Source organism: Actinokineospora sp. PR83, from assembly GCF_021056305.1.
GTDB classification, from domain to species: Bacteria; Actinomycetota; Actinomycetes; order Mycobacteriales; family Pseudonocardiaceae; genus Actinokineospora; species Actinokineospora spheciospongiae.
Genome location: NZ_JAJCXD010000011.1, coordinates 57004 through 113043, shown reverse-complemented (window position 1 = coordinate 113043; position 56040 = coordinate 57004). Strand labels below are relative to the sequence as shown.

The 56040-nt window shown below is 70.6% G+C and carries 53 protein-coding genes, 1 other RNA gene and 1 pseudogene (2 of these 55 cut by a window edge); 16 read left to right on the top strand and 39 right to left on the bottom strand.

Annotated elements, in window-relative coordinates; genetic code table 11:
- Positions 1-73: the end of a hypothetical protein gene (locus L6E12_RS04045; RefSeq protein WP_236226508.1), read on the top strand. 581 nt of this gene lie to the left of the window's left edge; 73 of the gene's 654 nt are visible here — the last part of the coding sequence; its start codon lies off the left edge, out of view; the stop codon is at positions 71-73.
- 71 nt (positions 74-144) lie between these two features.
- Here the strand turns inward: L6E12_RS04045 and L6E12_RS04040 are convergent, their stop codons facing one another.
- The 4 genes from L6E12_RS04040 to L6E12_RS04025 form a co-directional block, all read right to left on the bottom strand.
- Positions 145-2265 (bottom strand): xanthine dehydrogenase family protein molybdopterin-binding subunit, encoded by a 2121-nt coding sequence (locus tag L6E12_RS04040; protein WP_236226507.1) that lies wholly within the window; start codon positions 2263-2265, stop codon positions 145-147.
- On the bottom strand, positions 2262-3257 hold the full coding sequence (locus tag L6E12_RS04035; protein WP_236226506.1) for a xanthine dehydrogenase family protein subunit M: 996 nt from the start codon (positions 3255-3257) through the stop codon (positions 2262-2264). The genes L6E12_RS04040 and L6E12_RS04035 overlap by 4 nt, the downstream gene beginning before the upstream one ends.
- Positions 3254-3793 (bottom strand): (2Fe-2S)-binding protein, encoded by a 540-nt coding sequence (locus L6E12_RS04030; RefSeq protein WP_236226505.1) that lies wholly within the window; start codon positions 3791-3793, stop codon positions 3254-3256. Before L6E12_RS04030 ends, L6E12_RS04035 begins: the two co-directional genes overlap by 4 nt.
- A gap of 182 nt (positions 3794-3975) precedes the next feature.
- On the bottom strand, positions 3976-4890 hold the full coding sequence (locus tag L6E12_RS04025) for an AraC family transcriptional regulator (protein ID WP_236226504.1): 915 nt from the start codon (positions 4888-4890) through the stop codon (positions 3976-3978).
- Positions 4891-5173: 283 nt separating this feature from the next.
- Between L6E12_RS04025 and L6E12_RS04020 the strand changes: the two genes are divergently transcribed.
- From L6E12_RS04020 to L6E12_RS04005, 4 genes are all read left to right on the top strand, one after another.
- Complete coding sequence (locus L6E12_RS04020; RefSeq protein WP_236226503.1) at positions 5174-7249, top strand: tetratricopeptide repeat protein; 2076 nt, start codon at positions 5174-5176, stop codon at positions 7247-7249.
- A gap of 168 nt (positions 7250-7417) precedes the next feature.
- The gene (locus tag L6E12_RS04015; RefSeq protein WP_236226502.1) at positions 7418-7897 is read left to right on the top strand and encodes a hypothetical protein; all 480 of its coding nucleotides are present in this window, start codon (positions 7418-7420) and stop codon (positions 7895-7897) included.
- Between the two features lie 61 nt (positions 7898-7958).
- On the top strand, positions 7959-8642 hold the full coding sequence (locus L6E12_RS04010; RefSeq protein ID WP_236226501.1) for a response regulator transcription factor: 684 nt from the start codon (positions 7959-7961) through the stop codon (positions 8640-8642).
- On the top strand, positions 8635-9762 hold the full coding sequence (locus tag L6E12_RS04005; RefSeq protein WP_236226500.1) for a HAMP domain-containing sensor histidine kinase: 1128 nt from the start codon (positions 8635-8637) through the stop codon (positions 9760-9762). The genes L6E12_RS04010 and L6E12_RS04005 overlap by 8 nt, the downstream gene beginning before the upstream one ends.
- A gap of 89 nt (positions 9763-9851) precedes the next feature.
- Here L6E12_RS04005 and vanX read toward each other — a convergent pair whose 3' ends face one another.
- From vanX to L6E12_RS03990, 3 genes are read right to left on the bottom strand one after another with little or no spacing between them, the layout of a single operon-like run.
- The gene (gene vanX / locus L6E12_RS04000; protein ID WP_236226499.1) at positions 9852-10460 is read right to left on the bottom strand and encodes a D-Ala-D-Ala dipeptidase VanX; all 609 of its coding nucleotides are present in this window, start codon (positions 10458-10460) and stop codon (positions 9852-9854) included.
- Entirely contained in the window at positions 10460-11485 is a 1026-nt protein-coding gene (vanA, locus tag L6E12_RS03995) for a D-alanine--(R)-lactate ligase (RefSeq protein WP_236226498.1), read from the bottom strand. Before vanA ends, vanX begins: the two co-directional genes overlap by 1 nt.
- Complete coding sequence (locus tag L6E12_RS03990) at positions 11482-12444, bottom strand: D-isomer specific 2-hydroxyacid dehydrogenase family protein (RefSeq protein ID WP_304523850.1); 963 nt, start codon at positions 12442-12444, stop codon at positions 11482-11484. Before L6E12_RS03990 ends, vanA begins: the two co-directional genes overlap by 4 nt.
- 325 nt (positions 12445-12769) lie before the next feature.
- Here L6E12_RS03990 and L6E12_RS03985 point away from each other — a divergent pair, with 325 nt between their 5' ends.
- The gene (locus tag L6E12_RS03985) at positions 12770-13186 is read left to right on the top strand and encodes a glyoxalase (RefSeq protein WP_236226497.1); all 417 of its coding nucleotides are present in this window, start codon (positions 12770-12772) and stop codon (positions 13184-13186) included.
- On the opposite strand, the gene L6E12_RS03980 is transcribed toward L6E12_RS03985, so the two are convergent.
- The 16 genes from L6E12_RS03980 to L6E12_RS03905 form a co-directional block, all read right to left on the bottom strand.
- Positions 13167-14549, bottom strand: coding sequence for a PepSY domain-containing protein (locus L6E12_RS03980; RefSeq protein WP_236226496.1), 1383 nt, complete (start codon positions 14547-14549; stop codon positions 13167-13169). The genes L6E12_RS03985 and L6E12_RS03980 overlap by 20 nt on opposite strands.
- Before the next feature lie 29 nt (positions 14550-14578).
- Positions 14579-16261, bottom strand: coding sequence for a copper resistance protein CopC (locus tag L6E12_RS03975; protein ID WP_236226495.1), 1683 nt, complete (start codon positions 16259-16261; stop codon positions 14579-14581).
- Positions 16258-17130 (bottom strand): DUF1775 domain-containing protein, encoded by an 873-nt coding sequence (locus tag L6E12_RS03970; protein ID WP_236226494.1) that lies wholly within the window; start codon positions 17128-17130, stop codon positions 16258-16260. Before L6E12_RS03970 ends, L6E12_RS03975 begins: the two co-directional genes overlap by 4 nt.
- 69 nt (positions 17131-17199) lie before the next feature.
- Complete coding sequence (locus tag L6E12_RS03965; RefSeq protein WP_236226493.1) at positions 17200-19512, bottom strand: YncE family protein; 2313 nt, start codon at positions 19510-19512, stop codon at positions 17200-17202.
- Positions 19513-20279: 767 nt separating this feature from the next.
- Positions 20280-21245, bottom strand: a complete 966-nt coding sequence (locus L6E12_RS03960; RefSeq protein ID WP_236226492.1) for a PDR/VanB family oxidoreductase — start codon at positions 21243-21245, stop codon at positions 20280-20282.
- 210 nt (positions 21246-21455) lie between these two features.
- Positions 21456-22289 carry a helix-turn-helix domain-containing protein gene (locus L6E12_RS34250; protein WP_236226491.1) on the bottom strand — a complete coding sequence of 278 codons (834 nt, stop codon included), beginning with the start codon at positions 22287-22289 and terminating at the stop codon, positions 21456-21458.
- Between the two features lie 133 nt (positions 22290-22422).
- Positions 22423-23304 carry a hypothetical protein gene (locus L6E12_RS03950; protein WP_236226490.1) on the bottom strand — a complete coding sequence of 294 codons (882 nt, stop codon included), beginning with the start codon at positions 23302-23304 and terminating at the stop codon, positions 22423-22425.
- 461 nt (positions 23305-23765) lie between these two features.
- The gene (locus L6E12_RS03945) at positions 23766-24494 is read right to left on the bottom strand and encodes a helix-turn-helix domain-containing protein (RefSeq protein ID WP_236226489.1); all 729 of its coding nucleotides are present in this window, start codon (positions 24492-24494) and stop codon (positions 23766-23768) included.
- A 600-nt stretch (positions 24495-25094) separates the two neighbouring features.
- Positions 25095-26357 carry an MFS transporter gene (locus tag L6E12_RS03940; protein WP_236226488.1) on the bottom strand — a complete coding sequence of 421 codons (1263 nt, stop codon included), beginning with the start codon at positions 26355-26357 and terminating at the stop codon, positions 25095-25097.
- Positions 26326-27957: an alpha-amylase family protein gene (locus tag L6E12_RS03935; RefSeq protein WP_236226487.1), complete on the bottom strand. Its 1632-nt coding sequence runs from the start codon at positions 27955-27957 to the stop codon at positions 26326-26328. Before L6E12_RS03935 ends, L6E12_RS03940 begins: the two co-directional genes overlap by 32 nt.
- A complete protein-coding gene (locus tag L6E12_RS03930; protein ID WP_236226486.1) occupies positions 27954-28904 on the bottom strand; it encodes a TIGR03885 family FMN-dependent LLM class oxidoreductase in 951 nt (316 codons plus the stop codon). The genes L6E12_RS03935 and L6E12_RS03930 overlap by 4 nt, the downstream gene beginning before the upstream one ends.
- 104 nt (positions 28905-29008) lie before the next feature.
- Positions 29009-29293 (bottom strand): hypothetical protein, encoded by a 285-nt coding sequence (locus tag L6E12_RS03925; RefSeq protein WP_236226485.1) that lies wholly within the window; start codon positions 29291-29293, stop codon positions 29009-29011.
- Between the two features lie 75 nt (positions 29294-29368).
- Positions 29369-29809 (bottom strand): hypothetical protein, encoded by a 441-nt coding sequence (locus L6E12_RS03920; protein WP_236226484.1) that lies wholly within the window; start codon positions 29807-29809, stop codon positions 29369-29371.
- Between the two features lie 112 nt (positions 29810-29921).
- On the bottom strand, positions 29922-30647 hold the full coding sequence (locus tag L6E12_RS03915) for a class I SAM-dependent methyltransferase (RefSeq protein WP_236226483.1): 726 nt from the start codon (positions 30645-30647) through the stop codon (positions 29922-29924).
- A gap of 61 nt (positions 30648-30708) precedes the next feature.
- Positions 30709-31425: a tRNA-dependent cyclodipeptide synthase gene (locus L6E12_RS03910; protein WP_374201832.1), complete on the bottom strand. Its 717-nt coding sequence runs from the start codon at positions 31423-31425 to the stop codon at positions 30709-30711.
- Between the two features lie 2 nt (positions 31426-31427).
- Complete coding sequence (locus L6E12_RS03905) at positions 31428-32969, bottom strand: class I adenylate-forming enzyme family protein (RefSeq protein ID WP_236226481.1); 1542 nt, start codon at positions 32967-32969, stop codon at positions 31428-31430.
- Positions 32970-33723: 754 nt separating this feature from the next.
- Here L6E12_RS03905 and L6E12_RS03900 point away from each other — a divergent pair.
- A complete protein-coding gene (locus tag L6E12_RS03900) occupies positions 33724-34380 on the top strand; it encodes a maleylpyruvate isomerase N-terminal domain-containing protein (RefSeq protein WP_236226480.1) in 657 nt (218 codons plus the stop codon).
- Between the two features lie 453 nt (positions 34381-34833).
- Positions 34834-35664, top strand: coding sequence for a DUF6042 family protein (locus tag L6E12_RS03895; RefSeq protein WP_236226479.1), 831 nt, complete (start codon positions 34834-34836; stop codon positions 35662-35664).
- A 25-nt stretch (positions 35665-35689) separates the two neighbouring features.
- On the opposite strand, the gene L6E12_RS03890 is transcribed toward L6E12_RS03895, so the two are convergent.
- Complete coding sequence (locus tag L6E12_RS03890) at positions 35690-37486, bottom strand: thiamine pyrophosphate-requiring protein (protein WP_236226478.1); 1797 nt, start codon at positions 37484-37486, stop codon at positions 35690-35692.
- 158 nt (positions 37487-37644) lie between these two features.
- Here L6E12_RS03890 and L6E12_RS03885 point away from each other — a divergent pair, with 158 nt between their 5' ends.
- Complete coding sequence (locus tag L6E12_RS03885; RefSeq protein WP_236226477.1) at positions 37645-38583, top strand: hypothetical protein; 939 nt, start codon at positions 37645-37647, stop codon at positions 38581-38583.
- 22 nt (positions 38584-38605) lie between these two features.
- Here the strand turns inward: L6E12_RS03885 and L6E12_RS03880 are convergent, their stop codons facing one another.
- On the bottom strand, positions 38606-39490 hold the full coding sequence (locus tag L6E12_RS03880) for a thioredoxin domain-containing protein (protein ID WP_236226476.1): 885 nt from the start codon (positions 39488-39490) through the stop codon (positions 38606-38608).
- Between the two features lie 9 nt (positions 39491-39499).
- Positions 39500-39982, bottom strand: a complete 483-nt coding sequence (locus L6E12_RS03875; RefSeq protein ID WP_236226475.1) for a MauE/DoxX family redox-associated membrane protein — start codon at positions 39980-39982, stop codon at positions 39500-39502.
- A gap of 103 nt (positions 39983-40085) precedes the next feature.
- Between L6E12_RS03875 and hrpB the strand changes: the two genes are divergently transcribed.
- The 4 genes from hrpB (at position 40086) to L6E12_RS03855 (ending at position 44187) form a co-directional block, all read left to right on the top strand.
- Complete coding sequence (gene hrpB, locus L6E12_RS03870) at positions 40086-42467, top strand: ATP-dependent helicase HrpB (RefSeq protein WP_236226474.1); 2382 nt, start codon at positions 40086-40088, stop codon at positions 42465-42467.
- 69 nt (positions 42468-42536) lie between these two features.
- On the top strand, positions 42537-43034 hold the full coding sequence (locus L6E12_RS03865) for a DUF2127 domain-containing protein (RefSeq protein ID WP_236226473.1): 498 nt from the start codon (positions 42537-42539) through the stop codon (positions 43032-43034).
- A 63-nt stretch (positions 43035-43097) separates the two neighbouring features.
- On the top strand, positions 43098-43667 hold the full coding sequence (locus tag L6E12_RS03860) for a DedA family protein (RefSeq protein WP_236226543.1): 570 nt from the start codon (positions 43098-43100) through the stop codon (positions 43665-43667).
- A gap of 40 nt (positions 43668-43707) precedes the next feature.
- Entirely contained in the window at positions 43708-44187 is a 480-nt protein-coding gene (locus L6E12_RS03855; protein WP_236226472.1) for a histidine phosphatase family protein, read from the top strand.
- A gap of 16 nt (positions 44188-44203) precedes the next feature.
- Here L6E12_RS03855 and L6E12_RS03850 read toward each other — a convergent pair whose 3' ends face one another.
- From L6E12_RS03850 to L6E12_RS03840, 3 genes are read right to left on the bottom strand one after another with little or no spacing between them, the layout of a single operon-like run.
- Positions 44204-44848, bottom strand: a complete 645-nt coding sequence (locus L6E12_RS03850; RefSeq protein ID WP_236226542.1) for a response regulator transcription factor — start codon at positions 44846-44848, stop codon at positions 44204-44206.
- A 13-nt stretch (positions 44849-44861) separates the two neighbouring features.
- Positions 44862-45977 carry a sensor domain-containing protein gene (locus L6E12_RS03845; RefSeq protein WP_236226471.1) on the bottom strand — a complete coding sequence of 372 codons (1116 nt, stop codon included), beginning with the start codon at positions 45975-45977 and terminating at the stop codon, positions 44862-44864.
- Entirely contained in the window at positions 45974-46588 is a 615-nt protein-coding gene (locus tag L6E12_RS03840) for a sensor domain-containing protein (protein ID WP_236226470.1), read from the bottom strand. Before L6E12_RS03840 ends, L6E12_RS03845 begins: the two co-directional genes overlap by 4 nt.
- Before the next feature lie 168 nt (positions 46589-46756).
- Here L6E12_RS03840 and ssrA point away from each other — a divergent pair.
- Together ssrA and L6E12_RS03830 are read left to right on the top strand one after the other, a co-directional pair.
- Positions 46757-47130, top strand: a transfer-messenger RNA (tmRNA) gene (gene ssrA, locus L6E12_RS03835).
- A 217-nt stretch (positions 47131-47347) separates the two neighbouring features.
- Positions 47348-47617: a hypothetical protein gene (locus L6E12_RS03830; protein WP_236226469.1), complete on the top strand. Its 270-nt coding sequence runs from the start codon at positions 47348-47350 to the stop codon at positions 47615-47617.
- A gap of 213 nt (positions 47618-47830) precedes the next feature.
- On the opposite strand, the pseudogene L6E12_RS35650 reads toward L6E12_RS03830, so the two are convergent.
- From L6E12_RS35650 to L6E12_RS03775, 10 genes and pseudogenes are all read right to left on the bottom strand, one after another.
- Positions 47831-48868 (bottom strand): annotated as a pseudogene (locus L6E12_RS35650) (recombinase family protein); the annotation flags it as partial.
- A gap of 22 nt (positions 48869-48890) precedes the next feature.
- Positions 48891-49532: an ImmA/IrrE family metallo-endopeptidase gene (locus L6E12_RS03815; protein ID WP_236226466.1), complete on the bottom strand. Its 642-nt coding sequence runs from the start codon at positions 49530-49532 to the stop codon at positions 48891-48893.
- 22 nt (positions 49533-49554) lie between these two features.
- The gene (locus L6E12_RS03810) at positions 49555-49941 is read right to left on the bottom strand and encodes a helix-turn-helix transcriptional regulator (protein WP_236226465.1); all 387 of its coding nucleotides are present in this window, start codon (positions 49939-49941) and stop codon (positions 49555-49557) included.
- A gap of 82 nt (positions 49942-50023) precedes the next feature.
- Positions 50024-50821, bottom strand: a complete 798-nt coding sequence (locus L6E12_RS03805; RefSeq protein ID WP_236226464.1) for a replication-relaxation family protein — start codon at positions 50819-50821, stop codon at positions 50024-50026.
- 127 nt (positions 50822-50948) lie between these two features.
- Positions 50949-53201 carry a type IV secretion system DNA-binding domain-containing protein gene (locus L6E12_RS03800; RefSeq protein WP_236226463.1) on the bottom strand — a complete coding sequence of 751 codons (2253 nt, stop codon included), beginning with the start codon at positions 53199-53201 and terminating at the stop codon, positions 50949-50951.
- Positions 53198-53374 (bottom strand): hypothetical protein, encoded by a 177-nt coding sequence (locus L6E12_RS03795; protein WP_236226462.1) that lies wholly within the window; start codon positions 53372-53374, stop codon positions 53198-53200. The genes L6E12_RS03800 and L6E12_RS03795 overlap by 4 nt, the downstream gene beginning before the upstream one ends.
- Before the next feature lie 125 nt (positions 53375-53499).
- Positions 53500-53661 (bottom strand): hypothetical protein, encoded by a 162-nt coding sequence (locus L6E12_RS03790; RefSeq protein ID WP_236226461.1) that lies wholly within the window; start codon positions 53659-53661, stop codon positions 53500-53502.
- A 59-nt stretch (positions 53662-53720) separates the two neighbouring features.
- Positions 53721-53981: a hypothetical protein gene (locus L6E12_RS03785; RefSeq protein WP_236226460.1), complete on the bottom strand. Its 261-nt coding sequence runs from the start codon at positions 53979-53981 to the stop codon at positions 53721-53723.
- 306 nt (positions 53982-54287) lie between these two features.
- The gene (locus L6E12_RS03780) at positions 54288-54524 is read right to left on the bottom strand and encodes a hypothetical protein (protein WP_236226459.1); all 237 of its coding nucleotides are present in this window, start codon (positions 54522-54524) and stop codon (positions 54288-54290) included.
- A gap of 291 nt (positions 54525-54815) precedes the next feature.
- Positions 54816-55400: a HEAT repeat domain-containing protein gene (locus tag L6E12_RS03775; RefSeq protein WP_236226458.1), complete on the bottom strand. Its 585-nt coding sequence runs from the start codon at positions 55398-55400 to the stop codon at positions 54816-54818.
- Between the two features lie 130 nt (positions 55401-55530).
- Here L6E12_RS03775 and L6E12_RS03770 point away from each other — a divergent pair, with 130 nt between their 5' ends.
- Positions 55531-56040 carry the start of a hypothetical protein gene (locus L6E12_RS03770; protein WP_236226457.1) on the top strand. It continues 954 nt past the right edge of the window, so 510 of the gene's 1464 nt are visible here — the first part of the coding sequence; its start codon is at positions 55531-55533; its stop codon lies off the right edge, out of view.

The following is a 56040-nucleotide window of genomic DNA, read 5'->3' as shown; positions in this document are numbered from 1 at the left end:
CGCGGTCGGCGCCGTCGAGCGCGCGATGCGCATGCGCTACCACTGGCTCCTCGACAGCGGCGCAGGCACCTGACGACCTCGCGCACGGTTGGCGTCCGGGCGCGTTGACCTCCACCCCCGGGCGCCGGTGACGACGGGCAGACCTCACACAGCGCGACGTTCGCCTGCGACGGCAGTGGTCTGCTCCAGCACGCGGTCGAGGCGGAGCGGGAGGGTCCGTCGGCGGGTACCGGTGGCGTGCCACACGGCGTTGGCGATCGCCGCCGCGGTGCCTGCCGTGCCGATCTCGCCGAGGCCGTTGATCCCCGAGGGGTCCTGGGGTTCGTGGTCCGCCACGAAGTCGGCCTCGACGTCGGGCACGTCGGCGTGCGCGGCGATGTGGTAGCCGGCGAAGTCGCCGTTCGCCAGCAGGCCGGTGCGGGGGTCTCGCACGCTCTCCTCGTGCAGGGCCATGGACAGCCCCATGATCATCCCGCCGACCACCTGGCTGCGGGCCAGCAGCGGGTTGATCACGCGGCCCACGGCGAACATGCCGAGCAACCGGCGGACCCGCACCTCGCCGGTGGCCGGGTCGACGGTGACCTCGGCGAAGACGGCGCTGTAGGTCTGCCGTTCCCGGTCCGGCTGGAAGTCGATCCGCGTGGTGGTGTCCACCGTCGCGGTCACCGGCCGGACCGGATCGCCCAGGGCCTGCCGCAGTTCCCGCGCGGCCTCGGTGATGGCGAAGGACCAGGACGTCGTGCCGCGGGAACCGCCCGCGCCCCACGCCATGCCGAGGTCGCTGTCGCCGATCCGGATGCGGATCCGCTCGGTGCCGACCCCCAGCGCGTCGGCGGCGACGGCGGTCAGCGCGGTGCGGGCGCCCGTACCGATGTCGCTGGCCCCGATCGACACCGTGAACGCCCCGTCCGCCTCCGCGGTGATCGAGGCCGTCGACGGGAACACCCCGGCGCTGAACGACGTGGTGGCCATGCCGCTGCCGATCAGCAGCGGGCCCTCGCGCCGGGAACGGGGGCGCCGGTCGCGCGCCGCCCAGCCGAACCGGCGCGCGCCCTCCCGCATGCAGGACACCACGCGGCGGGTGCTGAAGGGCTTCCCCGACACGGGCGTGACCTCGGGCTGGTTGCGCAGGCGCAGTTCCAGCGGGTCCATGTCCAGCCGCTCGGCGACCTCGTCGATCGCCGACTCCAGGGCGAACGAGCCGGGCGCCGCGCCGGGCCCGCGCATCGAGGCGGGCGGCAGGACGTCGAGCGGCACGGCGGTGAGCCGCGTGCGGATCGCCTGCGCCGAGTACAGGACCTTGGTTTGCTCGGTGCAGCCCTCGATGTACTCGGAAAGCGGTGAGAGGGCGTAGGCCGCCCGGTGGTGGATGGCCCGCAGGCGGCCGTCGGCGTCCGCGCCGATGGTCACCGACTGGTCTGTCGGAGGCCGCGACGAGGTCGTCCCGAAAACCTGTGCCCGGGTCATGGCGATCCGCACCGGGCGCCCGAACCTCCGGCTGGCCATCGACCCGAGGACCACCTGCGGGCCGCAGGCACCCTTGCCGCCGAAACCACCGCCGACGTGCTCGGAGCGGACGTGCACCCGCTCCCGGTCGACGGACCACAACACGGCCAGGACCTGGGACACGCTGAACGCCCCCTGGTTGGAGTCCACGGCGTACACGTGGTCGGCGTCCCACCACACGGTCGCGGCGTGCGGCTCCATGGCGCAGTGGCTCTCCTCGGGGGTCCGGTACCGCTCCTCGACCACGACCGAGGACGCGGCCAGCTCCGCGTCCAGGTCGCCGGTGTCCGCCTCCGGGCCGAAGGCGGTCGACGCGGGTCGCGCGGCCGGGTGCTCCGGGCGCAGGTCCAGGTCGTGCGGTTCGACGTCGCAGGTCACCCGCAGCGCCGCCGCCGCCGCTCTGGCCTGCTCGGGCGTTTCCGCGACCACCAGCGCGAGCGGCCACCCCGCGTACGGGATCACCTCGTCCTGCAGCAGCAGCAGGCTGCCGTCGGGGCCGAAGTAGTTCCCGGCCTCGGGGTTGAGCCGGGGTGCGTTGCGGTGGTCGAGCACCCCCAGCACGCCCGGCATCCCGAGCGCGGTCGAGGCGTCGACATCGCGGACCCGGCCCCTGGAGACGGTGCTCGTCACCATCCAGCCGTGGGCCAGGTCCGGCACCGGCACGTCCGCGGCGTACGGGGCGGCGCCGGTGACCTTGAGCCCGCCCTCGATCCGGGGGCGTGACGCGCCGACGGCGCCGGGGGTGGGGTCTGGGCTCATCGGTCCTCCTCCGTCGCAGTGAGTTCACCGAGCACGGCCTCGATCAGGTTCCGGGCCAACGCCACCTTGTACCCGTTGTCGCGCAACGGCTCCGCGTCGACCAGCGCCTCCTCGGCGCAGGCCCTGAGCCGGTCCGCGGTGGGCCGGGTGCCCCGGAGCAGGGCCTCGGCGGAACCGGCCCGCCAGGGACGCGACGCCACACCGCCCAGCGCGATGCGCACGTCGCGCACCACGCCGTCGCGGACGTCGAGCGCGGCGGCGACGGAGACGGTCGCGAAGGCGTACGACGCGCGCTCGCGGACCTTGCGGTAACGCGACCGCAGGCCCGCCGCGGACCCCGGCAGGACGACGGCGGTGATCAGCGCGCCGGGTGGCAACGCGGTCTCGCGGTCCGGCCGGTCACCGACCGGCAGGTAGAACCGCGACAACGGGATCTCCCCGGTGCCGTCGAGCGTCTCGTGGCGAACGACCGCGTCCAACGCGGCGAGCGCCACCGCCATGTCCGAGGGGTGGGTCGCCGCGCAGTGCTCGGTGTGCCCGAGCACCGCGTGGTTGTGGTGCACCCCCGCGATCGCGGCACACCCACTGCCGGGCACCCGCTTGTTGCACGGCTGGGAGAGGTCGGCGAAGTAGCCGCAACGGGTCCGCTGCAGCAGGTTGCCGCCCACCGTGGCCATGTTCCGCAGCTGACCGGACGCGCCCGCCAGGACGGCCTGGCTCAGCACCGGGAACCGGCGGCGCACCTCCGGATCCGCGGCCGCGTCGCTGTTCGTCGTGGTCGCACCGATGACCAGCCCACCGTCCGGTGTGCCGTGGACACCGTCGAGCGGCAGCCGCCGCAGGTCCACCAGCCGGGTCGGCTCCTCGACCCCGCACTTCATCAGGTCGACGAGGTTCGTGCCCCCGCCCAGGTACCGGGCGCCGGTGTCGTCGGCGACCGCGGCGAGCGCGTCGCGGACCCCTGCCGCGCGCTGGTAGGCGAACTCCCTCACACCGCACCCCCGTCGCGTGCCGCGGTCTCGAGCACCGCGCGCACGATCGACGGGTACGCCCCGCAGCGGCACAGGTTGCCGCTCATCCGCTCGCGCACCTCGGCCTCGTCCAGTTCCGGTGCCCGGTCCGGTGCGTCGCCCGCGGTGACAGCGCTCGGCCAGCCCGCGGCGTGTTCGGCGAGCACCCCGACGGCCGAGCAGATCTGCCCGGGGGTGCAGAAGCCGCACTGGAAGCCGTCCAGGCGCACGAACGCCTCCTGGATCGGCCGCAGCCCGCCCTCGGTGGCCAGTCCCTCGACGGTCGTGACCGAGGTGGTGTCGGCGGCGACCGCGAGGGTCAGGCAGGAGAGCACCCGCCTGCCGTCGCACAGCACCGTGCAGGCGCCGCACTGCCCGTGGTCGCACCCCTTCTTCGGCCCCGTGAGGCCGAGGTCCTCCCGCACCGCGTCGAGCAGCGTCCTGCGGTTGTCCACGGACAGCCGGTGGGTCACCTCGTTGACCCGCAGCGATATCTCGCTGCGCGTGTGGTCGGTCATCGCAGTCCTCTCAGGCTGACGACAGCGCGCACCACCTCATGCGCCCGTCGTCGCTCGTCGGCCACCAGCCGACCGCGAACCGTCTCCAGGTTCCTCTGCCCGGCACGCTATAGCCGAGCCCCCGCGGCAGAACCCGTCAGCGGGCAAGCGGGCAGGATCGGGTAAAAAGTCGCGAGTTCTGGTCAACTGCCGCGACGAGCACCGGACGCGCCGGTTCGGACACCCGCGCCCAGGCGGACCGCGTCCCGGCGCGGCGGGTCACCGAACTGCCTGCGGTACTCGCGGCTGAACTGGGCGGGGCTTTCGTAGCCGACCTGACGGCTGACGCCTGCGATGTCGCCGGGATTCGCGGCGAGCAGCAGCCTGGCGTGCTGCAGGCGGATCTGCTTCCGGTACTGGATGGGGCTCATCGAGGTGACGGCCTGGAAGTTGCGGTGGAACGCGGAGACGCTCATGCCCACCCTCTGCGCCACCTCCTCGACGCGGAAGGGCAGCGCGTAGTTGTCGCGGATCCACTGGACGGCCTTGGCGATGTGGCTGAGGCTGCTGTCGGGCAGGCCGAACTGCCGCAGGATGTCGCCCTGCTCACCGGTGAGCAGCCGCCAGATGATCTCCCGCTTGATCAGGGGCGCGAGCACGGGGATGTCGCGCGGCTGGTCGAGCAGCCGCAGGAGCCGGACGACGGCATCGAGCAGTTCGGCGGAGGCGGTGCTGACGGCCAGACCGGCAGGCGCGTCGGGGGCGGGTGCGGGCAGCTCCGCGGCGTCCGCGGCCAGCAGCACCTCGGCAACGGCGGCAGGCCGCAGGTCCAGGCCGAAGCCGAGCGCGGGTTCCCCCGGGCAGGCTCGGGTGAACTGCGCGGTCACCGGCAGGTCGACCGAGGCGATGACGTACTCCCCGGCGCGGTACTCGTACAGGCGGTCACCCAGCGCGAACCGCTTGACGCCCTGGGCGACGAGGGCCAGCACCTGGCCGTAGGTGGTCGGCGTCGGCGGGCTGGGCCGATCGGCGCGGAAGATGCGCACGGCATCGATGTCCGTGCTCAAATCGGGCCGAGCGTGCCGGGCCAGCAAGGCGCGCAACTCGTCGAGCGGCATGGCCATCATTGAAGCACCGCACAACTCGAAGCCGACGAACCCCGGAAGCGGCAGCGCTGTCCGTGCCTTCGCCGTGGCGGCTTCGGTGGCGGTGGCATCGCGGGCCTCACTGCCTCGGAGAACCTGCGCTGACCGACCACGGGCGCGGCGGCGCGGGTGGGAGGTGATCCGGAACCGGGCGGGTCGACCGGGGATTCCTCCTGCAACCTGGCAGGTCCGGTACCGGATACGGTTTCGCATGGCCGATGATGGGCCGATGGACGAGGACACCCCTCATGACCGCATGGACGTGAGTGGCCGAGCCACCAACGTGGTCCAGGCGCGCAACGTGCGGGATGTCCACTTCCACGGCCCGTCCCCGTACCAGGGGAAGATCGCCCTCCCGTGCCTCTGGGGGGCGATTCCCGACATCGCGCCGGGCTACCAACCGCGGGCGAGCACCACGGCGCTCCCCACCACCAGCGGGTGCGCGGTGGTCTTCGGGACCGCCGGGGTCGGCAAGACCCAACTGGTCGCCGAGTACGCCCACCGGGAGTGGAACGGGAACAGGGTCGGGCTCCTGGCCTGGATCACGGCGACCTCCCGCGCGGACCTGGTCTCCGGTTACGCGGCCCTGGCCCAGACCTTGACCGGGCGGGAGGACCCCGACCTCGCGATCCGGATACTCTTCAGCTGGTTCGCCACCACGGACACCCGCTGGCTGGTCGTCCTGGACGACATCTGGCACCCGCAGGACATCGAGAGCCTGTGGCCGCCGTCGTCCCCGGCCGGTCGGACCATCGCCACCACTCGCCGCCAGGACGCGGCCTTCCAGACCCCGGGGCGCAGCTACGTCGAGCTCGGCCTCTTCACCCCGGAGCAGTCCCGGGCCTGCCTCGAGGAGCGCCTGCGCGGTCGGCGGGACCTGCTGCGGGGGGTGCGGGCGATCGGCGAACTGGTCAGCCACCTGCCGCTGGCGATCGGCCAGGTCGCGGCGTACATCGCCGACCGCAGTCTGACCTGCGAGGCGTACGCCGCCCGCTGGAATGACCGGCGGCGCACCCTGAAGGACCTCTTCCCGCCGCAGACCGAGTTGTTGGCCTCGGAACGAGCGGTGGCGACCACGTGGGCGCTGTCGGTGGACCGGGCGAACGAACTGGCACCGCGGGGCGTCGCGGGCAAGGTCCTCGACATCGCCGCCGTGCTCGACGCCAACGGCATCCCCGAATCCGCCCTGGTCTCCGCGGCCGTGGCGGGGTACACGGGCACGGGCGCGACGCGGGACGACCTGAGCGACGCGCTCGGCTGCCTGACCCGCCTCTCCCTGGTCATCAGGACGGGCCAGTCCGGTCAGGTCCGCGTGCACTCCCTCACGCAACGCGCGACCCTGGAGTCGATGGCACCCGGCGACCGGGCCACGTGCATCCAGGTGGCCGCGGACACGCTGCTGGAAGTGTGGCCGGAAACCGACCCCGCGAAATCCCCGAGCCCGAACGCCATCGCCCTGGCCGAGGTCCTGCGGGCGAACGCCACCGCCCTGGCCGAGGTCGCGGGCCCCGCGCTCTGGACCCGCGGCGGCCACGACGTCCTCTTCCAGGTCGGCAACAGCCTCGGCGACGCCGGGCAGCACGAGGCGGCGGCCGACTACTTCCGCGACCTCCACTCCACCGCCACCGAGCACCTCGGGCCCGGCCATCCCAGGGTCCTCATGGCCCGCTACAAGATGGCCTACTGGCAGGCCGTGACCGGGGAAGACGGGGCGATCGGAGAACTCCAGCAGATCCTGGCCGAGCAGGAACGGGTTCTCGGAGCAGGCGACCCGGACGCCCTCAGCACCCGGCACGACATCATCCACCTGCAAGCCGAAGCCGGGGAGACGGACACCGCCATCACCAGCGGGGAAGAACTCCTCGCCAGGCTGACGGACCTCCTCGGCCGGGAGCACCCGGACACCCTGACCCTCCGCCACAACATCGCCCACTGGCGAGCCGAGTCCGGGGACATCGGCACAGCGCTCGCCGAACTCGACGACATCCTGGCCGACCACGTCAGCACCCTCGGCCCACACGACGCGGGCACCCTCAGCACCCGCTACAACATCGCCCACTGGCGAGCGCGCAGCGGCGACGTCACCACAGCACTCGACGAACTCCGGCAACTGCTCCCGCTCCAGGTCGACGTCCTGGGACCCCACCACCCGGACACCCTCAACACCCGCCACAACATCGCCCACTGGCGAGCGCGCAGCGGCGACGTCACCACAGCACTCGACGAACTCCAGCGGCTCCTGCCGGACCAGACCCGCGTCCTCGGGTACAACAACCCCGCCACCAAAACCACCCGTGGCTACATCGCTTACCTCCAGTACCAACTGCGCTGACCCCGGACACCAGAGGCTCAGGGCGCCGTCGAGCAGGGCGCTGTGGCATGTTGTGGTCCTCGCAGGCCCCGCAGCGGCGGCACTGTGTTCGACGGGCGAGGTCATGTGTCCGACTGCCGCCCGGGTGCGAGACCGGGACGGGGAACGTGACGACTCAAGGAGTTCGGTGTGGCCTCTGATGCCCTCGAAGGACCGGTCCCGGCGTTGAGCGGGCGGGGGCAGCCGGTCCTCGACCTGCTGGACAGGGCCATCGGAGCGCAGACACCGCTGGTGCGCAGGAACATCGCCCGGGCCCGCCTGCGCAACCCGGAGGCGACACCGGCGGAGGTCATCCGCACCCTGGAGCGGATGTACGTCAGCGCCCTGGCGGGCACGGGGGCCGCGGTCGGGGGTGCCGCGGCCGCGCCCGCCGTCGGCACCGGGATCGCGCTGGCGCTCTCGGCGGGCGAGCCCTTCTCCTCGATCGTGCTCGGCCGGGTGGCGCCGTTCGGCATCGGCGCGGTCATCGGCGGCGGCGCCAACGCCACCGTCGCCGCCCTGGCCGTCCGCGCCGCGCGGCGCGCGTTCGGGCAGGCCCCGCAGTCGTGGCCCGGGACGGGGCCGGAGCCTGCGCCGCCGGCGGGGGGTCCCCGCGATCAGCCCTCCTGACCGGCGGGGACACACCATTCTCGATATGCCGCCGATATGCCCGTGCTCGTAGCATCGGGGCATGCGAGTGCTGGTGGTCGAGGACGAGCTCTACATGGCCGAGGCCATCCGCGACGGGCTGCGCCTGGAAGCGATCGCTGCCGACATCGCCGGTGACGGGGACACCGCTCTGGAGCTGTTGAGCGTCAACTCCTACGACATCGCCGTTCTCGACCGCGACATCCCCGGGCCCTCCGGGGACGAGGTCGCCGCGAGCATCGTCGCTTCCGGCGGGGGGATGCCGATCCTGATGCTGACCGCCGCCGACCGGCTCGACGACAAGGCCTCCGGGTTCGGGCTCGGCGCCGACGACTACCTGACCAAGCCGTTCGAGCTGCGGGAGCTCGTGCTCAGGCTCAGGGCGCTCGACCGCAGGCGGGCCCACAGCAGGCCGCCGGTGCGCGAGATCGCGGGTCTGCGGCTGGACCCGTTCCGCCGCGAGGTCCACCGGGACGGCCGCTACGTCGCGCTCACCCGCAAGCAGTTCGCCGTGCTGGAGGTGCTCGTCGCCGCCGAGGGTGGGGTCATCAGCGCCGAGGAGCTGCTGGCGCGGGCGTGGGACGAGAACGCCGACCCGTTCACCAACGCCGTGCGCATCACCGTCTCGGCGCTGCGCAAGCGCCTCGGTGAACCGTGGATCATCGCCACCGTGGCGGGCGCGGGCTACCGCATCGACACCGAACGCGCGAGCGGGGACCGTGGGTAGGGCGCCCGGTGTGAGCGTTCGCCTCAAGCTCACCCTCAGCTATGCCGGGTTCCTCATGCTCGCCGGTGCCCTGCTGCTCGCCGTGGTGTGGGTGTTCCTGCTGCGCTACGTGCCCGAGGAGATCGTCTTCACCCCGCAGCGCAGCGCTCCCGGGGTGCCGTGGACGCCCGGCCCGCACGTGCCCGACCGCGCCGACCTGATGCGCGCCTTCGCCCCGAAGGTCGCCGCGATGTTGGCGTTCCTGCTGGTGTTCGGCCTCGTGGGCGGGTGGGTCCTCGCGGGCAGCATGCTCGCGCCCCTGAGCCGCATCACCAACGCCACCCGCCTGGCCGCGAACGGGTCGCTCTCCCACCGGATCCAACTGGAGGGCCGCGCGGACGAGTTCCGCGAGCTGGCCGACGCCTTCGACACCATGCTCGCGCGGCTCGACGCGCACAACGCCGAGCAGCAGCGGTTCGCGGCCAACGCCTCGCACGAGCTGCGCACCCCGCTGGCGATCACGCAGACGCTCCTCGACGTGGCCCGCAGCGACCCGAGGCGGGGCGCGGACGAACTCGTCGACCGCCTCCACTTCGTCAACACCCGGGCGATCGACCTCACCGAGGCGTTGCTCCTGCTCAGCCGCGCCGACCAGCGGTCCTTCAACCGGGAGCGCGTCGACCTGTCCCTCGTCGCGGAGGAGGCCGCGGAGACGCTGCTCCCGCTGGCGGAGAAGCGCGGTCTCACCATCGAGACCTCCGGCGACATCACCCCCACCCTGGGCTCCCACGCGCTCCTGCTGCAGATGACGACGAACCTCGTGCACAACGCGATCGTCCACAACCTGCCCGAGCGGGGCACCGTGTGGGTCACCACCGGCGTCCACCTCGGGACCGCGGTGCTCACCGTCGAGAACACCGGCCAGGAGCTGGCCCCGCACCTGATCTCCACACTCGTCGAACCGTTCCAGCGCGGCACCCAGCGCATCCGCGACGACCACGCGGGGGTCGGCCTCGGCCTGGCGATCGTCAAGAGCATCGCCCAGGCGCACGACGGGACGCTCACCCTCACCCGCCGGGCCGCGGGCGGGCTCAGCGTGACGGTGCGGCTGCCCGTCGCGCCACCGGGCAGCGACCGGTGACGGTCAGCGGAGCCCGGCCGGGCCGGGGTGGTGGCCGGTGTCGGCGGGGTGCGCCAGTCGTATCCGCACACTTTCCCCCCGGGGTTCGACTACGCGATGGGAAAATCGAAGTAGGTGGACGGGTAGGGCTCGTCCTCCAGCGTGTAGTGCCACCACTCGCACTCGTAGGCGGTGAAACCGCAGGCCTCCATCACCGAGCGGAGGTGACGGCGGTTTTCCGCTTCGAGCCGCGTGACCCCCGGCGCCCCGTGGTGTGAGATCACATCCATCAGGTCGTGGTCGCCGCCCATGTGCGCGAGTTCACCGGTGGCCAGGTGGTAGAGCGTCAGGTCGACGGTACTGCCCCGGCTGTGCCCCGACTTCGCCGCCACGTACCCCCTTTCGAACATCTCGGCCTTGTCGATGTGCGGGTAGTGCCGCAGCTTCGTCCGGCCGTCCTCCGGCTGTCGTGACCAGCGCAGGAAGCAGTCCACGGCCCGTTGCGGGCGGTAGCCGTCCCAGAGCAGCAGGCCGAAGCCGAGGGGCGCGGCCTTCTCCCGCACGCCCTCCAGGGCCGCGCACAACGCCCTCGTGCCGACGATGCGGTTCACCGCGTACCCGTCCACGGGTTTGCCGGTGAAGTTGTCCCAGGTGGCGTACTTGGCGTCCCAGCGCACTCCGGGCACGAACTCGTCCACGAAGACGAAGTCCTCCCCCATCACGACTTCCCCGCCAGGGCCGACGACACCGCCCGGTCGATCACTTCGGCGAGAGGGATCCCGGCGGCCGCCATCATCCTCGGGTAGCGGCTGTAGGAGGTCATGCCGGGGAAGGTGTTGACCTCGTTGAGGACCACCGTGCCGTCCTCCCGCAGGAACATGTCCACCCGCGCCAGCCCCGAGCACCCCAGGGCGCGGTAGATGGCCTTGGCCACCTCCTGGACGTGCGACCGGGTCCGCACCGGGATGTCCGCGGGAACGGTGACCGTCGAGTTCTCCGAACCGCTCTCCGGGTCGTTTTCCTGGTGGATCCGGAAAAACCCGTGGGACAGCGAGATCCGGTCGACCTCGCCCGCGATCAGGTCCGGCCCGTTCCCCAGGATCGCGCACCCGACCTCGCTGCCGACGACAGCCCCTTCGACCAGCACCTTCGAGTCGTACCGCCGTGCGGTCGCCACCGCGCCCGGCAATTCTTCTCGGCGAGTCACCTTGCTGACGCCGAAGGACGACCCCGAGCGCGCGGGCTTGACGAAGACGGGATAGGTGAGCGGTTCGGGGTCGACGTCCTCGTTCGCCAGGACGGTCCAGAAGTCCGGCGTCGGGATTCCCGCGGCACCGGCGACCACGTACGCGAGCGACTTGTCCATGCACAGCGCGGAACTCTGGACGTCGCAGCCGACGTAGGGGATGCCGGAGAGCTCCAGCAAGCCCTGCACCGCACCGTCCTCGCCGAGCTTGCCGTGCAGGACGGGCAGCACGAGGTCCAGGCCGATCACCTCGACCTCCCCGCGCCCCAGGACGAGCAGTCCGCGGGCGCTCCGGTCCGGTGACAGCACGACCGGGCGCCCCCCGTCCTCCCAACCCGGGTCGGGGCCGTCGCAGAGCCGCCAGGCGCCGCTCTCGGTTATCCCGATCCAGAACGGTTCGTACTTGTCCGCGTCGAGGTGCTCGGCGATTTCCCGAGCGGACTTGACGGAGACGGGGTGCTCCTCGGAAACTCCCCCGAAAACTATTCCGATTCTCATATCCAGTGCTGCTTTCTGCTCTCGAAGTCCAGGCAGTTGACGATGGAGTTCTCGACGGTGTCGGCCAGCGCGCGGTCCGTGTGGTAGGCCGAGTGCGGACTGATGATCACGTTGGGCATTTCCTGCAAGCGCAGCAGCAGGTCGTTCTCGATGGGCCCGTTCCGGCGGTCCGCGTAGAAGATCCCCTCTTCGCCTTCGAGGACATCCAGCGCCGCGCCACCCAACCCACCGCTTTCCAGGGCGGAGACCAGGGCCCGGGTGTCGAGGAGTGGACCACGCCCGGTGTTGACGACGTACGCGCCGCGCTTCATCTCCCCGATGCGCCGACGGTCGAGGAGGTGGTGGGTGTCGGCGTTGAGCGGCGTGTGGAGCGTGACCACGTCGACCTGCTGCACCAACTCGTCAAGGGGAAGGCATTCGGCGGGGGTTCCGGGGCGGATGTCGTGGGCCAGGACGCGACAACCGAAGCCCCGCAGCCTGTCCATGACCGCCGTGCCGATGCGCCCCGCTCCGACCACCCCGACGGTCAGGTCGCGCAACTCTTTCCCGCGTTCGTCACCCAACCGGTAGTCGTGGGCATCCGTGCGCCTGATGGTGGCCTTGGCGCTGCGCACGGCCATCAACATCAGCATCAGCGTGTAGTCCGCCACGCTGTCCGGCGAATAGGCGACGTTCCCGACGGTGATGCCGACGCTGTTCGCGTATTCCACGTCGATGTGGTCGTACCCGGCGCTCCTCGTGGAGACGTACACCACGCCTGCTCGGCTGAGCGCGCGGAGAGTCCGGTCGGGAACCCGGTTCTTGTGACCGACGCTGACGCACCGGTTCCCGGCCGCCAGTGCGGCGTTGCCTTCGGACACCGCGGCCTCGACGATGGTCGACCGCACGCCGAAGCGGGGCGCCATCTCCCGGAACAGGTCAGCCTCGTCCTGTTCGCACCCGTAGACCGTGATCCCCATTCCCGCAACGGCGGGGAAAGGCACGACCGCAGGCGATCGGGTGCGGCAGGCCGCTGCCCGTGCCGGTTCGCTGTGGGTCATGCCGCCAGTCAAGACGGCGTGGTGTTGCAGGCACGTATGCGGTTTTTGATATGCGGGCGATAAGGTTCCGGAACCGGCGGGGATTCCGCCGCGGTTCAGCCGCTGCCGAGCAGGGCGACGCGGATCCGCTGGTGGGGCGTCACCGACCCGCGGTGTCCCGGTGGGCCACCAACCGCACACCACGACTCAGCCGCACGCGAACTTGATCAGCTCGACGAAGCACCCGACCGACAGGAGTGTCACCGTGACCGACGACGACGCCGTTCTGCCCCACACCGGCGCCGGAGCCCCGACGGGGTCGGGGTACGGCCTGCACCACGTCCAACTGGCGATCCCGCCCGGAACCGAAGACGAGTGCCGTCGCTTCTACGTCGGCCTGCTCGGCCTGCACGAGGTGCGCAAGCCCCCCGCCCTGGCTGCCCGCGGTGGGCTGTGGGTGCGGGGCGACACCCTGGAGATCCACCTGGGCGTCGAGGACGACTTCCGGCCCGCCCGCAAGGCGCACCCCGGCATCGTCGTGCGGGCGCTGGACGACCTCGCCGAACGGCTCGGGAGCGCCGGGGTGGCGGTCGACTGGGACGACGGGTTCCCGGGCTTCCGCCGCTTCTACTCCTGCGACTGCGTCGGGAACCGCTTGGAGTTCATGACGCCGGAGGCCTGACCGCCTGCTGTCCCGCCTTGCGCCGCTTGAACCGGCTCACGAGCGCGTCCGCGGCCAGGAACACCAGCAGGCTCGCGCCGACCACGGGGAGCACCCACGCCAGCACCGCGACCCCGAGCAGGACCACGACCAGCGGGCCGCCCGCCAGTTGGCGCCACACCGGGCGCGGCAGCGACTCCCACCGCCTCCGGTACGGGTTGTGGATCCACCACATGCGGTAGCCGAGGGCGAGCAGGGCGAACGTGGCCGCCGCCAGCAGCGCGAGGACGATCTGGTTCGCGAGGCCGAACAGGGTGCCGGTGTGGAACTGGGTGGCCAGGGTGCTGAGCTTCGCCACCGGCGAGTAGTCGCTCCAGTCGAGGTGTTCGGTCACCCCCTCGGTGTAGGGGTCGATCGCCACGGCACCCCGGTGGATGGGCAGGCCGTCCGAGATCTCCGTGACGGTGAAGGGCATACCCGAACCCGACGGCGGGGTCACGGCCAGTTCGCCGCTCAGCCCGGCGGCCTTGGCGGCCACCACCGCGCGGTCGATGTCGATGGGCTGGCCACCCACCGGGACCGGCACCGGGGCCGCGGCGAGCACGGGGGCCCGCAGGCGGGCGGGGTCGGTCGTCGAGTCCGCTCGACCGCCCGCGAACTGGGTCATGGTGAGCCCGGTCCCGGCCAGGAGCACCAGGCCGACCGCGAGCCACAGGCCCGCGGCGCCGTGGATCGCCCGCAGCCGCGTCCACCCCATCTTGTCGCGGACGGACGGCAGGAGCACTTCGCGCCGGGTGCGCTTGCGGCGGGTGCGGGCCAGCCACAGCACCAGGCCGCCCACGGCGATGAGGGGGACCCAGCTCGCGGCGAGTTCGGCGTAGAGCCTGCCCGGCGCCCCCAGGTGCAGGTTGCCGTGGAACTGGCGCAGCCACGTGTTGGCGGGCAGCCGGTTCTCGACCGTGGTCAGCTCGCCGTTGATCAGCCTGGTGTACGGGTCGACGAACACCGTGCGGTCCTCGGTCCCGTTCGGGCCGGGGACGGCCAGCACCACCCGGGTGGTGCGGTCGTCGGCGGGCGGGGTGAGGACGGCCTTGAGCGTCGCCTCCGGGTGGGCCGTGAGCGCTGCCCTGACCTGTTCTGCGAGGGGGCGGCGCACCTCGCCGACGTGGTGCACGTGCAGGTCGGACCGGTAGAGGCTGTCGTGGATCTGCGGGCTGAACACGTAGACGAGCCCGGTCAGGCACAGCGCCGCGAGGAAGGGCGCGACCACGATGCCCGCGACGAAGTGCAGCCGCCGGGCGACGATCTGCAGGACCGGGCTCAGGCGCGGTCGGGCGGCGGCCCGGCGGGTGGGGGCGGTGGGGGCGGCGGGGGGCGAGGACAAGGCGACTCCCAGGCGGCTGGTGGGGGCGTTCATCGCACGTCGATGGGTTGCTCGACCGTGTGCGTGCTGCCGTCGGCTGCCCGCAGGGTCAGGGCGAGCTGCCACCGCCCGCGCTCGGGCACCGTCGCCCAGCCCGTCCAGTAGCCGGGGCCCGCGCGGTCCAGGGGCACCGGTTCCGCCCGGTTGTCGCGCTTGAGGGTGGTGGTCACGGCGGTGTGGGCGCCGTGCGGGCCGAGGACCGACACGCGCACGTCGAGCCGGTCGGCGGTCGGGATGAGGACCAGGTCCAGCGAGCCCTGCCCGCTCGGGGTGCCGGTGTCGTAGGTGAGCCGCGCGGGCGGGGCCTGTTCGCGGATCGCCGCCGGGGCCCGGCCCACCGGGCCCGCCGCGTGCGCGCTCTGGCCGGGGTCGATGGCGATCAGCGTCGCGGTGGTCGCGGTGATCAGCGCGGCGGCTCCCGCCACCCCCACGACCTGGTGGCCGAGCCGGGTCGACCGCGCCTTCGCGGACCCGCCCGCCGTGCCGCGGGAGAGGAGCCAGGCGAAGGCGGCGAAGACCGCGGCCACGGCGAGGGCTCCGGCGGGGAGCAGGCCGAAGCCGTGCCCGAGCCAGACCTGGGCGGTCCCGGCGACGGCGAGCAGCACCGCGCACCCCGGCACGAACCGCGCGAGCCGGGCCACGGCGTGCCGGTGGCGGCCGACCGGGAACCGGAGCAGGACCAGGCCGCCCACCGGGACGGCCAGGGCGAGGAGGAGACCGATGTCCGCGGCGAGCGCGAGGGGGGACGGTGAACCGAGCGGTCGCGGGTCGGCGAGGGGCCAGGTGGCGAAGACCGCCGACGCGCAGCCGAGCACCGCCGCGCCGCGCGACCACCGCTCGACCGCCGTGGTCGCGGGCGGGTTCACCACCAGCAGCGCGAGGCCGAGGGTGGCGGGTAGGAGGGTGGCGAGGCGGGCGAGCAGCGCCGCGCCCCCGCCGGACTCGACGGCGGCCGAGAGCAGCGACGGGTCGAGCGCGTCGCGCCACGGCACCCACGCCGCGTACGGCCCGAACGACACCAGGGCGACGAGCGTGCTCCCGACCAGCAGCCACCAGGCGACCTTGACCAGCCGACGGGTGACCCTGGCCCGCACGGCGGGGGGCCCGAGCGAGGCGACGAAGAACGCCAGGCCCGCGAGCAGCACCATGGCCGCGACCGCCAGCGCCCGCGCCGCCAGGTGCACGGCCGCCACGACCGGGTCGCGCGTCGTCTCGATCGCGGGGATGCCGCCGGGCTGGATCGGGCGGGACACGTCGAAGGTGAAGGAGCCGCTGATGGGTTCCAGCCCGCTCGACGGCGCGGTCCACGCCACGGCGTAGGTGCCTTCGTTGCGCTGCGCGGGCATGGGGACGGAGATCGCGTCCTCCCGGCCGTCCGGGTGGGTCGGCCGGGTGAAGATCACCTGCCTGCCGCCGGGGTCGAGGACGCGCACGGTGGCCAGGGCGGCGGGCACCGGGCGGTCGAAGGTCAACACGACTGCGTCGGGTGACTTGACGACCTCGGTGTTGCCCGGGGAGGTCGTCACGAGCACCGGGTCCCCGGTCGCCTGCGGGGTCGTGGCGAGCAGCGCGCCCCAGCAGGCGGCGACCAGGAGCAGCAGCGCGACGAGCTGACCGGCCGAGCCGCGCGGGCGCGCGACCGCGGCGCGGGGGCGTTCCTGCACGGTCGTCACTCGGCGCCCACCCCGCTCTCCTCGACGCGCCCGGCCTTCGGCGCCGCGGCACCGGGTCCCGCGGTGTCCTGCTCGTCGGCACCGGGTTCCGCGGTGTCGGGCTTCGCGGTGTCGGGTCCCGCGGCGGCCGTGCTCAGCCTGCGGCGGTGGGACCGGTACCCGACCACCGCGATCACGGCGAGCGCGAGGCCCAGCGCGCCCCACAGCACGGCGAACGGGGGCCCGCCGGTGGTGCCCGCGCTCTGCGCCTCCTGGTCCGCGGGGGCGGCGGCCTCGACCACCTGGAACGGTTGCGCCGCGTCGACTTCGCCCGCCGGGGCCACGGCTGCGGGAGCCGCGCCCCCGCCCGCGCCGGAGCCCGCCCCGAAGTTGATCACCGGAGCGGGCGCGGTGTCCTGGCCCCAGCGCGAGACCTCCCCGTTGGCGTAGGTCTGCGTCGCCCCGAGCAGTAGCTGTCCCTCGGTGGGCAGCGGGCCCATGGTGACGAGGAACTGCTCGAACTGCCTCGGGCCGATCGCGCCGCCTTCGAGGACGAGGGCCCCCACGACCTCGCGGATCACCTTGCCGTCCGCCTCGATCGGCGGGTCGAGCGGCCGGGGGCGGATGGTGGCTTTCCAGCCCGGTGCCGAGGCGACCTTGATGTAGGGCACGGGCGGGGTCGCCGGGAAGACCAGTTCGAGCCGGGTGGACTTGGTGTCGGTTCGCTCGTTGGCCAGCCGGAAGGCGAAGGTGCGCGTGCCGCCGCCGTCGGCGCGGTCGGGCACTATGGACACTTGGGCGGCGGCGGGCGCCGACAGCGCGATCGCGCCGAGCACGGCCGCGAGCAACGCGGACAGGCCGCGGGGGAAAACTTTCCGGCGGTAGGCCATGAGGGGCTCCTGAGCAGAGTGGTCCGGGACCGGGAACTCCCCCGGTCCCGGACCACTACCGTGTTGGTGTCAGCAGGTGGACTTGTCGATCGGGTTGAGCTGCTGGCAGGTCAACTGCGACCGCCAGCTCCCCTGGTTCTGCTGGGCCCACCCGTTGTAGACGAGCGGGATGGCCAGCACGCCCTGGCCGCCGTAACCCGACTTCCCGGAGATGGAACCGTCCATCTTGGTCTTCGAGGTCGCGTCGAGCGTCAACTGGCCCGCGATCTTCGCGTCGTCGAGGGCGCCGTCGCCGTTCGGGTCGACATCGATGATCTGCATGACGTTGGCGAACTTGTTGGAGACGTAGCCGTAGTAGCCGCCGCCCTTCTTGGCACCGAAGTTGATGCCGTGGCAGCCCGCCGAGCACGGCAGGTCCTTGACGATCTTGTTGGTCCTCGGGTCGATGACCGTGACCGTCTGGGACAGCACGTTCGCCGCGAGCATCGCGTTGCCGTCCGGGGTGACCGGGAGCTGGATCGTCAACCCGCCGAACGGCGTGCCGCTCTTCGGGCCGTCCTGCGGGCTGTAGTTGGCCCACAGGTCGATCGTCTTGCTGTGCGCCATCTGCCCGTTGTCCGCGCAGGCGTCCTGCGCCAGCGAGACGCACGTGAGCGTCTGGCCGAGGAAGTCCGCCGTGTAGAACGTCGAGGAGTCCGGGGTCATGCTCGTGGCGATCGGGAACTGGCCCGTCTTCTCGGTGCGGATCGTGCCGGTCGGCATGTCGATCACCGACGCGTTGTTGGTCATCACGTTCGGGGTGACCACGGTCTTGCCGTCCGAGCTGGTCCAGTGCGCGTGCGGGTGCCGGACCTCACCGGTCGGGCTGACCGTGATCTTGCGGAGCACGTTCGTGCCGCCCGGTGCCAGCTCGACGACCTCGTTGCCCGCGTTGATGCCGATGATGAGGTTGTCGCTGCCCGGTGCCGTCATCACGTGCGCCGGGTTGTGGCCGACCTGCGTGGACCGGACGAACTCGCCGGTCTCCCGGTCGAACACGTCCACCTTGTCGGCGAACCACTCGGTCTGGTACAGGTACTTGTAGTCCTTGTCGGTCCACATGTTGTGCGGGTTGTTCATGTTGATCGACGGGGCGCCGATCTTGCGGTCGACCGTCCAGTTGGTCACGTCGACCTTGGTGGCCGAGCCGACCGCCTTCTTGCCCGCCCACTCCTCGACCTCGGTGTCGATCCACACCTCGCCGACGCCGGGGACCTCGGGGAGCTGGTTGCCCTTCGACAGGGTCCTCGGGTACGAGAACTTCTTGTCGAAGTAGGCGTCCAGGTTCGGGATCAGCACCGGGTTGCCCGCGGCGTCGTACTGCAGGATCGGCACCGGCGGCTGGATCGCGTTGAAGCTGTTCTCCGAGTCCGCCTTGTACTGCTGCCAGTTGTTCGGGTTGGTGATGTTGAAGAACGTGTTCACCAGCCGGTTGATGATGTCGGAGTTGGTCGGGACGACGAGGTTGCGCGCGTTCACCATCGACGCCTTGCCGAAGTCGAGGCCGATGGTGAGCGGGTCGTCGACCACCACCGCGCCCAGCATGTACGGGGTCACCATGTCGGTGAACGCGTACAGCCCGGGCTCGGTGAGCTGGATCGACCGCTGGCCGAAGAACGCGCCCGCGGGGTTCTCGTAGGGGAAGCCCTCAGCGCCCTCGGGGGCGATCAGGCCCATCGGGTTGCGGATGCCGGTCGACTCCTTCGGGTCGACCACGAAGTTGACCGTCACCGGCGCGCCCTTGACGGCGAACTTGGCGAGGTCGTTCAGGGCACCCTGCAGGTCCACGCCGACCGGCAGGGAGTTCAGGTTGAACGGCTGGTCGGCACGCATCGAGCCGAGCTGCTGGGCGAACTTGCCGAGCAGGTTCTCCGCCTTGGCCGCCGCCGGGGCGGCCTGCCGGTTGGCCGTCCCGATCGCCTTGACCGACGCCAGGGTGCTGTCGAGGTTGAGCGCCTTGCCCAGTTCGCCGCCGAGCGAACCGAGCAGCGGGAGCTGGCCGAGGAGGTTCCCCGTCAGGTTGCCGACCGCGCCGACGAGGTCGGAGTTCAGGAGGCTGGAGAGTTCACCCCCGGTGGTCAGTCCACCCAGCGTGCCGAGCCGGGGCATGACCGCCACCGCCAGGGACTGGTCTCCGAACAGGTTCAGCCCGGAGTCGAACCACTTGCCGTTGTCGTCCCGGAGGTGGAACGTGATCGGCACGGGGGCGAGCCCGATGGGCTGCTGGGCCGAGGCCGGGATCACGGCCACCGAGGAGATGCCGAGGGTGGCGACCGAGAGCGCGGCCACCGCCTTGGCGCGACGCCACCTCCGGTGGGCTCCTGGCGGAGCTTCTGGGAACATGGGTTTCCTTCCTATTCCTGTCCGGCCCGGTGGGAATCGGGCTGTCCGAACGAGGGAAAGTGAATCACGGAAAACAGGATCTACTCGGTTTCTTCCTGTTAACGAGAAGTGAAATAGACGATCGTGAAAAATGTTCTCGCGGTGAGGAAAAGCGTCGAGAAAAGAGCTGGGAGCGTTTGCGTTGAATACTTCCCTGCGCTCAGCCGAGCAGGCCGAAAACGACGCAGAGCAACGGCCCCAGCAATCCGCTCGAATCGCATTCCGGAGCGGGCGGGGGCGGGGTGGGTCGAGGGGGCGGCGGTGTGGTGGTCGGGGGCCTGACGACCGGCGGGTCGGACGGTCGCGGCGGTGCGGGCGGAGTTCCGGTGGGAGGCGGTGGTGGCGGAGGAGGAGGCGGGAGCGATTGCCCCGGTGAGGGCGGCGGTTCCCAGGTCGGTGCCGGTCGACCGGGTGTCCCCGGCGGCGCCTCGACCGGGGGGACGCGGCCTGCGGCGACCGCCTGCCCGACACCGGCCGGGCGGCCCTCGGCGGTCGGACCCGGTTCGGGCACCGTCACCGGCGGTGTCGGGACCGGTGGCGCGGGAAGCGATCCGGTGCTCGTGGGTGGGATGATGACCGGGAACTCCGGTCCGGGCGCGGAGACCTGGGCGACCCGCGGTGGCGGGTCACCGAGGTGACCCGCCACCGTCCAGAACGCCCAGCCGCAGGACGCGGCGGCGACGAGGGCCGCCGCGCGGGTACCGAGTTTTGTCGTCAGCGCAGCCATGTCAGAGGTCCAACACCAGCTTCCGACCGCGGGAGCGGGACACGCAGATCATCATCGTCTCGTTCGCGGCCTGCTCCTCGCTGGTCAGCAGCGAGTCGCGGTGGTCGGGGACCCCGGCGAGCACCGGGGTCTCGCACGTCCCGCACGTCCCGCCGCGGCACGACGACAGCACCGGCACACCCGCGTCCTCGGCCACCTCCAGGATCGACCGGTCGGCGGGCACCGACAGCGTCAGCCCGGACTGGGCGAGCTCGACGTCGAACCCCGTCACCGGGCCGGTGTTCTCCTTGGGCGAGAACCGTTCCACGTGGAGGGTGAGCCCCGGCAGACCCGCGCAGAGCTCCTCGGCCACGGCCAGGAGCGGTTCGGGTCCGCAGCAGTAGACCGCGGTGCCGGTGCCCGCTCTGGCCAGCACCCCCGACACGTCGGGCAGTCCCGCTTCGTCGCGGGGCCACAGCACCACCCGGTCGCCGTACCGCTCCCGCAGCCACGCGGCGAACGCCATCGACGTGCGCGACCGCCCGCCGTAGAGCAGTTGCCAGTCCGCGCCGTCCGCCTCGGCCGCGGCGACCATCGGGATGAACGGGGTGATGCCGATCCCGCCCGCGACGAACAGGTACCGCTCGGCGCGGACGTACGGGAAGTTGTTGCGGGGCCCGCGGATCCGGACCCGGTCACCGGGGCGCAGCGCGTCGTGCACGAACGCGGACCCCCCGCGCCCGGCGCGCTCGCGCAGCACGGCGACTTCCAACACCGAGCGGTCACCGGGGTCGCCGCACAGCGAGTACTGGCGGACGGTGTCCGGCCGCAGCACCAGGTCCACGTGGGCACCCGGGGCCCACGGCGGGAGCGGGTCCCCCGCCGGGTGGCGGAACACCAGCCGGACGACGCCGTCGGCGATCGTCTCCTTGTGCGCCAGCAGCACTTCGAGGTCGAGGTCGGCCGAGGGAAGGAGGTGGGTGGTCATGGCTCTCCCGGTCTTTGCGCGTGGGTTCGAAAAACAAGTCAAACGAGCGCCGGAAACAGCGAAATGGCTGGACAATGAATTCCGTGTATCGCCGTTTTCACGGCGCGCGGCGGGGGCGGTGAGCTTTTCCGCAAACCCGAGTCGGCGCTGCTGTCAAATACTACTCATTTCTGCTGTCGCCACCAGAGGTCATTTCGCAGGTCACATCGATCAATCGAGCGCGAAGCGCACCGACAGCAGGCCGGGGCGGGGTCGCGGCCACTCCCGCAGCATGTCGTCGTGCTGCGCGGGCCACTCGCAGACGATGACGTTGAGCCCCCTGCCGAACTGGTCGGTGAGCCGGGTCAGGAACTCGTCGGCCTGCCGCGCGTCGAAGGCCCCGCGCTGCGCCTGCAGGAACACCACCCCGCGGTGCGACAGCGCCAGCAGGAGGTTGACGTCGCCGAAGTGGTCGCGGAACCCGGTCAGCAGGTTCTGCCTGCCCGAGACCGGACCGCGGCGCGAGTCGACCGGGGTGTGCGGGCGCGTCCAGGTCAGCCGCAGCACCTCCGCGCCCACGATCCAGTCGTTGCCGGGGCGGGCCTCCCCCGGGCGGCCCGACGGCACCCGGCCGCGCCGCACCTGCGGCAACCGGCGCTCCTCGACCAGGCCCCACCGGGCCAGGTACTGCGACACCGTCGGCGAGCTGATCAGGATGCCGAACTCCCTGCGGACCAGCTCGGCGATCGCCTGCCTGGTCCACAGCCGCTGCGGCAGCCCGCACGCCTCGGGCGGGCCCGCCACGATCGCCCGCACGACCCGCGCCTGCTGCGCGGCCGACAGCGCGAACTGCTCGCCGGGCCGCCGCCCCCGGCGCCGCGGCCGCAGGGCATCGTCGCCCCGGCGCCGGTACTCGGCCACCCACGCGCCGACGGTCTTGCGGGAGACGCCGAACAGGCGGGCGACCTCCGCCCTGGTCACCCCCGCCTCGACGGCCGCGACCGCCCGCCGCCGGAGCGCTTCGAGGGCGTCCGCGGAGAGGCTGCGCGCGTCACCGCTGGTCACGTTCGGGTCCCGAGTGGTGGTGGCGGCTGCGCTGTTCGTGGCGGACTTCCTCTCGTGAACGGGATGTCACCGCTCGTCCCTCCTGCGGAGAACCTCGTGACCGGGGGCGACGGCCCTGCGCGACCTGCCCTGTTCAGCGCGGGAAGCGCAAACCCCACCTGCGCACCAGTTGGGCGCTCACCCCGGCCAGCAGCAGGATCGCCGCCAGGACCGGCAGGGAGAGTTCGTCGGGCAGCCGCGTGGGCAGCGCCTGCACCCGCCCGGCCGAACGCGGCGTGTCGGCCACCACCGGCACGACGTCCGCCCGCGGCTCCGCCGACCCGGCCGGGAGCCGCGCGTCGACCGCCACCGGCACACCGCCCGCCTGCGGCACCCCCGACCCGGCGCCCACCGGGAGGTCGAACCCCGGTAGCTGTCCCGGGAGCGGGGTGCCGAACACCGTGCCGCCGCTCGACGTCGCACCGGGCACGGCCGCGACCACCCACTGCCGCCCCGCGGTCGGGGTGCCGTCGCCGCCCGGCGGGACCGCACCCCCGGCGGGTGGCGGTGGCGGGGGCGGCGCGGGCGTGGACTCCGGGGGCGCACCCGGGACCCCGCCGCGCACGAGGATGCGGCAGAGCGGGGTGAGCACCGTGTCCACAGTGGAGAGCAGTGGGGTGAGCACCGGCGCCAGCACGGGCAGCTCGCCGAGGCGCGCCAGCACCGCGTCGGCGATCCGGTCCCCCGGGATCTCGGCCTCACCGGTGGGGACCGTCCCCACCGGGATGGGCGCCGTGGTCGCCCAGACCGACCGGAACACACCCGTCAGCAGGCCCAGCGGGTCCAGGGGGGCGAGCGCGGACACCACGGGTTCGGTCACCGACGCGGGCGCCAGCGCCACCTGCCCGCCCGGCGTGCCGGTGACGATGGCCGCGCAGTCGGCCACCACCACCGGGGCCTCGTCCGCGACGGCGGGCGTCGCGGACAACAGGGTGAGCGACAGGGCACCCGCGGTGAGAAATGGTCTGGTTCGCACGTGCCGCCTCCTCGAGCGCCGGACTCTTGGCCCAGTCTCAGGTATTCGCCGTTCGCGTGTGCCAGGCTGGGAAAACCGGACCACGACATGGTGGCAGCCGCACCGCTTTGTTGACCAGCAGGCGAAAAACAGGCGGTCTGCTTCGTTGCGCCGATGTTGCCGCCACCGGTGAATGTGCCCCCACCAGGGCCTACGCGACTTCTCGTCCATTGTGGATGGTAAAGGTGAATCGCCTTCGGCTGGCAAATACCGGACACCCCGACAGCGGCGGGAACGAGGTCGCGACGGGACCGGCGCGGATCACCTGTAACCCCTTCAAGGCAGGGACGGCACTTCTGTTCCACGACATCACCGCGCCCGATCGCCGAACCGGGAGAACATTTACGCGCGGGTAACACGCAGCGGGCACGAAAAAAGCCGCCGATCCGGAATCCGGATCGGCGGCCTCGTCGGCACCGGCCTCAGGTGGGCCGCACGGCATCCCGCCCCGGCCCCGCGCACTCGCCCAGCAGCGCGGCGTGGGCGGCGGGCCAGTCGTACGGGACCAGCCGGACGTCGCGACCGCACTGGATCCGCAGCCTGCGCCGGAAATCGGCGATGCCGGTGAACGGGGTCCTCCCCACCAGGAAGTGCAACGTGCCGCGGCCGCCGACCGCCACCAGCGCGTGCAGCTCGTCGGTGCCCGCGGGCGGGCGCGGGTGCGTCCAGGTCACCGACAGCGTCCCCGGCGGGCAGCCCGCCCGCCGGGACACCCCGCCGTCGCGGCCCAGGAGTTCCCACCGGAGCAGGTACTTGTCGATCGTCGTCCCGGCCAGCACGAGCCCGCACTCGCGCGCGATCAACTCGGAGACGGCCTTGCGCGTCCACACCAGCCACGGCAACCCGGCCTCGTCGGGCGGCCCGGCGGCCAGGGCCTCGACCACCTCGCGCTGCTGCGCCGCGGACAGCACCAGCCGCTCCCCGGCCCGCCGACCGCGCGGCCGGGGCCGCAGCGTCGACTCACCGCCGGACTGGTAGGCCCGCACCCAGGTGCCCACCGCCTTCCTGGACACCCCGAACATGCTCGCGACCCGCGTCTGCGACAGCCCCGACCCGACCGCGGCCACGGCCTGCCGCCGCAGCTGTTCCAACGCGTCCATCGGCAGGCTCCTGGCGCCGCCCGCGCCCCGGCCCCGCTGAACCTCCACCATCGCCACCCCATCCTGTTCCGGGCTACGGTTGGACCTTTCCCGCGCACGAGTCCCGCAGGCGGCCCCGGACCGACGACCACCGCCTCGCCCGCACGACAACACCCCACCCGCGGACACGGGAGCGACCGCGTCCACACCGGACACTCCGGCCACGTCGGGCGGGCACCACCGCGATCCCGGCGGGGTGCGGCACCGGCAACGGCGTCGACGCCCCGATCCGCGGTGCCGGTGCGCGCGGTCGCCCTTCCGCGGGGCTCACTGCCGCGACCGGACCACTCCCGGTACGACCGGATGGTGGAACGAGGAATATGTTCCGGGCAACGGCACGGGAACACGTGACGGGCGGGTGAAGCTTTGTTGACAGTTCTTTACCGGGAGTTCCCCGCCTCCCGGACGCACCCGGCGATCCGCCGCGGGTCGCGCGAAAGGCACCGGGGCTCTCCGAAACAGGTGCCACGCGTTCGGCGCACCCGGCGTCGCGCAGCGCTCTTCTTCCCAGCTCAGACCGACTGCACCGGCACCCTGTGGGTCCGAACGAGTGAATCACCTATTTGCCTGGAGCCCTTTCCCTTGACTCGGCGCGGTTCTCGGCCGACCGGTTCAGGTGCGATCGGCGGGGAGTTCGCGCATCCCGCGCAGCGGCGAGAAGAACACCCAGCCGACCGCGAGCCACGCGCCCAGGGCGGACACCAGCAGCACCGGGCGCAGGCCCACCGCGTCGCCGAGCACGCCACCGAGCAGGCTCCCGACCGGGATCACGCCGCGGATCGCCCACCGGACGGCCGCGTTCATCCGGCCGCGCAGCTCCGGCGGGCACACCGACTGGCGGTAGGTGATCTGCAGGACGTTGTAGAGGACAACGCAGAAGCTGTTGGCGAACAGCCCGGCGGAGACCAGCAGCACCCCGGGACCGGCCGAGGCGAGCGGGATCAGCGCGGTCAGCCCGCCGACGGACAGCTTCCCCAGCCAGAGCAGGCGTGCCCCGCCCAGGCGCGCGGCCAGCGGGCGCGCGAGCAACCCCCCGACGACTCCCCCGGCCCCGCCGACGCCGAGCACGACGCCCGCGGTGGCACCGGAGGCCCCCAGCTCCCGCACGAGGAACACCACGACCACCGTGGTGGTGATCGCGTCGAAGAAGTTGGCCGTGGCGCTGCACGCGACCACGCGGCGCAGCACCGGGTGGCGCCAGGTGAACCGCAGCCCACCCAGCAGCTGCTCCCGGACACCCCGCGGCGGGGGCGGGCGCCTGCGGTCCCGGGCGCGGATGGCCAGCAGCGTCGCGGCGCTGACCGCGAAGGACGCGGCGTCGAGCAGCAGCACGTCCGCCGCGGGGACCAGCAGCACGGCCAGACCGGCCAGGCTCGGCCCCAGGACCGCGGCCACGGCGTTGGTGGTCGCGATGCGGCTGTTGCCGTCGGTCAGCCGGTCCGGCGGCAGCAGCTCGGGGACGTAGCTCTGCCAGGACACCTCGAACAGCACCGAGAACGCGCCCAACAGCAAGCCCGCCGCCACCAGGTGCCCGACGCGCAGCCCGCCGAACGCCGCCGCCACGGGCACACCCGCGGCGACGGCGCACCGGACCACGTCGCAGACCACCATCAGCCGCCGCTTCGCGACCCGGTCGACCACCGCGCCCGCCGGGAGCGGGACGAGGAACCAGGCCACCGTCGCCGCGGCCGCGAGCAGCCCGACCTCGGTGGTCGAGGCGTCCAGCGCGGTGACGGCGATCAGCGGCAGCACCAGGACCGTGGTGGCCGAGCCGAGGTCGCTGATCGTCTGACCGGCCCACAGCAACATGAAGTCCCGGTCCCGCCAGAGCGACACGGCGGTCTCAGGCGGGGTGGCGGAACCAGAGGCAGCCATAGGGGGCGACGGTGAGTTCGCCGTCGGTGAAGGGGATGGGGGTTCGGGTGAGGAGGTCCAGGTAGGGGCCGTCGGGGAAGGGGAGGGTCGTGGTGGCCTCGTGGTCGCCGAAGTTGTGGACGGCGGTGATGGCGGCGCCGTCGGCGGTGCAGGTGTGGGCGAACAGGGCGTCGTCGTCGGTGGGGTGGGGGGTGAACTCGCCCCAGGCCAGTTCGGGGTGTTCGCGGTAGCGCTCGATCAGCAGGCGGATCCAGGACAGCAGGGAGTCGGGGTCGTGGCGCTGGTCGGCGACGTTGACCTCGGACGGGCCGTAGGTGCCCGCGGGGGGCGGGGCGGGGAAGGTCGACGGGTCGGCGGTGGAGAAGCCCGCGCCGACACCGGGCTCCCACTGCATCGGGGTGCGCACGGCCTCCCGGCCCTCCACGGCGAGGTTCTCCCCCATGCCGATCTCCTCGCCGTAGAACAGGACGGGGGTGCCGGGCAGGGAGAACAGCAGGCTGTAGACCATCCGGATCCGCCGCTGGTCGCCGTCGAGCATCGGGGGCAGGCGGCGGCGGAGACCGCGGTCGTAGAGCTGCATCTCCGGTTCCGGGCCGAACGCCGCGAAGACCTCGGCGCGCTCGGCGTCGGTGAGCTTGTCCAGGGTCAGCTCGTCGTGGTTGCGCACGAACGTCGCCCAGTGCCCGTCCCTGGGCGGTTGCGGGCGCTCGGTGAGCGCCTGGACCAGCGGGGCCGCCGAGCCGCGCGCCAGCCCCAGGTACATCTTCTGCATGCCGATGAAGTCGAAGCACATGGTGAGCTGGTCGCCGACGCCCGCGCCGAAGTACTCCATGGTGTCCTCGTACGGCAGGTTCACCTCGCCCAGCAGCACCGCGTCCCCCGCGCGGCGGGTCATGAACGCGCGCAGGTCCACCAGGTAGTCGTGCGGGTCGGGCAGGTCGGGCGCGTCCAGGGCGCCCTCGGTCTCCAGGAAGAACGGCACCGCGTCCACCCGGAAGCCGGACAGGCCCAGCTCCAGCCAGAACCCCATGATCCGCGCCATCTCGTCGCGCACCGCCGGGTTGGCCACGTCGAGGTCGGGCTGGTGCTTGTAGAACCGGTGCAGGTAGTACTGCTCGGTCTTCTCCTCGTACTCCCAGAGGCTGGTCTCCTCGTCCGGGAACACCACGCCCTCGGGCCCGTCCTCCGGCGGCTCGTCGCGCCACACGTACCAGTCGCGGAAGGGGGAGTCCCGGCTCTCGCGCGCCGACCGGAACCACGGGTGCTGGTCGGAGGTGTGGTTGACGACCAGGTCGGCGATGACCCGCATCCCGCGGTCGCGGGCGGTGCGCACGAACTCCACGAAGTCGCCCAGCGTCCCCAGCCGCGGGTCGACCGAGTAGTGGTCGGTGATGTCGTAGCCGTCGTCGCGGTCCGGCGACGGCAGGAACGGCATCAGCCACAGGCAGGTCACGCCCAGCCGCTCGAAGTGGTCCATCCGCTGCGTCAACCCGCGGAAGTCCCCGCAGCCGTCCCCGTTGCCGTCCTGGAACGTCTCCACGTCCAGGCAGTAGACGACCGCGTCCTTCCACCACAGGTCCGAGGTCTTGGTCAGCCTCACAGCTCCCCCAGCACCTTCGCGCCGAACGCGTCGATGAAGGCGTCCTGCTCCTTGCCGACGTGGTGCAGCTGGATCAGGTCGAAGCCGAGGTCGGCGTACTCGCGCAGCCACGCGGCGTGCCGCCCGAGGTCCGCGGAGACGTTCACCGAGGCGCGCACCTGCTCGGGGGTGACGAAGCGGGCGATCTCGTCGAAGTGCGCCGGGTGCAGGTCCCAGCAGACCGGCGGCGGGAACACGTTGCCGCGCCACTGCTCGTGCGCCACGGCCAACGCCTCGTCCTCCGACGGCGCCCAGCTCAGGTGCACCTGCAACGCCAACCGACCACGCCCACCCGCGCCCCGGTAGGCGTCCACCATGGACCGCAGGTGCTCGACGGGTGCGTTGACGGTGATCAACCCGTCGGCCCACTCCGCGCACCAGCGCGCCGTCTCGACGCTGACCGCCGCGCCGAACAGCTCCGGCGGCGTCTCCGGCAACGTCCACAGCCGGGCCCGGTCCACGGTCACCAACCCGTCGTGCGACACCTCCTCCCCGGCGAACAGCGCCCGGATGACGTCGACGCACTCGCGCAACCGCGCCGTCCGCACCTCCTTGCGCGGCCACACGTCACCGGTGATGTGCTCGTTGGACGCCTCACCGGTGCCCAGCGCCGCCCACAACCGGCCCGGGTACATGGCGCTGAGCGTCGACATGGCCTGGGCGGTGATCGCCGGGTGGTACCGCTGACCGGGCGCCGTCACCACCCCGAACCCGAGCGACGTCGCCTGGAGCGCGGCCCCCAACCACGACCAGGCGAAACCGGACTCCCCCTGGGCCGAGGTCCACGGCGCGAAGTGGTCGGAGGACATCGCCGCGCCGAACCCGGCGTCCTCCGCGCGGCGCACCGCGTCGAGCAGTCGCGCCGGGTGGACCTGTTCGTGGGATGCGTGTAAGCCGTAGACCGCCATGCAGGGTAACTACCCACCCCGGGCAAATCCGACACGGACGGGCGCCGACCGGGTGGGTACCGATCACGACCTGCTCGCCATCGAGCACGTTGATCAACACGAAGTCACTGCCCAGAGCGGCGACGGGAAGTGCGGCGCGAGCACACCGGGGCCCGACGGTCACCCTCGAAGGCGAAACGGTGGCCCCACAGCATGATCGACCGGCAACGCCCCGCGCTCAGGACGACCTCGACCAGGCCGTAGTCCATGAACACCGACCCCTTCCGCCTCGTCCCCGCGCCTCCCGGACCGAGGGCGCCTCTGACCTCCTGATCCGGGGTGCCCACCGCCACGCCCGCGAGCACGCCGCGGCAGGTCACCTCGGCGAAGCATTCGATCATGCTGTTCATCCGCCCATTTCCCCCACGTGTCCACCAACCGCTGGCCCATCGCCGACGCGACCTCGAAGACGAGGTCTCACATGGTCATGGACTGCGCGGCGCGGTTGTGGACCGAGTGGAGAAGGCCACCGCACGACCGCTTCCCACGTCGACCCCGGCCAGGGGGCCGAGCGGTTCCCCGACGACGACCCTGCTCCCCGCCGCGGACGTGGTGGCGACACCGCGGGCGAACGCGACGAGGATGGTCTCGACGTACATGCCGTTCGGCCCCGCCTCCGGGAACGGCACGATCCGCTCGAACGGGTCACCGCTGAGGCCCGCGAGCCAATCCGCCTCGGCCGTGACGACACACCACTGCGGGCCGAGGTCGACCCGCACCGCACTGATCCCCCTGCGCAGCACCTCGTCGACCAGGCTCGACGCCAGGTGGACCGGGTCGTACCCGCCCGCGGGCAGGTAGGTGCCCGGTCTGGCCCGGATGGCGTTGACCGGGTCGATGCGCTGCACGTCCCCGGAGCGGTACATCGGATCTCACCCCCACTCCGGAATCAGTCGGGCAGGTCGAACCGCTATCGAACCGTAGCCTCTGACACCGCGGCGGCCACCGGTGGCCGCCGCGGTGTCAGAGGACTTCTGATCACCCCTTGTACGCGCTGAGCAGGAAGCCCGGCGGGTTCTCCAGCAGGCGGCCGAGGCGCGCGGCGTCGTCGTCGGAGACCTGGGCGTGGGTCATCTGCTCCCAGTCGACGCGGGTGAAGCCGGTGGATTCCAGGGCTCGGGTGAGGCTCGCCCGCGTCCAGTAGTGGACTCGCACCGAGGCGGGGGGAGTCGTGCCGATCGTGACGGTGAAGGGGGCTCCCTCGCGCAGGTCGGCCGGGCGGTCCACGGAGAACCCGAAGTCCCTGGCCGCCTCCTGGTCCACGTCGGCGTTGCCGACGTAGGCCAGCAGCCTGCCGCCGGGGGCGAGGTTCGCCGCGATCCGTTCGCACATGGCGGCCAGCGTCGCTTCGCTGTTCGCGTAGTGCAGGACGTTGACGGCGATGACCAGGTCGAATTCGCCCAGTGCGGGCATCGTCGCCACGTCGTGGACGTGGTAGGTGAGCCCGAGCGGCTGTTCGGCCTCGGCGGCTTCGGCCAGTCGGATCATCTCGGCGGAGGAGTCCGTTCCCACCACCGGACCGGCGCCCCGGTGCGCGACCAGCCGCGCGTAGAGGCCGTCGCCGCACCCCACGTCCAGCACCCGTTTGCCCTGCACCGGTCCCAGGGCGCGGAAGAAGGAGTGGAACTCCACGTTCTCGCGGTAGAAGTGGATGGCCTTCTCGATGTCGCCGAGTTGTTTGGCCAGGACGTCGTACTGTGCCATGGGGCCCCTCAGAGTGGTGTCGAACTGGAAACCGCGGGCAGGTGGGTCCCGGGAACCGGTCTCACTGCGCCGGGCGGATGGTGGCGTACCCCTGCCGGGCAGGCGCGCGGAGCAGGCACTCCCCGGAGAAGACGACTTCGGCCAGGGGCAGTGCGCGGTGGTAGAAGTTCAGCGACGTCGAGACGCCGAAGATGTCGGTCGACGCCAGGAAGAAGGGGAGTTCGGCGGTCAGGTACCGCATGGACTCCTCGATCTGGTCCGCGGTGAGCGGCCCCTCGTGGCCCCTGATCCGGAGGACCTCCCGGCTCATCTCGGCGCACGTCCGCCGGAGGACGTCGTCCTCGTCGAGTGCCCGTTCGCACTCCGCCAGCTTCTCCCGGTAGACGGTGCCGGACGACAGGTCCGACATCCGGTGCAGGCCGTCGGTCGCCCTCGGCCCCCCGACGCTGTCCCAGGCCCGGGTCACCCGGTTGTAGAGCACGTTGATCTCGCCGCGCGCCTTCTTCGCCGCCCGCTGCGGTTCGTAGCCGAGGGCGAGGTAGGTGTGCACCAGCGCGGAATCCGGGATGACGGCGTCGACCCGGTCGAATTCCGCGCGGAGCCACCCGAACAGTTCCGCCATCCGCGCGACCTGGAAGTAGCTGTTCCCCGGGCTGATGCCGAAGACCGCGTGCTCCCGCCGCTCCCACACCCGGCGGGACGCCTCGGTGAACGGTTCGACGGTGAACAGGCCCCGCTGGATGACGGGGTTCAGCCCTGCGTCCCCCACCGGCGCCATGCTCACGTCCACCGCCCGTGACCGGGGTTGCCGACGCCTTCGAGGTACCGCGTGCGCAGGGCCTCCCGGAGGATCTTGCCCGTGCCGGTCCGCGGCATGTCCTCGAAGGCGATGACGATCGGCTCCGCCAGCGCGGGCACGCCGCGCACCGCCCGCTGCCACCGCGTCCGGTCCAGGCTGCCGTCCGGCGTGGCCACGACCGGCACCGGCGGCCCGTCCGGCACCGGGAGCAGCGCCACGTCGTGCCCGTCTGGCAGGTAGTCGACGATCACGTCCTCGTGCTCCAGGCAGCTTCCCCCCGGCGCGTAGTTGACCTCCCGGTCGAGCAGCGTGAGGGCACCGGTGCGGGTCATGACACCGATGTCACCGGTGTTCCACCACTCCCCCACGGCCTTCTCGTCCCAGCGCTCGGGTTCCTTGTAGTAGCCGACGCACCGGGCCTTCGTCTTGGCGAAGACGATCCCCGGCTTGCCGGTCGGCACCGGCTCGAACGTCGTGGGGTCGACGACCTTCAACTCGACGAAGCCGGGCATCGGCCGCCCCACCTTGCGGGGTCCGGGCCGCTCGTCGCGCCGCTTGTTCGCCCGGTACCGCGTGATCATGGTCATGCCCAGGCCGCCGGTCTCCGACTGCCCGTACCCCTCGCGCCAGACGGGGAACCAGTGCCGGGAGGCGTTGAGGAACGTGCGGATCGCCGACCAGCGCATGGCGTCGAAGTTGCCGATGAACATGCGCACCGAGGCGAGCGCGTCGCCCCGGTCCTCCCCGGCGAGGGGCGCCATCCGCAGGAAGTCGATCGGCAGCGCCTCGACGACCGTGGGCCGGTGCTGCCGGAACAGCGGGCCGACCACCTCGGGGTCGTTCTCGCTCATCAGCAGGACCGTGGCGGGCGACAGGGTCAGCACCGAGTAGATCCAGGTGAAGGCGCGGGCGTGCACGTACGGCAGGAACATCGCCACGACGTCGTCGCGCCCGAAGGTGAGGGGCGGCAGGTGGCGGCACTCCAGCCTGGCCATCTGCCCCTGGAGCTTCTCCGGGGTGTACATGATCAGCTTCGGGGTGCCCGTCGTCCCCGAGGTGTGGGTGAGCATCATCAGCTCGGCGTCGCCGCGCGGGACCGGGTCGGGTTCCGGCCCGCCGAGGACGTCGACGAGGGCCAGCGCGTCCGGCACACCGCCGTCGAGGCTCAGGGTCCGCTCCGCGAGCGAGGTCAGCGGGCCGCCGTCGGACCCGGCTTCCTCCAGCAGCCTGCGGTTGCTCACCAGCAGCTTCGGTTCGACCCGCCGCAGCAGCGCGCGCACCGAGTCCGGCGGCAGCAGCCCCGACAGCATGACCGGGACCGCGCCGATCCTGATCGCGGCGGCGGCGAGCAGCAGGCAGTCGAAGTGGTTCTCCTTGAACACGGCGACCCGGTCGCCGGGCCGGGCCCCGGCCGCGTGCAGGGCCGCCGCGGTGCTCCTGACGAACCCGGCCAGCGCGGGCAGGTCGAGGATGAGCTGCCCGGAGGGGTCGATGTCCATCGGGCGGCTGAGGCGGAAGAACATCGGTTTACCGATTTCGGCCCTGCGATCGAAAAGAAGCCCGAGACTGGACTTCCATAATTGCATGCCGGACACTGATCCCCCATTCGGCCGAACAGTTCGACACCGGAGACGTTACGACCGGATTACGGACAAGGTCAAGAAGCCCGAACCCCTATCGCGTCGCGGCGGCGGACACCCCGGGAACCGAAAGAGACATCAACAGGTGGCCATGAACTGCGATTACACGCGCCACTCGCCGGCAAACGACTCACCATTTTATCATTCAATGTGTTCCAGGTCACTGCCGTGCTTGCGGTGGTCGTACCAACAGGCTGTGCCGGACGGCCCCGAATGCGCCGGGTTCCTGGGCTACGACGGCAATAACAGGACGTCGGGCACAATAGGGGCCGAATGCCCTTGTCGGGTCGGTGTCGTGGGAGTAGTGGGAGAAGGGCGGTCACGACAATCGGCACGGGTTTGAGTTCTCGCGACGGTCGCCGAGGCGGAGCAATAGGTCGGATGATGTTAAGTCCGAGGCGAATCCGACCACCACAGGCGACTGGATTATTCCTTGACCCTGCGACGTGACTTCCCCTTCTCGGCGATGTTGTGCGATTACGAGGCCGCCGTTGTTCTGGGGGGTTCGAGCAGCGGGCGGGCGCGGAATCGGTCGTTTCGCGGGCCCAGTCGTGCGGGAAGACCTCGGTCAGGTGCAGACGGTCAGGCGCGGTGTGCCTCGGCTGCTCCGGGGGTCGGGTGCTGTTGACTTGCGGTCGTGGATCTCTTCTCACGCTCGTGGGCGGCGTTGCGGGCGGCGGTCGCCGAGTTGCCGGACGGGGCCTTCGCGCAGCCGTCCGGTTGTGCCGGTTGGCTGGTGCGGGACCTGGTGTGCCACCTGGTCATCGACGCCCAGGACGTGCTGATCACGCTGGTGACGCCCGCCGAGGGGGAGCCGACCCGCGACGCGGTCACCTACTGGGAGGTCGCCGGGGCGCCGCCGACCGGGGACGACCCGCTCGACGCGCTGACCGTCCGGTTGGCCGCCGCGTACGGGGAGCCGCGGCTGCTCAGGTTCCACCTCGACGACGTCGGTTCCGCCGCGGGCCGCGCCGCCGCGCTCGTGGACCCCGGGCTGCGGGTCGGCACGCGCGGTCAGGTCCTCACCGCGGGCGACTACCTCGGCGCCTACGTCCTGGAGTGGACGTTGCACCACCTCGACCTGGTCGCCCACCTGCCGAACACCGCCGGGCCACCCGCGGCGGGGCTCGCCCGGTCGCGCGAGGTGCTGGAGGCGATCGCCGGGGCCGCGTTCCCCGCGTCGTTCTCCGACGCGGACGCGCTGCTGGTCGGCACCGGGCGGCGTGCCCCGTCCGCCGCGGAGCGCGCCGAACTCGGTGACCTGGCCGGGAGGCTCCCGTTCGTCCTCGGTTGACCGGGCCGGGGCTTCCCATTCCACAGTGGCCAGTCGCGGGAGGACGGCGGACCGCTGTCGGCCGCCCGGTCGGAGGTCTCGGCGCTGCTGCTCGACGCGGCGTGGATGGCCGCGCCGCCACCGCCCGCGATGGCCGGGGCGACCGCGGCGGCGATGACGGCCTTGCGAGTGCGGCTGGTCGGGGGCTCGGGGCCCGCGGGGCGGTGGGCGGGGCGTCCTGCTCGGTGGTGGTCATCAGGTATGCCTGCCTGCGCGGCGGCAGGGCCTGCGCGGCGGCGAACTCGCGGAAGCGCGCCTCGTCGGCTGTGCGCACCCCACCTCCTCGGTGCGGTCGTGGCGGTACCTGCGCGCGGGGTGCGCCGAACGGTTGCACACGGCGGTCCGCGCCGGGGTGTGGCAGGGAGGTGCCAGGTCACCGGTAACGCGGACGTGGCCTGCGGAGATGCACGGTCCATGGCCGAGGAAGAAGTCACCGGGGAAGTCCTGCGCGGTGGGGTGTTCCGCGACGTCTTCGACGGTCTGGGCTGGAGCCGGTTCGTCCCGCACGCGGCCGTCGAGGTCCTGGGCGTGGTGGTGCTGCTCGGCGCCCCGACCCGCGAGCAGGTCGGCAGGCTGGTCGGCCGCACCCCGGACGCGGTGGTGGGCCTGTCCGGGCCCGCCTGGGACGAGTTCGAGCCGTGGACCGAGCACACCCTGCGCACCGCCCTCGACGGCGCCGCCCCCACCCCCGGCGAGGTCGCCAGGGCCAACGCCGAGGACCGCGCCTGGCTCGACGGCCTCATCGCCGAGGTCGACGCCTACGCCGATGCCCTGGGCGTGTTCCGCCCCCGCACCCTGTCCGACGTCCTGGACTACCTGGCCGCCTGCACCGTCCTCATCGCCACCGGCCGCGACGAGGACACCCGCTACGAGCTGAACCCGTGGGCGATGCTGCCCGCGGAGGTGCTGCCGCTGACCCGGGAGCAGGCCGACGAGGAGGACCTGCTCCGCTGGATCGGCCTGCACCGGCCGGTGGTGCGCAAGCTGATCGACCTGTTCGGCCCGTACGCCGACGCCCCGCTCGACGTACTGCGCACGACGCTGCTGGAGCTGTCGCGGACCTGTGGGGTGGACCTGGAGTCGATCCGGGCCGCGGTGACGATCCTGGCGGACCAACCGGACTTCGAGGTCACCGGCGACGCGGAGCGGGCGGAGCCGGGCGCGGAGCTGGAGATCCGGGTGGACTGGGCGAACTTCCTGGAGTACCGGCTCGACATCGCGGCGGGCACCATCGACTCCCCGTGAGGGGTCGCACCGAGCCCCCGCCGGGTCAGTCCTGGTCGCGGCCCGGGAGGAATTCCCGGAGCTTGGTCTTGGCCCCCTGGGTGATCAGGTGCAGCGCGGCGGGGTCGCCCTTGAGGACGGCCTCGGTGACCGAGCGGACCTGCTCGAAGGTGGCGTGCGGCGGGATCGGCGGGACCTCCGGGTCGCAGTGCACGTCGAGGACCATCGGGGAGTCGGCGGCGAAGGCCTTGTCCCAGGCGGGGCCGAGCTGGTCGGGGCGTTCGACGGTGATGGCGGCGAGGCCGAGGGAGCGGGCGAACCCGGCGTAGTCGACCTCGGGCAGCGACTGCGACTCCTCGAACTTGGGGGCGCCGCCCATGGCGCGCAGTTCCCAGGTGACCTGGTTGAGGTCGTTGTTGTGGAACACGCAGACCACCAGCCGCTGGTCGGGCCAGCGGTCGCGGTAGCGGGCGATGGTGATCAACTCGGCCAGGCCGTTCATCTGCATGGCCCCGTCGCCGACCAGGGCGACGACCGGGCGGTCGGGGTGGGCGAACTTGGCGCCGATGGCGTACGGCACGGCCGGGCCCATGCTGGCCAGGGTGCCCGACAGCGACGCGCGGATGTCGCCGCGGATCCTGAGGTGGCGGGCGTACCAGTTGGTGGAGGAGCCGGAGTCGGCGGTGACGATGGCGTCGAGGGGGATGCGGGCCGACAGCTCGGAGACGATCCGCATCGGGTTGACCGGCTTGGCCTCCACCGCGGCCTGGCTGTCCATGGTGTCCCACCACGAGGCGACGTTCTCCTCGATGGTGGTCCGCCAGGACCGGTCGGTCTTGGGCACCAGCAACGGGATCAGCGAGTCGAGGGTGTGCGCGCTGTCGCCGACGAGGTTGACCTCGGTCGGGTAGCGCAGGCCGATGTAGCGGCCGTCGACGTCGATCTGGACCGCGCGGGCCTGGCCGAACTCGGGGAGGAACTGCGAGTACGGGAAGTTGGAGCCGACGATGACCAGCGTGTCGCAGTCGCGCATCATCTCGTAGCTCGGGCGGGTGCCCAGCAGGCCGATCGACCCGGTGACGTAGGGCAGCTCGTCGGACAGGACGTCCTTGCCCAGCAGCGCCTTCGCCACCCCGGCGCCGGTCACCTCGGCCAGCTCGCGCACCTGCTCGGCGGCCCCGCGCGCGCCCTGCCCGATCAGGATGGCGACCTTCGACCCCGCGTTGATCAGCTCCGCCGCCTGGGCCACGCCCTCGGCGGGGGCCACCGTGGTCGACCACGCCGCGCTCGGCGGGCTCGACGGCACGTGCTTGAACTCGTGCCGCGGTGCGGTGTACTCCAGCTCCTGCAGGTCGGCCGGGATGATGATCGCGGTGGGCGACTTGGTGGCCTGGGCGGTGCGGATCGCCCGGTCCAGGGCGTTGGGAAGCTGCTCGGCGACGTTGACCTCGACCAGGTAGTCCCCGGCGACGTCCTTGAACAGCGCCTGGAGGTCGACCTCCTGCTGGTAGCTGCCGCCCATCGCGCTGCGGTTGGTCTGCCCGACGATCGCCACGACCGGCACGTGGTCGAGCTTGGCGTCGTAGAGGCCGTTGAGCAGGTGGATGGCGCCGGGGCCGGAGGTGGCCATGCACACGCCCACCGCCCCGCTGAACTTCGCGTAGCCGACGGCCGCGAACGCCGCCATCTCCTCGTGCCGCACCTGCACGAACCGGGGGCGGTCGTCGGCCCGGCCGAACGCCGCGACGATCCCGTTGATGCCGTCACCCGGGTAGGCGAACACCTGGTCCACACCCCACTCGCGCAGGCGGCGCAGCAGGTGGTCGGCGACGGTCTCGGACATGGGGACCCCCTCGGTTCGGCTGCGTACTGGCTACCCCGCGGCGCGGCGCCCACACCTGTGGATCGCCCGGGTCCGGGCACCGGTGCGCAGCGCGGTTCCGTGGGCCGTACGCCCCAGCCGGGTACGCTTCCCGGCGGATGCCGCCGAGGGAGGTCTGCGTGCGTTTCACACCCGATGAGGTGGTGGCGGAGCTGCGGGCGCTGCGCAGGGGACGCGGTGTGCAGAAGCCGGGCGTCACCGAGCAGCTCGGCCCGGCGCTGCGGTTCCTCTGCGGCATCTCGCCCGCCGACGATCCGGCCGTGGCGCAGGTGAAGCTGCTGGACCGGCTGCGCGCCCTGATCGGGGAACTGCCCGAGGACCTGGGGCTGGTCGTCGCCGTGGCGATGGGGCTGCACCCGGAGACCCGGCACAAGTTCCTGCGGGAGCGCGCCGAGTGGCTCGCCGCCAGGATGGAGCGCGACCCGCGCACGGTGCGCCGCCGCATCGACGAGGGGGTCGGGCTGCTGGTGGAGCAGGCCCTGGCGGGGGCGGTGGCGCGGCGCGACGACAACCTCGGCTGGTACGTGCGGCGGTTCGAGGCGGTGCTGCGCTACGACAGGGCGTCCCCGGAGTGCCTGGAGCGGCGGTGCGTCGTCGCCGAGCGGCCGGAGCTGGCCGAGATCGAGCTGTCGTTCACCGTGCCCCCCGCCTCCGACGACCCGCCGGAACTGCTGGTGGAGCCGGTGCACGGGGTGACGATGACCGGGGTGCGGCGGGTCCGGCGCAACCGGTTCACCATCCGGCTGGCGCTGCCCCGGCCGCTGCAGGTCGGTGAGGAGCACGACTTCACGGTGATCACCCGGACCGCCGCGCACCAGTCGATGCGCTCGCACTACGTGTTCTTCCCCGAGCGCCGGTGCGACGAGTTCGACCTGCGGGTGCGGTTCGCCCCGGGCGCGGTGCCCGCCCGGGTGTGGGGCCTGGCGGAGGCGTTCCCGCGTGACGTGGACGAGATCCGGCCCAGCGAGGACATCCTGGTGCCGGACGCGCTCGGTGAGGTGCACGTCGCCTTCGACCACCCGCGCACCGGCCTGGGCTACGGCGCCCAGTGGGCCTGACGGCCCGATCCGGGGGCGCGGGTCAGCCGGTGACCAGCCGTTCGAGCCAGTCGGCCTGGGAGGTGTCGACCACCCTGTCGCCCACCGCGAGGGTCGGGGTGCCGAACGCCTTCTGCCCGTTGCCCGCGTCCTGGAGCAGGGATTCGGTATTGCGGGCCTTCTCGTAGGCGGCGGTGACCTGCTGGTCGTACTTGCCCGCGCGGACGCCGTCGGCGAAGGCCTGGCCGGTGATGCCGACGGCCCTGCCCAGCTCGATCAGCTGGTCCTTGCTCCAGCCGCGGGCGCCCTCCTCGGGCTGGCTGTCGTAGAGGCTCTTGTGGAACCGGAGGAACTTGCCCTCGTCGGCGGCCAGCAGCGCGGCGTTGGCCGAGTCGGTGGAGTAGCCCTCCGGGTCGGAGCGGCTGTTGAGCAGGTTCACCAGGTGGAAGCGGACCTTGAGCACGCCCTCGTCCATCTTCTGCTCGATGGCCGGGCCGAACTGCGCTTCGAACCCGCGGCAGGCCGGGCAGAGGAAGTCCTCGTAGACGTCGAGGGTGACCTTCGCGGAGTCCTCGCCCACCAGCACGGCGGCGTCCTCGCGCCTGGTCGGCAGCTCCTGGCGCGCGGCGGCGACCGGGATGGCCGCGTCGGCGGTGGCGTTCTTCTTGTTGTTCGTCCAGATCACCCCGCCGATGACCGCGGCGGCCACGACCACCACGGCGACCACGCCGAGGATCACCTTGGTGCGGTCGTTCTTCCCGGCGCGCGCCGCCGCCAGCGCGGCCTGGGCGCTACCGGGCCTGGCCGCGGGCTTGCCGCCGCCCGCCTTGCCGCCCGCCGCCTTGGCACCGCTCGTCGCGCCACCCGGCCCGGCACCGCCGCCCTGGTTCCGCTTGCGCTTGCGCGCGTTGCGCTCCGCTCCGCCCACGGTTCCTCCTCACCTCGCGTCCACTGTCGCACGGGCGAACCGGCCGTCCACCGACAGCCCGGTCCGGGGTCGCACCGCCAGCCACCCGGCCATCAGCAGGAACCCGACGTCGCGGGCGATCTCCTGCGGGTAGCGGGTGTCGCCCGCGGCGACCTGCCCGCCGCCGCCGAAGCAGCCGCAGTCGATGCTCAGCCCGCGCGCCCAGGACTGGGCCACCGCGCCGATGAAGGCCAGCAGCACGATCGCGGACAGCACGGCTGCGGCCCGGGTGCCGAGCCCGAGGAGCAGCAGTGCGGCCAGCGCCAGCTCCACGAATGGCACCGCCGCCGCGACCGGGCTCACCAGCCCGGCGGGCAGCAGGTCGTAGGCCTGCACGGCGATGAAGGTCTGGTTGGGATCGCTCACCTTGAGCCACCCCGACACCGCCCACACCGCGGCCAACCCCAGCCGCAGCAGCGTGCCGACCCCGTCGAGCACGACAGCCTTGGTCACAGCAGGTGAGGCTACCCGGGCACGCTGAGCGAAACCTGAGAGCCGCGCGCCCCCCGACCACCGGACCTGACAGGCCGGGCGCCTGCCTGACAGGCTGGGCACCATGCGCGACCTCCCGGTGCGAGCCGCCCTCGACGAGATCACCGGCGCCCTCGACGCGCACGGCACGGCGGTGCTCGTGGCCCCGCCCGGCACGGGGAAGACGACGCTGGTGCCGTTGGCGCTGCCGGGTTCGGTGGTGGTCGCCGAGCCGCGGCGGCTGGCGGCGCGGGCGGCGGCGACGCGGATGGCGGCGCTGCTGGGTGAGCCGGTCGGCCGGACCGTGGGCTACTCGGTGCGCGGCGACCGGCGGGTGTCGCGGGAGACCCGGGTCGAGGTCGTGACGTCCGGGCTGCTGGTGCGGCGGTTGCAGCACGACCCGGAACTGTCCGGTGTGGACACCGTCATGCTGGACGAGGTGCACGAGCGCCACCTGGACGCGGACCTGCTGCTGGCGCTGCTGCTCGACGCGCGCGAGGGGCTGCGGCCGGACCTGCGGCTGCTGGCCACGAGCGCGACGGTGGCCTCGTCGGCGCTGGCGGGGCTGCTGGGCGGGCCGGTGGTGTCGGTGGACGCCGAGGCGTTCCCGGTCGAGGAGACCTACGTCCCGCCGCTGCGCGGTGAGCGGGTGGAGGGGACGGTGGCGCGGGCCACCCGGGCAGCGCTGTCCGCTGTGGAGGGTGACGTGCTGGTCTTCCTGCCTGGCGTGGGCGAGATCCGGCGGGTGGCGGCGATGCTGTCGGACCGCGAGGTCGTGGAGCTGCACGGGCGGTTGCCGCTGGAGCGGCAGAGCGCGGCGCTGCGGCCGGGGACGGCGCAGCGGGTGGTGCTGTCGACGGCCGTGGCGGAGTCGAGCCTGACCGTGCCGGGGGTGCGGGCGGTGGTGGACTCCGGGTTGTCGCGGGTGTCGCGGGTGGACCACCGGCGGGGGATGTCCGGGCTGGTGACCGTGCGGGTGTCGGCGGCGGTGGCCACCCAGCGCGCCGGTCGCGCGGGCCGGGAGGCGCCCGGCCGGGTGTTCCGCTGCTGGCCCGCGCACGAGCAGGCCACGCTGCCGCGGTTCCCGGAGCCGGAGATCCGCACCGCCGACCTGACCCGGCTGGCGCTGGAGCTGGCGGTGTGGGGAACGCCGGACGGGTCGGCGCTGAGCTGGTGGGACGCCCCGCCCGCGGGACCGCTGGCGGCAGGCCGCGAGGTGCTGACCGCGCTGGGCGCGCTGGACGCGTCCGGGGTGACCGAGCGCGGGCGGGCGATGGCGCGGCTGGGCCTGCACCCGCGGTTGGCGCGGGCGCTGCTGGACGGGTCGCGGTCGGTCGGGGCGCGCACCGCCGCCGAGGTGGTCGCGGTCCTGGACGACGACGGGCTGGTCACCGGGGCCGACCTGGACGCCGGGCTGCGCGCGCTGCGCTCGGGCACGCCGTCCTCCGCCCGGTGGCGCCGCGAGGTGGGGCGGCTGGAATCGGCGCTGGCCGAGGTCGAGCGCGGGCGCGGGGGGACCCGGGCGGGCGCGGCGGCCCTGGTCACGGCGCTGGCGCACCCGGAGCGGATCGGGCGGCGGCGGGCCGGGGGCGGGGCGGTGTACCTGCTGGCCAACGGCACGGCCGTGGAGGCGCCGGGGCTGGGCGAACCGGAGTGGCTGGCCGTGGCGGTGGCCGACCGGGCGCCGGGGGCCGCGCAGGGGAAGGTGCGGCTGGCGGCGGCGGCCGACGAGGACCTGGCGGTGGCGGCGGGCACGGTCACCGAGGAGGACGAGGTCCACTGGGACGGTGACGTCGTGGCCCGGCGGGTGCGGCGGCTGGGCGCGATCGTGCTGCGGGAGCGGCCGCTGGCGAAACCGCCCGCCGAGGCGGTGCGCGCGGCGGTCCTGGCGGGCCTGCGGCGCGGCGGCCTGTCCCTGCTGCGCTTCGACCCCCGCGCGACCGGCCTGCGGCAGCGGTTGGACCTGCTGCACCGCGTGCTCGGCGACCCGTGGCCCGCGGTCGACGACGACGCGCTGCTCGCCACCGCCGAGCACTGGCTCGGCGGTGCCCGCTCCCGCGCCGACCTGGCCCGGGTCGACATGACCGCCGCCCTGCGCACCCTCCTGCCGTGGCCCGCGGCGACCCGGCTCGACGAGCTGGTCCCGGAGCGGCTCACCGTCCCCTCCGGGTCCGCCGTCCGGCTCGACTACAGCGGTGACGGGGTGGCGCTGCCGGTCAAGGTGCAGGAGGTGTTCGGCTGGACCGACACCCCCACCCTCGTCGACGGCCGGGTGCCGGTGGTGCTGCACCTGCTCTCCCCCGCGGGCCGACCGGTCGCGGTCACGGCCGACCTGCGGTCGTTCTGGGAGACCGGTTACGCCAGGGTGCGCTCCGAGCTGCGCGGCCGCTACCCCAAGCACCGCTGGCCGGAGGACCCGCTGACGGCCCCGCCGACCCGGCACAGCATCCAGCGCAAACCCCGCTGAACAGGGCTCTGGGCAGACCCGGCGCCGTGGAACCGGGACAAACGCCACCGACCCGGGCATCCTGTACGCGTGAGTCGACGTGCGCAGCGGTCCGGGTTCCTGTTCCGGCTGGCCGTGGTCGTCAAGGGGGCCGACGGGGTGCTGCAACTGCTGGGCGCGCTCGTCCTGCTGCTCGTCCCGCCCGCGCTGATCACCGGCGTGGCCAACGCGGTGATCACCCGGGACCTGCTCGGCGACCAGCGGGGCATGCTGGCCCACCACCTGTCGCGGGCGGCAGCGGACTTCGCCGAGGGCGGCACCCGCGGCTTCGCGATCTGGTACCTGCTGCTGCACGGCGTCGTGAAGATCGGCCTGGTCGTCGCCCTGTCGCGGCGGGTGGTGACGGCGTTCCCGGTGGCCTGCGTGGTGCTGCTGGCCCTGGTGGGCTACGAGGTGCTGCGGGCGGTGCGCACCGACTCGATCGCGCTGGCCGCCTTCGCCGCGGTGGACCTGCTGGTCGTCGCCGCGGTGTGGCGTGAGTTCCGCCGCCTGCGCCGGGAGGTTTCCGAACCACCCGCGGTGGGGTAAGGAACGGGAGTGCAGTCGACGACGACGGAGCCCGGCGGGCTGGCGGGCTGGGCGCTCGGCGTCATGGACGTCCTGGGGGCGCCCGGTGCGGGCCTGCTGATCGCGGCCGAGAACCTGTTCCCACCGCTGCCCAGCGAGGTGTTCCTCCCGCTCGCCGGGTTCGCCGCCGGTCAGGGGCGGATCTCGCTGGCCAGCGCCCTGTTCTTCACCACGCTCGGCTCGGTCGTCGGCGCGCTGGCGCTGTACTGGCTGGGCGCGCGGCTGGGCACCGACCGGCTGCGCGCGCTGGCCGGGAAGATCCCGCTGTTCAAGGTGTCCGACGTGGACCGGACCGAGGCGTTCTTCCAGCGCCACGGCGGGGTGGCGGTGTTCTTCGGGCGGATGCTGCCGGTGTTCCGCAGCCTGATCTCCATCCCGGCCGGGGTCAGCCGGATGCCGCTGTGGCGGTTCGTCGCCCTGACCACGGCGGGCAGCCTGCTGTGGAACTCGCTGTTCGTGGTCGCCGGGTACCTGCTCGGGGAGAACTGGGACCGGATGGAGGGGTTCGCGAGCGTCTTCGAGTACCTGGTGATCGGCTTGGCCGTGGCGGCGGTGGTGTGGTTCACCGTCAAGCGGTTACGCGCACGCGGGTAGGGCTGGTTCGATGGGGGGCAGGAGAAGGAAGGTGGCCCCGATGCGTCGACTGGTGGTCCTCCGGCACGCGAAGTCCGCGTGGCCCGAGGGCGTCCCCGACTACCGCAGGCCGCTGGCCGACCGGGGCCGCCGGGACGCCGCGGCGGTGGGCCGGTGGCTGGCGGCGAAGGTCGGCCCGGTCGACCTCACCCTGGTCTCCCCCGCCACCCGAACCCGGCAGACCTGGGACATCGTCGCCGCCGAACTCGACGGCGCCCCGACGGTCGTGCACGACGAGCAGCTCTACGGCGAGGGCCCGGACTCGATCCTCGCGGTGCTGGGCACGCTGCCGCAGTCGGCCGAGACGGTCCTGCTGATCGGGCACAACCCGGACCTGGAGGACGTCGTCGCCACGCTCAGCGGCACCCGCCCGGTCCTCAAGACCGCCACCCTGTCCCTGCTGACCTGGGACGGCGACCGCTTCGACCTCACCCCGGGCGCCGCGGAGCTGACCACCACCGAGAAGGTGCGCGAGGGCTGAGCAACTTCCAGGAAGGTCAGACTCGTTCCAGGAAGGTGAGCACCGCGCGGACCCGGCGGTGCTCGTCGCTGCTGGGTTCCAGGTTCAGCTTGGCGAAGATGTTGCCCACGTGCTTCTCCACCGCGCCGTCGGAGACCGTCAGCGACCGGGCGATGGCCGCGTTCGACAGGCCCTGGGCCATCAGCCCCAGCACCTCGCGCTCGCGCGGCGTCAGCGCGTCGACCGGGTTCCTGCGTCCTCGGGCCATGAGCTGCGCGATCACCTCCTGGTCGATGCTGGTGCCGCCCCCGGCGACCCGGCGCACCGCGTCCACGAACTCGGCGACGTCGGCGACCCGCTCCTTGAGCAGGTAGCCGACCCCGCCGGTGCCCGCCGCCAGCAGTTCCACGGCGTAGCGCTCCTCGACGTACTGCGAGAGCACCAGCACCGGCAGCCCCGGCACCCGCTCCCGCGCCCCCAGGGCCGCGCGCAGCCCCTCGTCGGTGAACGTCGGCGGCATCCGCACGTCGACGATCGCCAGGTCGGGCCGGTGTTCGAGGACCGCGTCGAGCAGGCCGGAGCCGTCCTCGACGGCGGCGACGGTCTCGATGCCCTCGTCGGCGAGCAGGCGGGTGACCCCGACCCGGAGCAGGACGGAGTCCTCGGCGATCACGACGCGCATGCCGGTCATGGTGTCACCACGCGCACGGCAGGTCCGCGCGGACGACGGTCGGACCGCCGACCGGGCTGACCACGGTCATCACCCCATCGATGGTCGCGGCCCGGTCGGCCAGGCCCGCGAGCCCGCCGCCCGCGCGCACGGTCGCCCCGCCCACGCCGTCGTCGGTGACCTCGACGACCACCTGGTCGGCCGCGGTGCGCCAGACCTTGACCGCCACCAGGCGCGCGTTCGCGTGCTTGGCGATGTTGGTCAGGCACTCCCCCACGATGAAGTACGCCGTGCTCTCCACCGCGGCGGGCGGGCGGGGTTCGACGGTCACGGTGACCTCCACCGGCACCGGCGACCTCGCCGCCAGCGACGACAGCGCCGCGTCGAGCCCCCGGTCCCCGAGCACCGCCGGGTAGATCCCCCGCGCCAGGTCCCGCAGCTCCGCGACGGCCAGCTTGGCGTCGGCGTGCGCCTCCTCGACCAGCGCCCTGGCCGCGTCCGGGTCGGCGTCGAACTTGCCCTTGGCCCGCCCCAGCCCCATGGCCACCGCGACCAGCCGCTGCTGCGCCCCGTCGTGCAGGTCCCGCTCGATCCGCCGCCGCTCCGCCTCCGCGGCGTCGACGCCCCTGGCCCGCGAAGCCTGGAGCCGGTCGGCCCGCGCGGCCTGCTCGGCGGTCCGGTCCGGACCGAGGACGGCCACCGCGAACCGCGCGTGCAGCCAGGCCACCCTCGGCGCGACCAGGAAGGCCAGCGGGACCAGCGGGATGCTCACGACGCCGACGGCGAAGCAGAACACCGAGACCGGGAAGGCCACCAGCACGAAGGCCAGGTCGCGCCAGGTCCGCCGGTCGGTCAGCAGCTCCCGCCACTGCCGCAGCACCCCGGCGTCGGTCTGCGGCAGCAGCGGCCGGGCGGGCAGCTCCACGTCGGCAAGCGCTTGCGCCCAGGCCCGGTGCGCGTTCCCGAACGCCCGCGCCGCCACCGCCGCCCCCACCAGCACGGCCACCCCGACCCACACGACGACCGTGCCGATCCCCACCGCGGTCAGCACCACGGTCACCACGAAGGCGGTCAGGCCCAGCGGCAGCAGGCCGATCAGGTACAGGATCGCCCTCGCCGGGTTCGGGTACCGGCGGTTCACGCCAGGCTCCTGGCGGGCCCGAGCAGCGCGCGGGCGAACCGGGCGTGCGCCCGACCCAGACCCCGGGTCACCAGGATCGTCAGACCCAGCAGAACCACCCCCACCAGCGCGAACGGCACGGCATCCAGGACGGAGTCCACCACGACCCAGGGCCGGTCCCAGTCGAACACCCGGAACTCGCCCTCCGGCAGCCACCGGTAGAACAGGGGGAGGAAGACCAACCCGAGGCTGGTCGACCACAGCGTGACCACCACGGTGAACTCCGCGATCCCCACCGGCAGCATCAGCAGGAAGTACAGGGCGTCCCGGTAGGTGTTGACGTCCTTGACCCGCGCCCGCCACCGGTTCTTCTCCGGCAGGGCCGGGTAGGGCAGGTCGATGTGCGTGTCGAGCATCGCGTACACCCGCGCCCGCTCCAACCGCGCCCCACCGCGCGACAGCAGGACCGCCAGCGCCAGCACCGGCAACCCCACCCACACGACCGCCGTACCCACCCCCACGGCGAACAGGGTCACCACCACGGTGAACCCGATGATGCCGACGGCGAGGTTCATGGTCAGGAACCCCAGGGACCCGACCACCGAGGGCCGGGAAACCGCTGCTGATGTCATGGACCCAGCATCTCGGCACCCGGCGGCGGGGTCGATGGGGAGCACAGGCGGGTCCGGGGTGGGGCTGTCCCCACCACCGTCCGGGTGCCTCCCGCAGACCCGTGGGGGGAACCGGGATGAAACCGGGGCCGCGGGGCGTTAGGATGGGCAGAGCAACGTCAACACCCAGGGGGTGAACGGTTTCGACTCTGGCCGTAGATTCAGGAGAAGCGTGCAGGTGCAGGCGGGATTGACCACCTCAAGCGTCGCCCGCAAACCAATAAGCGCCAAGACTAACAGTCGCGCTGACTTCGCCCTCGCTGCCTAAGCGAGTGTGAGTCTGTCGGCCCGGGAGCGCCTCCGTCCCGGTCGCCGGCATCAGCTAGGAGGCTCACCGCCAGTCCCGGTCACGGGGCCTGAGCGGGAAGCTCACAGTGACTGGGCCCGTCACACTGGCTTGTTCGCGTGACCAGTGGGGCCGAGTGGAGACAATGCGAACTGCGCACGGAGAAGCCCTGTTGAAGCGACAGAGGACCCGGGTTCGATTCCCGGCACCTCCACCAAGTAGCCCTTACTTGAACCAAGGTCCTCCAGACCAAGGCAGAGAAGGTCTACATCAGTAAGATCCTCATGAGGCTCAGGCCCCTCCTTCGGGAGGGGCCTGTTGCTGTTCCAGGAGTCCTCCCAGCCCTGCAAGTCTCCAAGTGTGTCTGTACGGCGGTTCAGCGTCTGACGCTGCCGGTCAGCTTCGACCAGTGCTTCGAGTCCTTCGGTGAGGTCATGGGCCATGACCTGAGCCACATCTCGCATGTCCAGGTGCAGCTTGGCGAAGATGACCTTGGTGAGAGCCTGCTTCACGGCTGCCCCACCACGGCGGTAGAAGGCCTGGGGGTCACGCAGCAGCTCCAGGGCGGTCAGGAAGAACTGACGGCCGGTGTCGAGCTTGCTGGTGGTGTCGGCCAGTTGGCCACGGATTTCATCCCGCTCCCGCTCGACCGCAGCCAGCTTCTTCTTGATCTTGTCCCGGGGCCAGTCCGGGTCGCCGAGTAGGTCCAGGAAGCTGTCTTCCCGGGTGTCCAGTTCACTCAGCCGGGCAATGAGCCGTGTCTTCATGTTCTTGATGCCACTCAGCTCGGTGTGCAGCGTGTCACCCAGTTCAGCCCGAACACGGGCCATGAAGCCGTCTGACAGGCGCACGGTGGAGTAGTGCCGTTCCACGGCCTGCTCCACGGCCTGCATCTTGAGGTAGGGCAGGTCGCAGGTTTTCTGCTGGCGACCCCGGCACATGAAGTACATATAAGTGCCACCATTGCCCTTGCCCGGGGTGATGATGAGCCTGCTGCCGCAACGCTGGCAGAACAGCAGACCCTTGAGCCAGTGATGGTGGACACGCCTGCGCGTGCCGCCACCGCCATGCAGGGCAAGGACACGCTGGACGCGCTCGAAGACCTCCGGCGTCACAAGCGGTTCGTGGCGGCCGGGGTACTCCTGTCCGTCGTATTCCACGATGCCCAGGTAGTAGCGGTCGGACAGGATTTCGTAGAGCTTGCTCAGTGATACGGGCCGTGAGGGGGTTCGACGGTCACCACGGGTGGTGAGCCCGGCCTCGACTATGCGTTGATGTACCTCGATGCCGGTGTATTGGCCGGTGCTGAACAACTCGAAGGCTTGACGCACCAGTGGGCCGCGTTGTGGGTCTACAGCGACCGTGCGGATTTCGCCGCCTTCGGCCTTGGCTTCACGAGTGTTGTGGTAGCCAAGCGGAGCGGCGCCGATCGTACCACCGTTTTTAGCCTTTTGTCCCATTTTGTACTTTATGTCGGCACCACTGGCTTCGGACTGATATTGGTCGACGGCATGGATGATCGACTCCACCATCGCGCTCTCCGGGCTTTCGCCCATGTCGAGCACCGTGGAGATGATGCGGACACCCACCTTTTTGAGGTCCCGCTTGGTGACACCTGCGTCGACGCCATTTCGGAAGACACGATTGAAGTGGTAGACGATGACGTAATCAATGTCTTTCTGCCGCTTCACCCAGGCGATCATTTCCTGGAAGACAGGGCGTTTGTCGATACTGGTCGCCGAGCGGCCAGGTTCCACGAATTCTTTGACAATGTTCGCGCCGAGTGAGTCGGCCTTGCGCTTGCCGGCCTGTCGCTGCGCGGGAATGGAGATGCCTTCCGGGTCGTAGTCGGTGTGAACTTGACCCGGTGTTGAGACGCGCAGATAGAGCACAGCCCGTTTGTCGGGCAGCGTAGCCGGTTTCGTGCGTGTTGCGTTGAGCGTGTTAGCACTCATGGACACTCTCTCCTTTCTGGTATTAGATGCAGCACAGGTCAGGACTGGCGACGCGACGGAAGTAGGTCCGATGCTCTCTGGATACCTCATCGTCCAATAGTCCGAGGTAGGTTAGTCGGATGCGCATAGCTTCCTCGCTGACCATGAACAGTCCCGCCAAGGCCGGAAGGTCTTGGATGCCGTTCATCCAGGCCCCTTTCACCCATAGCCGAGGCATGAGCAGGCAGGCCGCGAAGTGATCGGCAATACGCTCAACCTTGCGTTCCCGGGCCAGTTCATCACCATGACCGAAACGGCTGTACAGCACCTTGGCAGCGGTGTCATCAATGACGTGTTTCCACTCGTGGGCCAGCGAATAGCGACGTCGGGCATGGGCATCGTTCTTGTTGATCAGGATGAGGTAGCGACCCCCGGTGTAGGTCATCGAACCGGACAACCGGTGCATGGCGTGACGAGGTTCCAGACGAACTTCGGTGTGTGGCAGGTCCAATATCCAGTCCAGCGCCACATGTGGACTGGTAATTCCAGCAAGTTCCAGGGCTTTACTGGCTTGATATTCGGCTATCGTGTAAGCGTCACCTTGGGTCAATGGGCGTAGCGGCGCCATTGCCCGTAGTTGTGCCACTATGTCCGGTGGTACGGATGTTTGTTGTGTTGTAGTCATGTGAAGCTCCTTTCTTTTAATGTCATCGAGTGTCGGCTTGCCCCTCCTGCTTGGTGTCGTATTTGGCAACCAGGTCGGCGACCGCTCGCTTGGCTTCCGCAATGGCTTCCGGTGGTAAGCCGTATTCGGCGCGTAGCATGACGTCCAGGCTGGCATTCTTTTTCGGTACCGGTATGCCTGCCATGAGGAACAGGTCGGTGTCGTTGAGTTCTAGCACTCGCGCCAATTTAGCCAAGTCGTCTGGAGATGGCTCTTTGAACCAGTCAGTTTCCAGACGTTGGATGGTCATGCGGCCGACACCGCTCATGGCTTCCAGCAGACGATGCGACAAACCGGCGGCTTGTCGCGCCTGCTTCAAAAAAGCACCAAGGGTGATACCTTCTCCCTGGTTCAGCACCTTGTCGTTCATGTGATCCTCCGTTTATCTACCTCCATGATACCCTCTCTTGGCACAGATGTGTGCCGTAAAATAGACAACATACCGAACAAGATCATGTCTTCAAGCTACTGAGCATTGACAGCCAGGCATCACGGTCCAACGTCACGAGGAACAGCTCATCGGCCGGAGTGGGAAGCTGTCGCACAACAGCCCGGATTACCTGCTGTCGCTGCTCCGAGATGGTGCTGACCAGCACTCGGGGTACGACACCGTTGGGGCCGAGCTGGCCACGCTCCGCGAAGCTCAGGTAGGCCGTCAGCTTGCGTCGGATCGTGGGGAGGCTCTCGGTGGCCCGGTCGACCTCGATCCACCAGTGGTCGATGACGTTGCCGCGTGCGAGCCGGGCGTAGGCGTCAGGCTTGAGTTGTCCACCAGCTCCGTCGGGCCACCAGGAGTCGGGCTCGCCCGCGAAGGTGCCCAGGTTGATTTCGCTGTCACGGGTTGCGGCCATGAGGTCGGCGTACAGCGCGCTCACCGCCAAGCCGTGTTCCAGGAAGCGGCCACCGGGTGGTCGGGGACGACGGATGCGGACAGTGGGGTTCGTGGTGCCGAGTCGTTCACCGAGCAGGCGCAGGCCGGTGCTGTCGAGGGCGTAGGCGGTCGATCCTGAGCCACGACGGGTACCGCCGATCCGGCGCCCGAGCGACGTGATGAGACGCCAGTTCACAAGCCTCCGCAATACCCGCCCGCGTACGACCTCCCGGCTACGGCCGGTGAGACCGGCGAAGTGCACCCGTTCGATCTGGTCGGCGGCCATGACCCGCAGGCGGTAGAGGTCGAGCAGCACGGCCCAGTCACGGTCACTGAGCCGGTCGTTGGTGAACGTTGGACGGGGGCGACGGGTTGTCATAGTGACCTCCTGTTCGGAGGGTGGTATTTCGTGGGCGTAGGTGGACCATCCACCGAGGTCACTGCACCCTGGAGATGTGTCACGACCACAACAGCGACCGCAATACCGAGGACAACACTCTTTCGGTTCATGTGCTGGCCTCCCGTCCGAACGTTCGGGCGTGCTGCGGTGGGGTGATCCGCGCCTGGAGCGCCCTCTCCACTTCCTCACGCGACACCCCGTAGCGCTCCCGGGCCTGCCGAGCGAGGGCTTCCCCGTCGCCGGTTGAGGCAGCCAGCGGCAGCGTCGTGCCTGTCGCCGTAGCCAGGGTGGTGTTGTCCACCGAGGCTCGCAGGGCTATCTCGTAGGCCGCCAGGCCGCTCAGGTCTTCGGCCGTCAGTGGGGCGAAGCGCGGTGCCAACGCGCGCGCGTCATCCAGTTCCAGCGAGAAGGCGATCTGGGTGCGGACGGTACCGAGCACCGCGGCCTTGATCTCCGGGGTGAGTTGGCTGACGAACTGGTGACTGAGCACCATCCCGAGCCCGTAGCCCCGGGCGGCAGCGAGCATGTCCGCTAATTCAAGATCAAGTTTCAGGAAGTTCTGGAACTCATCAAGGTAGGCGAACACAGCGTGCCGACGCTCTGGGGCAACCGCCACCCGGGCTTGGGCTGCCGACCACAGCCCGGCCATGAGCAGCGAGCCGAGCAACGCCGTGGTCTCCGCACCGAGCACTCCGGCCGTGAGCGGTACCAGCACGATGCGCCGCTTGGTGAACACATCCGACAGGCGGATGCCCTCCGACTGCCCCAGCAGCAGCCGCAAAGATGATCTTGTGGTGAAGCTGCGGAGCTTGTTCAGGCTTGGCCCGATGACCTGGGCACGTTCGTTGTCGCTCATCTGCTCGAACGCCGCCCAGAAGGGACGGACACTGAGTGGCACGGACGATTGCCCGGTTACGAAGGCCCGGTAGCGCTTGTTGACCAGGATTTCCGGCAACTCCACGAGGGTGTGGGCGCTCCCGTCCACGGCCCGGCTATGGGTCAGCGTCAGCAACGCATTGCGCAGTACATCTGTCGTCCGAGGGCCAAAGCTGGAGCGCCACAATGAGGCCATGACGTGCACCAGGTGGTCAACGGCCAACTCCCGCGCGTGCTCACCACCGGCCAGGTCGAGGATGTTCAAACCCACCGGCCGGTCGATGGCGCTCGGATCGAGCAGCACCACGTCGTCCCGCCGGTTCTCGGGCACGCGGCTGAGCACATCGCTCACCAAGTCCCCCTTGGGGTCGAGGACGACCAGGCCGCGGTTGTCCGCCATGTCCTGGATGATCATGTTGGCGAGCAGCGTCGACTTGCCGACTCCGGTCGGTCCGATCACCCAGGCGTGGCGCAGTCGGTCAGCCCGTCTCAGTGCCAGCGGCCGGTTCGCCATACCGAGATAGTTGCTTTCAGCAACCACGTTTCCTGTGGTCGGCAAGGTGACACCAGGAGGCAACTGGCGTGCCGCCCCTCGGCTCAGGCCCGGAAGCGCAAGCTCCCCGATGGGCACCCCAAGTAGGCCAGACAGCTCGCGCGTTCCGGCCAATACCGGCCAGTGCAGCACCGGCAGAGTCGGGCGTCGCATCCGATCCGCCACCACGAACGACGGCACGAGCCTCCGAGCCAGCAGCACCCCAGGAGTGTTCATACCTCGCAGGGCGCCGAACACCCGACCGAAGATGCGGGAAGCGTCACCACGGCGCTTTGTCGCCACACCAAGCCGCAGCACCCCGTTCAGGGCCGGATCGCGCTGTTTGAGACGGGCCGCCCGTAGGGCCTCGCTGTCTTCCGGCTGGGCGACCGGGGATGACAGATCGTCAGCACGTACCGGCGCAGGTGTGCCCGCCCCGGTAAGCGTCCATTCCAGCCGCACTTCTTCGTCCTGCCCAAGTGGTGCGAGCGATGCCAAGACATGTGCGGCGGTTGCCTCAGCCTGCTCGACAGCCAAGGACCGACGACTACTGGTCAAACGGGTTTCGGCCGCAACTACGGGTCGGAAGGACTCAGTCGTACTGTTCGGAAGTTCCTCGATCCGAACACCCGGCATCGCGGCTCGCAGACCAGCCAGGACAGCGTCATCCAGAGCAGCAGGCACCCGCAGCTCGTGTCGGATACCGGCCCGTGTCGCCACTACCGTCAGCACGATCGGCGGCTGCGGCACCACAGCGAAGCGGCTGGCATGGGTACTGGCCGCTACCCGCCCGAGCCAGGTTGCCACCTGCTCCGCAGTGAGACTGGCCGGGAAGCTGATCGAGTAGGGACGCAGCGACTTACGCCAAGCTTCGGCATCCATCAGCCGAAACGCGATCACCAGGCCAGCCAGCAGGAAACCGCTACCTACGAGACAGAGGGCGACGATCATGAGTCGCTCTCTTCGCTTGTGGCGGGCGCTACGGCATCGGTCATCGTTTCTTCGGCAAGCTGACGGCCAAGCATGACAACGATCTGCGCCAGAAGATCGGCCTCAAGCTGTTCCCGTTGGACCCCATAGGCAAGAAGTTCCCAGTGTGGTTCTACCTTCCGGCGTTTTGCCATGCGCAACCTCCCCTCATTAAGCAGTCATTTGGCACACATATGTGCCAAAGCTGTCCCTAGTTATGACGCAATACCTTGTCCTGGTCAATAGTTGTTCTGATGTGGAATAGTCGACAAAGCGGCCTTCAACGGCGGTAGCGGCTGATGACCAACCGCCACAACCCCACCACCACCAAGGCCGCCACCGCGTAGGGCAGAACGCCCGCCAGGGCGTCTGCCACCACGTCGGCCAACGCGGCAATCCCACTGACGATGACCGCCAGCCACAGCGGGGCTGTGGTGAGCATGATCAAGCCCCACCACAGCCGCCGCCGCAGGCCGCCAAAGGGATTGCCGCGTCGTCGCCTCACGAGCCGTCGCGGCCCTTGCGGTGCCGCTTCGGCGGACGGGTGCGGTTGAGGTAGTCCAGCGTCGAAGCGGGAACGTCAATGCCCCGCCGCTGCAAGTCCTGGCAGATCGCGTTGAGCACTCGGGTGCGCTCGGCCACTCGCTTTTCCCAGCGGCGCAGCAGCGCGTTGGCCAAGCGGTGGCCGAACCAGCAGCCCAGGAAGAACGCCAGCCCTGCCACCGGCAACAGCAAGTACCCGGAGATGAGCGTGCTTTCCATCAGGGAAGACCTCCTTTCAATGCAGTGGGGACACACGGCTACCGCCGCCTGGCGGCAGCCGTGTGCAGGGAGGGAGAAATCAGGTACCGCGGCCCGGCCGCCGTGACCGGGAGGTGGTCATGGAGCGACGGATCACCAACCAGGTAGCCCGTTGGTAGTTGGCCTCGATACGGCGGATAGCGAGCCGCTTGGCTCGTTCCACTTCACGCTGCCGCTGCCGCCACCGACGTTTGGTTGTCCACCGGCCGTCCCAGTGCAGAAGCACCAAGACCGCAGCAGTCACCGCCAAGCTGAACCACAGCCCGGTCACGGGTTGAAGTTCAGGAGGTCGGCGATTACTCCCGTACGAACGGCCTCCTGGATAGCCATGCGGAACTGGATGTCCGAGGTGTCGTTTGCGGGCACTGCCCGCATGGCCATGCTGAGCTTGGCGTCAGCCAAGGCCGCCGCCGCGCCAAGGGCGTTCCGGGCCTCAATGACGGAGGCCGCCAGCTCCGCCTCATTGCGGACGTGCGCCAGCTCGATCTCCTGCCGATCATCCATGCCGTTCAGCGTGCGCTGTACCTGCTTGCTCGACGCCCCGTACAAGTACGTAGTGGGACGACGAGAAGGAACATTGGACATAGGTGTCCTCATTCATGGAGTTGTCAAAGTGAGCCAGCGGAAGCGACGTCCAGGCTGGCTATCAGGCTGAGTAGCTGACACCACGAACGTAGGGCTCGGTTCAAGATCAACAAAGGGGGCAACCTGGCCTTATTAGTAACAAGGTGTCCCACCGATCTGGCTTGCCACTAGCTCTGAACTGCACCGATACGAAGCGTGCCTTCACGGTTACTATCTCAACCGCTGGTTGACATAGTCTTCCCCCCGAAGCTCCACGAGCTTCGAAAGAGCAGCCCGACCCGGACTATAGAGATCCTGTCCGTTCTCGGCGTAGGCGTACGACAACATCAAGTTGTGGGCTTGTTCTAAACTGATACCGCAGGTTTCGTCGTAGTTATGACCGAAAGTTTCAAAATCCCGAAAACCTGCGCCATTACTCCATCCAACTACTGCAAATCCCAATCCATCCACGATACTTCGACGGATGCTTGCATCCTCGTCCCGCAACAATCGGTCCCACATTGGCAATGTTTCATCAGGGGCATACCGACTGAGAACTTGAAGAGCTGATGATCTGGCTACAACATGCCTATCTTCCAGGTGGCGACTTCCCATGAAAGCATTAACTATATCAAAACCTTTTTGGACGTCGCTTATGATAGAGAATTTCAAGAGGTCTTCCCACTCGAAATCTTCTATCGGATTTAAGTGATATAAATCGACTATCTCATTGGGCGACAGCCCATTAAGATCCAAACTTTTCTGGAGCCAAGAGTTTGCACTAGATTGTTCGCGTGGTGCTGGCTGTTTGCGCATATAAAATCTCGAATTACTAATGGTAGTTATAACAATAACGCTACGATTTGTCAATAGATTGACTCCGTCTGCATCTATTGAAATATAATTGCGCCTCTAGTGGCCCTACCGTACGCTTGGAGAACTTCAGGTGGCTCCACCCGGAATAATCGCCGATTCAGAGTCTTCATATGCTGACCTTAAGCAGGAAATCAGAGCGCTGACAAACCTCCGAGGTCTGCGCGATAAAGGCTTGCAATCTCGTCTGACACCTGCAATTCGCAAACATTTTGACATTCCCGATGATGCTGCACCTGGTAGGGCCGCCTACATCATTGCCACATGCATCAAGAATGCTCTCAAAGAGATTGAAATTGGAAATCAAGACCCTGACAAATTTCCCTTAGGGGTAATGATTTCCTTCAATATCTCTATTCCTCAGATATTCAAGAAAAATCTTATAGAACGTCGAAGATACGTCGATAAAAATCCAGTAGCAGGAGTGACGGTAAGTCCGAAATCGTCAGACACATATACAAGTGATTTCATTACTTATATTGCCCAACACCCCGTCGCTCCATCCAAACCAACCGATACTGACATTTCTCTTCTTGATGAAAAATCGGAAAATGTTGGTCGCACAATCATCCCTTACCCCGTC

Bases quoted from the DNA above. Each gene is read 5' to 3' on its own strand.
- L6E12_RS03850 (WP_236226542.1), bottom strand. From the start codon at position 44,848: ATGCGCGTCGTGATCGCCGAGGACTCCGTCCTGCTCCGGGTCGGGGTC.
- L6E12_RS03915 (WP_236226483.1), bottom strand. From the start codon at position 30,647: ATGGCACAGTACGACGTCCTGGCCAAACAACTCGGCGACATCGAGAAG.
- L6E12_RS03790 (WP_236226461.1), bottom strand. From the start codon at position 53,661: ATGCTCACCACAGCCCCGCTGTGGCTGGCGGTCATCGTCAGTGGGATT.
- L6E12_RS03805 (WP_236226464.1), bottom strand. From the start codon at position 50,821: ATGACAACCCGTCGCCCCCGTCCAACGTTCACCAACGACCGGCTCAGT.
- L6E12_RS03930 (WP_236226486.1), bottom strand. From the start codon at position 28,904: ATGGCGGTCTACGGCTTACACGCATCCCACGAACAGGTCCACCCGGCG.
- L6E12_RS03810 (WP_236226465.1), bottom strand. From the start codon at position 49,941: ATGAACGACAAGGTGCTGAACCAGGGAGAAGGTATCACCCTTGGTGCT.
- L6E12_RS03800 (WP_236226463.1), bottom strand. From the start codon at position 53,201: ATGATCGTCGCCCTCTGTCTCGTAGGTAGCGGTTTCCTGCTGGCTGGC.
- L6E12_RS04010 (WP_236226501.1), top strand. From the start codon at position 7,959: ATGCGAGTGCTGGTGGTCGAGGACGAGCTCTACATGGCCGAGGCCATC.
- L6E12_RS03905 (WP_236226481.1), bottom strand. From the start codon at position 32,969: ATGTTCTTCCGCCTCAGCCGCCCGATGGACATCGACCCCTCCGGGCAG.
- L6E12_RS03910 (WP_374201832.1), bottom strand. From the start codon at position 31,425: ATGGCGCCGGTGGGGGACGCAGGGCTGAACCCCGTCATCCAGCGGGGC.
- L6E12_RS04040 (WP_236226507.1), bottom strand. From the start codon at position 2,265: ATGAGCCCAGACCCCACCCCCGGCGCCGTCGGCGCGTCACGCCCCCGG.
- L6E12_RS03920 (WP_236226484.1), bottom strand. From the start codon at position 29,809: ATGTACCGCTCCGGGGACGTGCAGCGCATCGACCCGGTCAACGCCATC.
- L6E12_RS03960 (WP_236226492.1), bottom strand. From the start codon at position 21,245: ATGACCACCCACCTCCTTCCCTCGGCCGACCTCGACCTCGAAGTGCTG.
- L6E12_RS03855 (WP_236226472.1), top strand. From the start codon at position 43,708: ATGCGTCGACTGGTGGTCCTCCGGCACGCGAAGTCCGCGTGGCCCGAG.
- L6E12_RS03780 (WP_236226459.1), bottom strand. From the start codon at position 54,524: ATGGATGATCGGCAGGAGATCGAGCTGGCGCACGTCCGCAATGAGGCG.
- L6E12_RS04020 (WP_236226503.1), top strand. From the start codon at position 5,174: ATGGACGTGAGTGGCCGAGCCACCAACGTGGTCCAGGCGCGCAACGTG.
- vanA (WP_236226498.1), bottom strand. From the start codon at position 11,485: ATGAGAATCGGAATAGTTTTCGGGGGAGTTTCCGAGGAGCACCCCGTC.
- L6E12_RS03860 (WP_236226543.1), top strand. From the start codon at position 43,098: ATGGACGTCCTGGGGGCGCCCGGTGCGGGCCTGCTGATCGCGGCCGAG.
- L6E12_RS03945 (WP_236226489.1), bottom strand. From the start codon at position 24,494: ATGGTGGAGGTTCAGCGGGGCCGGGGCGCGGGCGGCGCCAGGAGCCTG.
- L6E12_RS04025 (WP_236226504.1), bottom strand. From the start codon at position 4,890: ATGCCGCTCGACGAGTTGCGCGCCTTGCTGGCCCGGCACGCTCGGCCC.
- L6E12_RS03795 (WP_236226462.1), bottom strand. From the start codon at position 53,374: ATGGCAAAACGCCGGAAGGTAGAACCACACTGGGAACTTCTTGCCTAT.
- L6E12_RS03925 (WP_236226485.1), bottom strand. From the start codon at position 29,293: ATGAACAGCATGATCGAATGCTTCGCCGAGGTGACCTGCCGCGGCGTG.
- L6E12_RS03830 (WP_236226469.1), top strand. From the start codon at position 47,348: ATGGGCCATGACCTGAGCCACATCTCGCATGTCCAGGTGCAGCTTGGC.
- L6E12_RS03785 (WP_236226460.1), bottom strand. From the start codon at position 53,981: ATGGAAAGCACGCTCATCTCCGGGTACTTGCTGTTGCCGGTGGCAGGG.
- L6E12_RS03815 (WP_236226466.1), bottom strand. From the start codon at position 49,532: ATGACTACAACACAACAAACATCCGTACCACCGGACATAGTGGCACAA.
- vanX (WP_236226499.1), bottom strand. From the start codon at position 10,460: ATGGGGGAGGACTTCGTCTTCGTGGACGAGTTCGTGCCCGGAGTGCGC.
- hrpB (WP_236226474.1), top strand. From the start codon at position 40,086: ATGCGCGACCTCCCGGTGCGAGCCGCCCTCGACGAGATCACCGGCGCC.
- L6E12_RS03840 (WP_236226470.1), bottom strand. From the start codon at position 46,588: ATGACATCAGCAGCGGTTTCCCGGCCCTCGGTGGTCGGGTCCCTGGGG.
- L6E12_RS03895 (WP_236226479.1), top strand. From the start codon at position 34,834: ATGGCCGAGGAAGAAGTCACCGGGGAAGTCCTGCGCGGTGGGGTGTTC.
- L6E12_RS03775 (WP_236226458.1), bottom strand. From the start codon at position 55,400: ATGCGCAAACAGCCAGCACCACGCGAACAATCTAGTGCAAACTCTTGG.
- L6E12_RS03970 (WP_236226494.1), bottom strand. From the start codon at position 17,130: ATGGCCTACCGCCGGAAAGTTTTCCCCCGCGGCCTGTCCGCGTTGCTC.
- L6E12_RS03965 (WP_236226493.1), bottom strand. From the start codon at position 19,512: ATGTTCCCAGAAGCTCCGCCAGGAGCCCACCGGAGGTGGCGTCGCGCC.
- L6E12_RS03890 (WP_236226478.1), bottom strand. From the start codon at position 37,486: ATGTCCGAGACCGTCGCCGACCACCTGCTGCGCCGCCTGCGCGAGTGG.
- L6E12_RS03990 (WP_304523850.1), bottom strand. From the start codon at position 12,444: ATGGGGATCACGGTCTACGGGTGCGAACAGGACGAGGCTGACCTGTTC.
- L6E12_RS04030 (WP_236226505.1), bottom strand. From the start codon at position 3,793: ATGACCGACCACACGCGCAGCGAGATATCGCTGCGGGTCAACGAGGTG.
- L6E12_RS03940 (WP_236226488.1), bottom strand. From the start codon at position 26,357: ATGGCTGCCTCTGGTTCCGCCACCCCGCCTGAGACCGCCGTGTCGCTC.